This window comes from Mangrovimonas futianensis, from assembly GCF_021245805.1.
Taxonomy (GTDB): domain Bacteria; phylum Bacteroidota; class Bacteroidia; order Flavobacteriales; family Flavobacteriaceae; genus Mangrovimonas; species Mangrovimonas futianensis.
In genome coordinates this window covers 115,343-173,013 of sequence record NZ_JAJJNF010000002.1, presented here as the reverse complement: position 1 = coordinate 173,013, position 57,671 = coordinate 115,343, and the positions used below count along the sequence as shown (strand labels likewise).

The window sequence follows — 57,671 nt, the reverse complement described above, 5'->3', positions numbered from 1 at the left end:
ATTTTACAGATTCCCTAAAAGTTGAGGTCAACAACATTCAAATAGATACAACAAAGCAAGGACTTTATGATATCAAGCCGCTAATTGAGGTTAAAAAGCCTAGTAGTAATTGGTTGCAAACCCTTTTGATTATACTAGCTGTTATTGTGGTCCTTGGTGCTTTGGCTTATTGGTTTTTCTTCAGAAAAAAACCATTGACCGAAGAAGAGAAAATTGCTTTACTTCCACCTTATGATCGTGCCAAGTTGGCTTTAAAGAAACTGGAAGAAAGTCCGTATTTGGAAAATTCGGAATACAAGCAATATTATTCTGAATTGACTTTGGCCATCAGGAATTATTTGGATGAAAAAGTATATGACCACGCCTTAGAAAGTACGACTGATGAGTTGATCAACAGATTACGACTTTTAAAGGATGGGAATCAAATTGATTTAAGTGCTGAAACAATAAAAAACTTGGAGTCCATTTTAAAAAGGGCTGATTTGGTGAAATTTGCCAAGTCTGAGCCAGATAAGGAATTGGCCAAGTTGGATAGGCAAACTGTTGATTTGGAGATTGATCATGTTAAAGAAGCCCTTCCAGAGCCTTCTGAAGAAGAAAAGCTCATGGATGAACAATATAAACTGGAGCAAGAGCGCAAATTAAAGCGTAAAAAACAATGGACTTTGGCCGGAGCGATAGGAGCCTTTATTGTTTTGATATTTGTTGGTTTCGGTTTGAAGTATGGCTTCAGTTACGTGAAAGATAAGTTGTTTCAAAATAGCCATTTGGAGCTTATGGAAGGTGAATGGGTTGATAGTGCTTATGGGGTTCCACCTGTTTATATTTCGACACCAGAAGTTTTAAAAAGGATAGATAAAGATACAGATGACAGTATCATGACCAAAACCACAACCTTTACTTATGGTTCGGTTGAAGATTTAGGAGTGTCTGTTAGTACGACCGTTAATCAGAATCAAGGACAGCAGCCACAGGGGATGCAACCACAACAAGGGCAACAGACTCCTAGCAATCCAGAAATTGACTTGAATGCTGCAGGCGAAAAAATAATGAAGGGATTCGAAGATAAAGGAGCTACTAATATCCTTACCAAGCAAGATAAATATACGACCCCAAATGGAGCCGAAGGATTGAATGTACATGGGACATTCAACGTGTCGGGGAAAGAAATGAATTATTCTTTGTTCTTATTTGTAGCTGAGAATAATGCGGTATTACAGCAAATATTGATTACTTGGCCACAAAACCAAGAATATGCCGAGAAGATTGCCAATAGAGTAATTGGTTCCATTGAATTAAAAAAGCCTGAATGATGTTTGAGGGATTTGAGTTTCAAAATAAAGAGTTTTTTTGGTTGCTATTGCTACTGCCAATAGCATTGGCGTGGTATATTTTTACCTATAAAAGGCAAACAGCAGAGTTAAAGATTTCAAGTTTGAAAGGTTTTAAAGTGGCTAATTCCTGGTTGCCAAAAACCAAACACATTCTTATTCTTTTAAGGTTGGCTGCCTTGGCTCTGGTTATTACGGCTATGGCTAGACCAAGAACTGTAGATGTTTCAACCAAAACCAAAACGACACGAGGAATCGATATTGTTATGGCGATAGACGTTTCTGCAAGTATGTTGGCTAAGGATTTGAGACCAAACAGATTGGAAGCATTAAAAAGTGTAGCAGCTCAATTCATAAAGGAGCGACCGAATGACCGAATTGGCTTGGTGGAATATGCAGGTGAGAGTTATACAAAAACGCCAATTACAAGTGATAAAGCGATTGTTTTACGCTCCTTGGAAGACATCAAATACAACAAGGTGATCGAATCGGGGACAGCTATAGGAATGGGATTGGCCACTTCAGTAAACCGATTAAAGGATAGTAAGGCTCAAAGTAAGGTTATTATTCTTTTAACCGATGGTGTGAACAATACCGGTTTTATTGATCCAAAAATAGCAAGTGAATTGGCGGTAGAATATGGTATAAAGGTATATACCATAGGATTGGGAAGCAATGGAATGGCGCTTTCACCTGTGCAAATCTTACCTAATGGTAATTTTCAATATGGTAGAGTACAGGTTGAAATAGATGAAGAACTTTTAAAAGATATAGCCAAAGTAACTGGCGGAAGGTACTTTAGAGCAACCAATAATGAAAAGCTAACAGAGATCTATGAAGAGATCAATAAATTGGAAAAAACAGAGATAGAAGAGTTTAAATTCTATAATTATCAAGAAATGTTTCGTCCATTGGTATTGTTGGCTGCTTTGTTGTTGATGGTTGAATGGTTATTAAGAATAACAGTTTATAGAAGTTTTGTGTAGATGTTTCAATTAGAAGAAAAAATATGGTTTTGGGGCTTACTGGTAATACCAGTATTGGTTTTGTTTTTCTTGTTGTTGCAACTTTGGAAAAAAAGAGCAGGGAATAAGTTTGCAGATAAGGCTTTACTTAAGAGACTAAGTCCCAATCAATCTTTATTTAAATCGGCCTTAAAGCTATTTTTGCTTTGTTTGGCTTTTGCTTTTTTGGTGATTGCTTTGGTCAATCCTAAAATTGGCACCAAACTAGAAACAGTTAAACGTGAAGGGGTAGATGTGGTTTTTGCTATAGATGTTTCAAAAAGTATGTTGGCAGAAGACATTGCTCCAAACAGGTTACTGAAAACCAAGCAGCTGGTTACTCAAATTATCAATAATTTAGCTAGTGACCGCATCGGAATTATTGCCTATGCCGGGAATGCTTATCCGCAACTCCCCATAACGACTGATTATGCTTCTGCAAAAATGTTTCTTCAAAACATGAACACTAATATGATGTCGTCACAGGGAACAGCCATCAATGAAGCTATTGAGCTGGCGAAAACCTATTACGATGACGAAGACCAAACCAACAGGGTTTTAATCATCATTTCTGATGGGGAAGATCATGGCGAAGGCGCAGAGCGTGCCGCAGAAGAAGCTTCAGAACAAGGAATACGCATATTCACCATAGGTGTTGGCGACGTAAAGGGAGGTCCAATTCCTATTAAAAGAAATGGTATCGTTCAAGAGTATAAAAAAGATAGTAATGGGGAAACTGTTATTACCCGTTTAAATGAAGAAACCCTAAAGAATATTGCATCTGAAGGAAATGGAGAATATATTCACGGGGAAAATACAACTGAGGTTGTAGAAAAGATTTCTGACGAATTGAATAAAATGGATAAAAAGGAATTTGAGTCGAAACAATTTGCCGATTTCAAAGACCAATTTCAATGGTTTTTGGCAGCAGCCATTTTATTGCTTTTTATTGATATTTTCCTTTTGGAACGTAAGACAGAATGGCTAAAACGTTTAAATCTCTTTAATGAAAACCTTTAACTTTTATAAATTTTTTAACTGTCATCAAATCATCTGTTTGCTATATTCGTCTGTTATTTAAAGCCTAAATTAAAGAAATGACACGTTAAATGAACCGGATTATTACCTACATATTTTTAGTATTTACCACCGTTGGGCTGGCTCAAAATAAAGAGCAGGAGAAAAAGGAAGCTTTAGATTTAGAGCAGTCTAATGATATGGTTTATAACGGTAATGAATATTTAGGAAGTGATGATTATACCGCTGCAGAAATGGAGTATAGAAAGGCTATTTCCAAAAAATCCAGCAATGTTGCCGCATCCTATAACCTGGGGACCTCTTACTATCAAAACGGCAACATGGATGAGGCTCTTTTCAGATTGCAGGAAGCTGTAAAAAAGGCGACTTCAAAGGAGGAAAAGCACAGAGCATTTCATAATATCGGTAATATTTTGATGAAGAATGAAAAGTGTAAGGAAGCCGTAGAAGCCTTTAAAAGTGCCTTAAGAAATGATCCTAAGGATGATGAAACCAGATATAACCTCGCGTTAGCTAAAGAATGTGCTAAACAACAGCAGGATCAAAATCAAGATCAAGACGATAATAAGGACCAAAATCAAGATCAAAATCAAGATCAGAATCAAGATCAAAATCAGGATCAACAAAATCAGGATCAACAAGATCAAGAGAATAAAGACCAAGAAGGTGATCAAGATCAAGATCAAAAGGATGAGGGTGACCAAGAAAAGAAAGATGGAGACGATCAGAAGGATGATGAAGGCCAGCCTAAGGATGATAAACAAGATGAAGGCAAAGGAGATGATCAAAAGGATCAAAAACCGCCTCAACCACAACCAGGACAGTTATCTCCTCAGCAAATTAAAAACCTGCTAGAGGCTATGAATAATCAAGAACAAAAGGTTCAGGAAAAAATGAATGCTGAAAAGCAGAAGGGCGTAAAAGTCCCAACAGATAAAGATTGGTAATGAAGATGATAAATGAAGCAAAATCCATGAAAACATTAAAGTACATATCAGTTCTACTTTTTCTACTTTCTACTGGCTTTGCTACAGCTCAAGTAACGTTTGAGGCCAAGGTAAGTAAAACCGCCTTAGGGGTCAATGAACGTCTTAGGGTGGACTTTGAGATGAACAAGGATGGTGACAATTTCAATCCTCCAAACTTTGACAACTTTATGGTTGTAGGCGGACCTAACCAAGCAGTAAGTCATTCTTGGGTGAACGGAAAGAAATCTTTCAGTAAAACCTATAGTTTTTATTTAGCTCCTAAAGGTTTGGGAACCTTCACAATCAAACAAGCAACTATAGAAATTGATGGTGAAATTTATAAAACAACACCAGTAAAAGTCAAGGTTACCAAGGCTGTTGATAAGCCTAAAGATGGTAATAATGCAGATTACATTGCTTCTGAAAATATTCATTTGGTGGCCGAGGTTTCCAAAACAGACCCTTATTTGAATGAAGGCATTACCGTAGAATATAGGTTGTATGTTTCAGCCAACACAGGGGTTAGTAATTGGCGTGAAATAGAGAGCCCCAAATACAGTGACTTCTGGAGTCAGAACATTGATATTAAGGTGCCAAAAGTTCAAAATGGATCCTATAAAGGAGAACCTTATCGTTATGTCGTTTTAAGAAAAACTGTTTTATACCCTCAGAAATTAGGAAAACTGGAAATCGAACCTTTAAGCTTGGATATCACCATTGAGGTACCAACTAATAGAAGGGATATTTTTGGGAGTCGTTTAATGACCCAAGTGCATAAAACCATTTATGCTGGAAGTAAAACCATAAGGGTAAAACCTTTACCTGAAGAAGGGAAACCAGCTAATTTCACCGGAGCTGTTGGAGAGTTCGATTTTGCAGTAGTTACTTCAAAAACCGAGTTGAATGCTTCCGAATCCTTTAGAGCGAAATTAGAGGTAAAAGGAAAAGGAAACCTAAAGTTGTTTGAAATTCCAAAACCTACTTTCCCTAGTTCTTTGGAGGTGTATGAACCAGAACATGATGAAAATGTTAGGACAGATGAAAAATTAGGAATGAACGGAAGCATTTCAGATACCTATACCATCGTGCCTCAGTACAAAGGAAAGTACCCTATTCCAAGTATTTCCTTTTCATATTTTGACTTAAAAACAAAATCATATAAGGAGGTGTCTTCTGGTGAAATATTGATTAGTGTGATTGATGGACCAACTAATAATTCTTCTTCTGATAATGCGATTACATCTGTTAATGCCAACAAACAGGAAGTAAAAACAAAAGGAAATCACTTAGCTTTTATAAAGACAGATACAAGTTTAAGCCCAATTGAAGGGGATGATTTTTTTGGCTCGAATGGTTTTTGGGCATTATTGTTAGCGCCTTTATTGGCCATTCCATTGGCTATAGTGTTTAGACGGAAAGCCGATGAGCGTCGTGCCGATGTGGTAGGAAATCGCTTGAGACAAGCAGATAAATTGGCCAAACGGTATTTGGGAGAAGCCAAAAAATCTCTTGGTAATAAAGAAGCATTTTACATTGCTCTGGAAAAAGCTTTACATAATTACCTAAAAGCAAAATTGAGTATTGAAACCAGTGATATGAGTAAAGAAAAAATTCAAGCTCTGTTGCAGGAAAAAGGTGTAGAAGAACCAACTGTTTTAAGCTTTATGCAGATTTTACATAACTGTGAATTGGCAAGATATACGCCCATAACACAGGTTGAAATGCAGCAGGATTATCAAAAGGCGGCTGAGACTATTAATTTGGTTGATAAACAAATGCGATAAGGATGAAAGGATTGATGAAGTTATATTTGTTTTTAAGTTTATTTTTTGTAGCTGGAGTCTTAGCGTATTCGCAAAACGATTCTCTTTTTAAGCAAGGAAATAAACTTTACAATGATGGGGAGTACCAAGCAGCGATAACTAAATATCAGAAGATATTAGAAAATGGGAAGCATTCGGCAGAAGTCTATTTCAATTTAGCCAATGCCCATTACAAATTAAATCATATAGCACCCAGTATTTATTACTACGAAAAGGCATTACAATTAAAACCCAATGATAATGACATTAATAACAATGTCGGGTTTGCAAGGAATATGACCATTGATGCCATTGAAAAGGTGCCAGAAGTAGGTTTTTCAAGATTTATGAAATCCATTGTTAATACCTTTTCATATAATACTTGGGGTATGATATCAATAGGATTCATGATTCTTTTTGTTCTATTCTTTTTAACTTATTATTTTACTTATTCTACAGGAAAAAAAAGGATTTCCTTTGTATTGAGTCTTTGTTCCTTTGGAGTCAGTCTTACTATGCTGTTTTTTGCTTTTAGTAAATCGGGACTGGACGCCAAGGACCAACCTGCCATTGTTTTTGCACAAGAAACCCAGGTGAAAAGCGAGCCCAATTTAAGAAGTAATGAGGTGTTCTTGTTACATGAAGGTACCAAGGTTCAAATCTTGGATACCGTTAATAATTGGAAGCGAATCAAATTAGCCGATGGAAAAACGGGTTGGATCATTGCAGGAGATTTGAAAGCCCTTTAGTTTTAGCTTAATTCTCAAATTTATTAATTGGCAAACCTTATATTTGTATAAGAATAATTTATACAAATGTTTAAACGGCTGGTTTCTACATTCTTTTTTGTGGTTTTTGTTACATTTTTAACAGGGCCGACAATTCTCTCCATAATTGATGATGGTTATGATGTCACCGTGTTTTATAATTTGAACGAGGAAGAGAACATCCAAAAGGAAATTGCGAAACATTTAGAAGTTAAATTTTTAGAGAGTAATTACAGCCACTTAAACTCAGTATTTCAAGAGGACTCAGACCTTATAGTGTTTTACCAAAAGGCGTATACACCTCTAAGTCAAGAAAATATTTACCCCCCTCCCGAGAAGCACTTGCATTAGTTTTATTTTTCGTTAACTTTTCTAAAAAGTTAAATACATAGTTATTATTTAACATCTAAAATAGCATAGTATGTTTAAAACAATTAAAAGTGACTTGCCGGCAAGTATTGTAGTATTTTTTGTAGCCTTACCCTTGTGTTTAGGTATAGCTTTGGCTAGTGGGGCTCCTCTTTTTTCCGGATTAATTGCAGGAATTGTAGGCGGTATAGTTGTAGGGGCTATAAGTGGGTCTAATATTGGTGTTAGTGGTCCAGCAGCAGGTTTAGCTGCTATTGTACTAACAGCTATTGGGTCATTAGGGGGCTACCAAAATTTTTTAGTAGCCGTTGTTTTGGCTGGAATTATTCAAATTATTTTAGGATTCCTTAAAGCAGGAATTATAGGGTATTATTTCCCTTCCTCTGTTATTAAGGGGATGCTCACGGGAATAGGAATTATCATAATATTAAAACAAATCCCTCATTTTTTTGGATATGATGCTGAACCTGAAGGAGCTGATAGTTTTATAGAAGCCAGTGGAGAAAATACGTTTTCAGCCATCTTTCATGTAGCCGATAATATTTCTCTCGGTGCAACTTTAATAGGAATTTTGGGGTTATTAGTCATTTTGTTCTGGGATAACATCTTGGCTAAAAAGGGTAAATTTTTTAAGATTTTACAAGGCCCCTTGGTAGCCGTAGTATTAGGAATAGTATATTTTATTTTAACTCAATCCCATGAGTCTCTGTCCATAGATTCATCACATCTCGTTTCGGTGCCTATTCCAGATGATTTGAATTCATTTTTAGGTCAGTTTAGTTTCCCTAATTTTTCAGCGATAACTAACTCAGAAGTTTGGTTGGTTGGTTTTACCATGGCTTTGGTAGCCAGTTTGGAAACTTTGTTGTGTGTGGAAGCAACAGATAAATTGGATCCAGACAAAAACGTAACACCAACCAATCGTGAATTACTCGCTCAAGGTACCGGAAATATCATCTCTGGTTTAATAGGTGGTTTGCCTATAACACAGGTTATCGTGAGAAGTTCTGCAAATATACAATCTGGTGGAAAGTCGAAATTATCAGCCATTATACATGGCTTCCTTTTATTAATTTCAGTGATTCTTATCCCAAGGTTATTAAACAAAATACCTTTATCAGTTTTAGCAGCCATCTTATTGGTAGTAGGCTATAAATTGGCTAAACCAAGTTTGTTCAAGAAAATGGTTAAGATGGGGTGGAAACAATATGTGCCCTTTTTTGTGACGGTGGTGGGAATCGTATTTACTGATCTCCTTGTTGGAATTAGTTTGGGCTTAGGTGTTGGAATTATTATCATTTTGATCAAAAGTTATCAGAACTCTCATTTCTTACATATTGAAGATAGAAGTAATGATCGTCACAAAATAAAAATGACTCTTGCTGAGGAGGTCACCTTTTTTAATAAAGGGGCTATCCTAAAAGAATTGGAAAACCTTCCAAAAGATACGTATCTCGAGTTAGATTTAATAAATACGAGATACCTTGATCAGGACATCATTGAGATTTTAGAAGATTTCCTATACAAGGCAAAAGAAAGAAGAATAGATATCAAATTAGTTTCAAAAAGAGGGGTGGTTGAAAATCCAGAAAGTTTTGTGGAGTTTTTCAAGACACGGCCCAAATCAAGTAAAAGTTTAAGTTAATGGTTTCGCAAATTTTATCGAGAAGCAAACCAACGATCCAAATAGAAAATTATGAAAGCACATACTAAGGAAACACAAGCTACAATGACTCCAGAAAAGTCATTGCAATTCTTAAAAGAAGGAAATTTAAGATTCCAAAATAACTTAAAAGCCAATAGAAATTTATTGGAGCAAGTTAACGATACCAGTGAAGGACAATTCCCATTTGCAACCATTTTGAGTTGTATTGATTCTAGGGTTTCTGCAGAATTGGTTTTTGACCAAGGATTGGGAGATATTTTTAGTGTACGAATTGCAGGTAATTTTGTAAATGAAGATATCTTAGGAAGTATGGAGTTTGCATGTAAATTGGCAGGAACCAAACTTATTGTGGTTTTGGGTCATACCAGCTGCGGTGCTGTAAAAGGAGCCTGTGACCATGCTGAAATGGGAAATTTAACCAAGCTGATTGAAAAAATCACTCCGGCTGTGAAGGCAGTGAAAGAACCTTCTGAAGAAAGTATGAGAACCTCTAAAAATCTTGAGTTTGTGGATTCAGTTTCAGAGAAAAATGTTCATTTAACCATTGAAAGAATACATGCTGAAAGTCCTATTTTGAATGAAATGGAAAAAAATGGAGAAATTAAGATCATTGGAGCCATGTATGATATTAATACGGGAGCAGTTACATTTTTTGAATAGAAACAGAACATAGCGATTTTAAAAAATTAATGATTTAGTACTTTTAATGTAACACATGGACTTAAATAGAGTATTCGAAAATAACGAAATATGGATCCGAGAGAAATTGTCTAAGGACAAGGATTATTTTAATAAATTGGGCGCAGGTCAAAGTCCGCAATTTCTTTATATAGGTTGCTCAGACAGTCGGGTTGATGTTGAAGGACTTATGGGTTTAGAGCCAGGAGAAGCTTTTGTCCATCGTAATATAGCCAACATGGTTATTGCAACCGATTTAAATGCCATGTCTGTGATAGAGTATGCTGTTAATCATCTCAAGGTGGCAGATGTGGTCGTTTGTGGGCATTATGCCTGTGGCGGTGTTAAAGCAGCCATGTTATCGGAAGACCTGGGATTATTAAACCCGTGGTTGCGAAGCATAAGGGATGTTTATCGTTTACATTCAATAGAATTGAATGATATTTCAAATGAAGATGAAAGGTATGATAGGTTGGTAGAGTTGAATGTTCAAGAACAATGCGTAAATTTAATTAAAACTGCCGCTATACAAAAGGCTGTTAGAGAGCGAGGATTAAAGGTTCATGGTTGGGTTTTTGATGTTCATTCGGGCAAGCTCATTGATTTAAAGATTGATTTTGAATCTATTCTAGAAACAATTAGACAAATTTATCATTTAGATTAAATATTCAGTTAATAGTAAATCTAAAAAGCCATGGCATTTGCAATGGCTTTTTGACCTAAAAACTAACTTTACCTTCAAATATAAAGGGTTTTATTGCAATAAACTGTAAACAAATTCTGGATAGCCACGTTCTCCTGATTCGTTAGACATAGCTAAAAATTTAAGCTTGTAAAGGTTGCCATCGGTATCTTTGACAATATAAAAAACATGATCCTTTAGTGAAGGTTGAGTTCCTGGACCGCCACCATTTCTCCAGCTACTTCCTATTGCTCTTTGGTCGTTGTAAACGAAATTATTTTCCACCACATTAGATAAAGCAAACGTGTTGTAAGTCATGTCAGTTTCTTCTTCAGTATCAATCATATATACACCAACATTAGCTTTTGAATTATTCACCACAAAATCTGAGTACCCATAGGCCCCATAATTTTCAATTAAATTGGTAAAGACGGTAAAGTTTAGATCCCAGTTTGTTGAGGTTGGTTCGATGTTAACTTCACTGTTTGTATTGAAACTAAAGAAAGTGAAGTTATAATTACTATTTTTTGAAATAGTTACTTCTTGATGAGAAGTAGCATCCAATTCAGCATATTGCAAAATATAATTGTTTCCATCTTTCAACACACGGATTTTCATCCATCCCCGGCTTTCTCCCGTCACAGAAATGCTTCCAGTTTCAGGTGTGTCGGTACCAACTTCATATCCTAAATTCAATAGGTATACTTTGTTATCAGAATCATTTTCAGAAATCTCTGCCATTGCAGTCCCAGAGATATCTCCGTTAGGAGCATCGACAAAGGCAGCACTCTCGCTTTGAAAGGTTCCAACCGCAGCAAAAGGTTGCAGTTCCTGTACCTCCTGGTCACTTGAGGTAACTACATCAATATCAGTGGTAGTAAGGGCGGCAGCAGCCATATAAATAGAACCGTTGATAGCTACTCTAAAGCTATCACCAGAGTAAAATCCCAAATCCCAAGAATCACGTTGGATGCTTGTAGTTGTATTAGTACTTAAATCTATATATACTTGGTTTTGTTGATTCGGTCCGCCTATTTCTGGAGTGACATTGGCACCCTCAATTATAATATTAATGGGACCAGTGGGCGTGTCGTCTTCACTGCTACAACTTGTAAAACCCAAGACGGTAGTTATACATAAAACAGAAAAAAATTTGTTGATCATAATGGTTTTGATTTTAAATATTCAGATTGTATAAAAGTTTTAAATAATAGGAGCATCCATAACCCAATAGCAGGGATTGATTTCCACCAGAATGTGTCCCTCCCGAAGCAGAATTGCTGATATCTACCGAGGTTATATCCAAAAGATTTCTGGCTCCCAAAGTAAGTGTTAGGGCATCGTTAATAACCGATTTTTTTAAAGAGGCATCCAACCACCCATAACCATTGGTGGTTTGCTTTAAATAAAGGGAATTTCCGTTGTCATCTTCGCCAGAGGCTATGTAGGTTTGTTGTGGTCCTTGGTATTTGAAAAGCATGGTTACAAAAGTATTCCACTCCTTAAGGTGATAGGTACTGCTAGTATTCACCTGGTAAGCATATAAAAAGTCATCATTGCCATTAACTTCATTATTGTTAATGCGGGAAATACCCTGGAGGGTGGCACCCAGTTTTAAAGTCCATCGCTCTGTATTAATAGCATTGTCTGAGGTGATTCCCCATAGTTTGTAGGCATCAATATTAATGTATTGATATTGAAGAGGCAGAGTGTTTACAACCGCCAAGTCAATTTTATCTTGAACATCTATATAACTTAATTTCAAGGAATTCAACAAAGACATGTCACCTAGATAACTGTTCTTTTTAAGATTGATAAAAGCTGTAATTCCGTTTTCTGGTTTTAGGTTTTCATTGCCTCTTACATCGTGGTTGGAATCGACAAAGTAGTAATAGAGTTCTTCAAAATTTGGGGTTCTGTAAGAAGTGCCCACATTTGCTCGTAATTGAAAACCGTGGGATAATAAGTATCTGGCACTCAGACTACCGGTCAGTTGCGAGTGGTATTTGCTGTTGTACTCATAGCGTAATCCCGGTCTTAGCGATAGGGATTGGGTTACATTGTATTCCGACGAACCAAATAAGCCATAATTACCTTGAGTATGTGTTTTGTCTTGTTGTGTATAGTCCCCAGAAGCTTGGGTGTCAAACCCTTCAATATATCTAGTTTCATAACCCAATTGAAAATTGAAATCCTCACTTTTTATCAAATTATTGACAGCTCCTTTAGAGAAAATCACCTTGCTAGATTGGTAGGTTTCATTGGTTTCATCCGTTTTTTCTTCGGTAAGGATGTAGTAGTTAAATTCGTTAAGATCTCTTTCTTGTTGTTGAAATGAAAAGGAAGCATCATAGTTGATACCAGATTCCAAGCTTCCATTAATATTGAGGTTGTTAACCCATCTATTGGTCCTGAAAATCTTATCCGAAGCTGATGGATTGCTGGTTTGAGTTTCAACATCTATGTTAGATCTTACAGCTCGGTCATAGTAGTTCAGGATTTCATTGAAATACTCAAACTTGTAATTCAAGTTGAATTTTTCTGTTCGGTAATTAATCATAGCGTTACCAGTCCATTGTGTTTTGGGCAACCATTCATAACCTCGTAAACTATCGTTGATATAATGTTTCTTTCCTTGGTTATTATTTAAATAACCAGCAAATTGATTGCGGTTGAATCCTAATTTTCCAAACCATTTGTTTGAAAAATTATGAGCTAAGTTTAAGCCTTGAATATGTCTGCCCTTATCAAACCAAGCGTATTCATCGCCTACAGTTTCTTCTTGCAAGAGAGCTTCCAGCTTCCAGTTGCTGTCAATGGATTTTTTAGTGATTATGTTAATTACTCCAGAAACAGCGTTGGCTCCGTATTCCACACCCATAGCACCTTCAACAATTTCAATGCGTTCAATGTCATCCAAATTGATTTGTGTAAGATCTATATTGTTCCCAAGTCCGTTATCACTAACCAAAGGAATATTATCTACCAATATGTTGAAGTATTGGGAATCCAGACCGAAAAAAGAAATAGTTGATTTTCCAGATTGGGAATTGGGAAGAATGGTAAGGTTCAAGTTAAAGTTGAGTAGGTCTGCTAAATTATTGGCTGCCTGATTGTCTATTTGTTCACGTTTGATAACTATGACATTATGAACCGATTTTTTTATGGATTGCGGATTGTATTGGCCCGTAACCACCACTTCAGTCAATTGTTCCGTAAGGGTTGAGTCTTGTTTGACCTCTTGGGAGAAGGTAAAGTTGCTCAAAAAAAGAATAAAATAAATGACGTTTTTATTTTTATTTAGACTCATTCTTGATTAGATTTGCTGCAAATATATCATTGTTATTTGAAATTAGTCTAAATAAGTATAAAAAATAAATCCAAAGATCATGAAACATGTTTTTACCTCACTTTGTTTAATCTTTTTATTAAACTTTTATGGGTTTTCTCAGTCTAAAAAACGACAAGATCAAGAAGCTATAAAAGAGATGTGTGGTTGTTATGAAGTAACCTTTAATTTTGCAGAAACTTTTGAATATTCTGGTGATTCTACATATGTGCCTTCCAAAACAAAGCATGATCGCGGCCTGGAATGGGTACAATTGGTTGAGGATGAATCAAACAAGATTTCCATGCAGCATTTATTGATCGTCGGCAAACCTGATAGTCCACATATTGTAAAACATTGGAGACAGGATTGGGTATTTGAAAACACCCAATTTTATATGTACGATCATAATAATAAATGGAAGTTTGTAACCCTTCCCAAAAATGATGTTAAAGGGCAATGGACGCAAAAGGTATTTCAAGTAGATGACAGTCCACGCTATGAAGGTTCAGCCTCTTGGGTTCATATAGATGGCAAAAGCTATTGGGAAAATGAAGCCTCTGCACCACTTCCAAGACGGGAGTATACCACTAGAAGTGATTATAATGTGACTATCAGAAGAAACCGTCATGAAATAACCGAAAAAGGTTGGATTCATGACCAAGATAATGACAAAGTGGTTCGTGAAGCTGGTAAGGATGATGTAATTTTGGCGCAGGAAAAAGGATACAATACCTATGAGAAGGTCGATGATTCCAAATGTCAGGCAGCTCAAGATTATTGGTCCAAAAATCAAGGGAAATGGGCCGTGGTAAGAACAAAATGGAGTCAAGTATTTGCCAGACACCAAGATTTAATTCTTGCTGAAAAAGTAGATAATAAAGGCCTGTTTAAATATTTGTTGGATGACGCAAACTACCAAACAGCTGATCAAATTAATCTAGTAATTGATTCCTTCGTAAAATAAGTTATATGATAAAGAATATTTTATTCGTTTTAGCACTAATTCAAGTAACGGTTGGTGTGTCTCAAGAAAATGTATTTCTGAACAGAGATTTTTGGAAAGCAAAACCTACCGTGGCATTGGTAGATGAAAAGATTAAAGAGGGTAATGACCCAGCCCAAGCCAATGGGAACAATTTTGACGGTGTGGTAATGGCCATTTTAGCCGATGCTCCATATGAAACCATCACTCACCTCATTTCTCAAAAGGGGAACGATGTTAATAAATTGACCCATGACGGAAGAACTTATGTTTTTTGGGCGGCTTATAACGGAAATGCCGAATTGATGCAGTTTCTTATTGATCGTGGTGCAAGAATGGATATGACAGACGACCATGGTTTAACCCCTTTGAACTTTGCTGCAGGTCGCGGACAAATGAATACTAAGGTATATGATATTTGTTTAGCCAACGGTGCCAATCTTCAAAAGGATGTGAATAACAATGGCGCCAATGCCTTACTTCTTGCCGCTCCAAACGATCAAGATTTTAAATTGATGACTTATTTTAAGTCTAAAGGACTTGATGTGAATAGTGTTGATAGAGAAGGTAACGGGGTGTTTAACTATGTGGCTAGAACTGGTAATCTGGAATTATTGAATCAACTTCTTGAAAAGGGAATCAAAGGAAATGATCAGGCCTTTTTATTTGCCGCTGCTGGTGCTAGAGGAAGTGCCAATGGAGTTGAGGTTTATAAATTTTTGGAGGATAAAGGTCTAAATCCAAATGTCACCAATGACGAAGGTCAAACCCCTTTACATATTGTCGCAACTCGCAGTAAGGATAAGGAAGTTATAAACTATTTGTTGGAAAAAGGACTAAGTGTCAATCAGGAAGATCACAATGGCAATACCCCTTTCATGAATGCGTGTCAAAGAAATGATTTGGAAGTAGTTCAATTATTAGGGGAAGATGTCAAGCAAATCAACCATGCCAATAAAAAAGGTGAAACAGCTTTTTACTTGGCAATTGCAGGGAATAAATCCAATGTAGTAGGTTACTTGATAAATAAGGGAGCTGAAATAGGTGTAACAACGGCGGAAGGGAACAATTTGGTTTTTGCTTTGTTAGAATCTTACAACGCAAGGAACAAAGAAGCCTTCGAGAGTAAGTTAAAACTATTAAGTGAAAAAGGTTTAGATCTCGAACAAGAACAAGGTAACGGTGATACATGGTACCACCTAGCGGTTAAAAAGGGAAGCAAGGAGCTTTTAGATATGGCTGCTAAAATGAATTTGGATATCAATGCCAAAAACAAGGAAGGAAATACGGCCTTACACTTGGCTGCTATGAAAGCTAAGGATGATCAAATCATGAAATGGTTGCTTAACCATGGTGCCAATAAAAAAATCACCACCGAATTTGAAGAAACAGCACACGATTTGGCACAAGAGAACGAGTTGTTAGAAAAGAATCAGGTATCAATAGAATTTTTAAAATAAATAAAATGTTTAAAAAAGTAAGTTTTTTATCATTCTTGACCATGTTAGTATTAGGGTTTTACTCATTTACTAATAATGTAGATCCTATTAAGTATAAATGTATGGTTCAAATGACCAATTATACTGGTGAAGGCGCGTATATCGTTATTTCGTTAATCAATCCAAAAGGGGATTATGAAGAAACGCTATATGTTCAAGGGGATGACAGTGAGTGGTATAATACTTTGGAATCTTGGTGGAAATTTTATGGTAAAAAGCGTAATAACATCGATGCCATTACAGGAGCCACTATTTCTGGAGGGGAACGAACCATTTCTGTTATTTCCATAGATGATTCAAAAATCAATGCAGGTTATAAAATTCGATTTGAGACCGCAGTTGAAGATCAAGAATATTATCAAACGGATGTGGAATTTCCGTTAACTACTGAGAGTATTAAAGGCAAACATGAAGGAACAGGATTTATCCGATATGTTCGTATGATGCCTAATTAAAAAAACATTTATGACCATTTCAATTTGGAGATACAGTCACTTGGCGTTGGCTGTATCTTCCTTTGTATTTATTCTTTTGGCCTCGGTTACCGGAATTATTTTGGCATTTCAGCCTATTTCGGAACAAATGCAGCCCTATCATGTTTCCGATTTGGGCCAAGTTTCTTTGGCGGAAACCGTAGCTGTTTTTAAAAAGAATTATTCAGAGATTATTGAAATAAATATTGATGCAAATGGTTTTGTTTCGGCTTCTGTTTTTACAGAAGATGGTGAAAATTTAGAAGGATATTTCAATCCAGAAACAGCGCAGTATTTAGGGGAGAAAATAAAACCATCACCTTTTTTTCAATGGGTCACCAATTTCCATAGGTCCTTATTTTTAAAAAGCACAGGGAGGTTTCTAGTGGGGCTTTTCTCCTTCTTTTTGTGTTTAATTGCGCTCTCTGGATTAGTCTTGGTGATTAAACGACAAAGAGGACTCAAACAGTTTTTCTCCAAGGTTGTCAATGAAAACTTTATCCAGTATTGGCATGTTGTATTAGGCAGATGGTCATTGATTCCAATAATTATAATTAGTTTAACAGGAGTCTATTTATCCTTAGAAAAGTTTGATGTTTTACCTCAAGAAGCAAATGGACACCATGTAAATTTCGAAACGCTCAAAGCAAGTCCTGTCAAACCCATTTCTGTATTTAATTCCACTCAACTTTCTGAAGTTAAGTCCTTGGAATTTCCATTCTCTGATGATGTAGAAGATTATTTTATTCTGAAACTAAAAAATAGGGAGCTGGCCATTAGTCAGTTTACTGGCGAGATTTTAAGTGAGATTCCGCAGTCTAATTTCCAACTGTTGTCCAGATTAAGTTTGAATCTGCATACAGGTAAGGGAAGTATATTATGGTCTTTAATTTTAGCTATAGCAGGAGTCAATATTATCTATTTTGTGTATTCCGGTTTTGCCATGACCTTAAAACGTCGGAAGTCGCGATTGAAGAATAAATTTAAAAAGAATGACTGTGAGTATATCATTTTGGTCGGTTCAGAAAACGGTTCTACTTTTAGTTATGCCCAAGTGCTCTATGAAGGATTGCTAAAGGCCAATAAAAAAGTGTTTATTTCAGAATTGAATGACTTTGGAGATTACCCAAATGCCAAACACCTGATTGTCATGACGGCGACTTATGGTCAGGGCGAAGCACCAACAAATGCCAATAAGTTTTTGGACATCGTGAAGGACATGAAGCCATCCGGAGTCAACTATTCTGTGGTAGGGTTTGGATCTTTGGCTTATCCAGATTTTTGTCAATTTGCATTTGATGCAGATGAATCCATGAATTCGAGATTCTCTCAGTTTTTGAAGCCTTTCACCATTAATGATAAATCCATAGAATCTTTCCAGAAATGGGTTAATAAGTGGTCAAAAAAGGCAGAAATTCCGCTATCGTTAGCATTAGAAGAGCTTCAAACAAAACCAAAACAAACCAAAAAGGCAACCATTCTTTCCAAAACGGATGTCCATAATCAACCAGATGACACTTTTTTATTAACGCTTAAGTCAAAAAGGTATCAGAGGTTTCAATCAGGTGATTTATTGGCTGTTTATCCCAAGAACGATTATAGGGAACGTTTGTATTCTATTGGGAAAGTGAAGGGCCACATGCAATTGAGCATTAAGTTTTATGAGAACGGTCTGGGATCAAATTACCTTTATAACGGCGAAGCAGGAGATATTCTAAAAGGAAAAATCATAAGTAATACCCATTTTCATCTTCCAAAGAAAAGGTCTCAAGTCATGATGATTGCCAACGGTACTGGGGTTGGCCCATTTTTAGGGATGATTGATGAAAACAAAAAACATGACATTCAATTGTATTTAGGGTTAAGAACCCAAGATTCCTATGAGCTCTATAAATCACAGGTTGAAGGCTATTTACAAGATAGAAAACTTTGTGGTTTTCAATTGGCATTGTCGAGGGAGCATCATAAGCAGTATGTACAAGACCTACTTTTGAATGATGCCGAAAAGGTTGCAAAATTACTGTTGAGTGGAGGAACCATCATGCTTTGTGGCTCCTTGGCTATGCAGAACGGAGTAATAAATGTTTTGGAAACTATATGTTCTGACTATGCTCAAAAACCATTAAGTTATTTTCAAAAGGAACAGCAATTAAAGATGGATTGCTATTAGGAGGCATTTTCATCTTCCTTTACGGGACGCTCTATCGCATTGGCATTTCGGTCCATAATAATCGGGAAAATGGTAGGCAATAAAGATCGAACTGGTTCATAAAGCACAGAGTCCTTCATGTGCTCTTCTTGTCCCAAATCGATAGTATCATTATATTTCCCGTAAATGACCAAAAGAGCACTTAGAATCAATGCTATTTTAAGTCCGCCAAAAATGGCTCCAAGTAACCTGTTTAAAATACCCAATGCTGCAAAATCGGCGAGTTTGGTTAAAGCTTTCCCTGCAAGGGCAATGGCTAAAACGATAATTAAAAAAGTAATGGCAAAAGCTACAATGGAGATAGTGTTTTCTTCCCAATCAAAACGTTCTTTGAGAAGGTCAGAGGCGAAATAACTGAAGTGAATCGCTCCAAAGACGCCAGCTACAAGGGCAACCAAAGAGGCAATTTCTACAAACAGCCCTTTCATAAACCCTCGAACAATTCCGAATAATATGAGGGCGGCCAAAACAATATCAATAATGCTCATAGGTGTATTATTTCTGTAAATATACTGTAACTTTGCAACTTTAAAATTATTATGTCTAGAGACGAACAATTAAAGGAACGTTGGGAACTAGTAGTGACCAAATTATCCACTCAATTTGCAGACGGAGACCCATTAGATCTGGATGCTATTATCTATTTAATAGGGGTTCAGGAATTGGGACAGTTACATAGAAAATTTAAAAAAGACCATAAAGTCGATTTGATGCATATAGCTATTTGTAGGCTGTTGGAGCCTTATGGCTATTATGAATTTGATTTCTTTGATGATGAGGGATGGCCTCATTATAAAGTCAAGGAACAACTTCCTAATTTAAAATCTGGAGAGCAAAGTGTTTTAATGAAGGAAGCCATTGTAAACTATTTTTTGGAAACAGAATATATCAAGTAAGATTTATTAAATTTGCCACTCATTTTTAGGAGTTATGATAGATAAGATTAAAGAGTTGATTGCTGAAGCAGAGGAATTTAAAGCTCAGTCGAAAGATGAGATTGAAGCTTTCCGAATCAAATATTTAGGTAAAAAGGGTTTGCTTAATGACTATTTCAAGGAGTTCAAGAATGTTGCAAACGATCAAAAAAAGGAATTTGGACAAACTATCAATACTCTAAAATCTACGGTTCAGGAAAAGGTAAATACTCTTAAGGAAGAGTTTGAAAGCAAGGAAGAGGAAAAAGGTATTTATGGGGATTTGACTCGACCAGGCGAACCCATTGAAATTGGGTCTAGACATCCTATTTCCATAGTAAAAAATCAAATTATAGATATATTTTCGAGGATAGGTTTTAACGTGAGTGAAGGACCAGAGATTGAAGATGACTGGCATAACTTTACAGCCTTGAACTTGCCTGAATACCATCCAGCTAGAGATATGCAGGATACCTTTTTTATTCAAACCGATCCAGATATTCTTTTAAGAACACACACCAGCTCTGTCCAGGTGAGGTATATGGAGAATAACAAACCTCCTATTAGAACGGTGTCTCCAGGAAGAGTTTATAGAAATGAGGCTATTTCAGCCAGATCACATTGTTTCTTCCATCAAGTGGAAGGGTTGTATATTGATAAGGATGTAAGTTTTGCTGATTTAAAGCAAACGCTTCAGTATTTTACTACGGAGATGTTTGGGAAATCAAAGATTAGGTTACGTCCGTCTTATTTCCCGTTTACGGAGCCAAGTGCTGAGGTTGATGTATATTGGGGCTTGGAAACGGAAGTAGATTATCGCATTACCAAAGGAACCGGTTGGTTGGAAATCATGGGTTGTGGAATGGTAGATCCTAATGTGTTGGAGAATTGTGGAATCGATTCTAAAACCTATTCTGGATTTGCTTTTGGAATGGGAATTGACAGAATCGCCATGTTACTTCATCAAATAGGCGATATTCGACTGTTAAGTGAAAATGATGTGCGTTTCTTAGAGCAGTTTAAGTCCGCTTTATAAAATGCACCACATAAATAGATTTGAAGTCCGATAAACATCGGACTTTTTTTATTTAACAATTTTTTAACTTCGATAAGTTCGGATTTGTCCGAACCAAACGTACCTTTGTTTCAAACTTTCTGAAAATGGACCAAGATCTGGTAGAAAAAAAGAAGCTTTTAATTGAGAAGTTAGGTGTGTTTATTGAAAAAAGAGACAACCTAGCTCCAGTTGCAGCAAGAATACTGTCCTATATTATTCTAACGGGTAAAACTGGAACTACCTTTGAAGATTTGGTTACCGATTTATGTGCGAGTAAAAGTACCATTTCAACCCACCTAAATCATCTTTTGGATTTAAAGTCTCTCAATTATTTCACTAAACCTGGAGATAGGAAAAAATACTATATCCTGAATAGAGATTCCATAATACAAAACATGGATAAAATGATTCAAATGTGGAAAGCCGAGTTGGACCTTCATTTGGAAATTAAACAATACAAAAAAGACATGAATGTCGTACTTGATGATGAATCAAAATTTGAAATGACATTTCATGACGATTATATCACCTATTTAAATGTGGTGATGGAGTCAGTAGTAATATTAAAAGAAAAATTAACCGAAACACATTCATAATCCGAGTAAATTAAAATGAAAACATTGAATTATCGCCTAGTATCGCTTTTTATATTGTCGATTTGGATATATAGCTGTAAACAAGAACCTCAGCAAAGCCAACAACAAGCTCAAGCATTACCATTTGCCGTTACTGAAATTCCTCAAAAGGACATTACATCCTATGTGACTTATCCAACAACCATAGAAGGAACTATAAATAGTGAAGTTCGTGCTAAGGTTTCAGGATACATTCAAAAAGTTTTAGTAGATGAGGGGCAAAAAGTAAAAAAGGGACAAGCTTTATTTAAGCTGGAAACCCAAAGTTTGAGCCAAGATGCCGAAGCAGCCAAGGCAAGTGTCAATGTGGCGCAAGTTGAGGTTGAAAAATTAAAACCATTGGTAGATAAGAACATCATCAGTCCGATGCAATTGGAGACGGCGAAAGCTAATTTAGCTCAAGCCAAAAGTAACTACAACAGTATTTTGGCTAACATAGGCTATGCTACTGTTACAAGTCCGGTTGATGGATATGTTGGTGCTATTCCTTATAGAGAAGGGTCTTTGGTAAGTGCTACAAGTGCTAGACCTTTAACCACTGTGGCTAGTATTGAAAATGTATATGCCTTTTTCTCAATGAATGAAACGGAGTACCTGAACTTTTTACAACAGACCGAGGGTAAAACGCTTCAAGATAAAATAAACAATTTCCCAAAGGTGGGATTGCTTTTGGCTAATGGTCAAGCATATGACCAGAAGGGAACTATAGAAACAGTAACGGGTCAAATAGATGCAAACACAGGTACTGTTAGTTTTAGAGCTACCTTCAGTAATCCTAATCTATTGCTTACCAATGGGAATAGTGGAACTATTGAAATTCCTAAAAATTATGAAAATGCTGTGGTAGTTCCACAGTCAGCAACTTTTGAGCAACAAGGACAAACCTTTGTATATAAAGTGGACGAATCAAATACGGCAGTGGCAACTTTGATAACTATTGCAGATAAGTCAAACGAACTATATGTTGTAGGGTCTGGTGTTAAGGCTGGAGACCTTATTGTAGTTAAGGGAATCGGGAAATTACGTAATCGTACACCGATACAACCACAAAAGATGGCTTTTGATAGTATTGTTAAGCCTATTAAACCTCTTTTTCAATAATATTTAGAAGACAGAAATTATGTTAAAAACATTTATAGAAAGACCGGTATTGTCTACCGTTATTTCCATCATTATAGTGATTCTGGGTGTTCTGGGCTATACCACGTTGCCCGTAGAACAGTATCCAGATATTGCACCACCAACCATTCAGGTGAATGCGACCTATCCAGGAGCAAGTGCCGAAACTATTTTGGAGAGTGTCATCATTCCTATTGAAGAGCAGATTAATGGTGTTGAGGGGATGACCTATATGACCTCTTCGGCTGCCAACAATGGTACTGCTAATATTACCGTTTTCTTCGATCAAGAAATGGATCCAGATATTGCTGCGGTAAACGTTCAAAATAGAGTGTCGCGTGCTAATCCCTTATTGCCTCAAGAGGTTGTGCAAACTGGGGTTACCACACAAAAACAGCAAACATCAGCTTTGATGTTCCTTTCTGTATATTCAGCAAATGATGATTACAATGCAACATTCGTTCAGAATTATTTAAAAATCAACGTTATTCCTGCATTACAAAGGGTGAATGGTGTTGGTGACGTAAACGTATTTTCCAACCAGGATTATGCGATGCGTATTTGGTTGAAACCAGAAAAATTGGCAGCCTATAATTTAGTTCCAAGCGATGTAACTGCTGCCTTACGCGAGCAAAGTTTAGAGGCTTCTGCCGGATCGTTAGGTCAGAATGACGGACAGGCATTTTCATATAATATCAAGTATAGTGGTCGTTTTAAAACTGAAAAACAATATGAAGATATTATTGTAAAAGCGCTTGACAATGGAGAATATTTGAGGCTTAAAGATGTTGCTAAGATAGAATTAGATGCTCAAGGATATGACTCATACGGTTTTACAGAAGGGCATCCAAGTGTCAATATGGGTATTTACCAAACGGCAGGGTCGAATGCACAAGAGATTATCAATAGTATTAAAACAGAATTAGATCGTTTGTCTAAGGATTTTCCAGATGGGATTGATTATGAAATCAATTATGATACCAATAACTTCTTGACTGCTTCCATGAATAAGGTTAGAAATACCTTGGTAGAAGCTTTCTTGTTGGTATTTCTGGTGGTGTTTATTTTCTTGCAGGATTTCCGGTCTACTTTAATTCCAGCCATTGCAGTGCCAGTGGCAATTGTTGGAACCTTCTTTTTCTTGAATTTATTTGGTTACTCCGTAAATTTATTAACCCTTTTCGCCTTGGTATTGGCAATTGGTATTGTAGTGGATGACGCCATTGTAGTTGTTGAGGCAGTACACGCCAAAATAGATCAAGGGGCTAAAAGTGCGAAAACAGCAACATTAGATGCGATGCATGAAATTTCGGGAGCCATTATTTCAATTACTTTAGTTATGGCGGCCGTATTTATACCTGTGACTTTTATTCAGGGGCCAACGGGAGTATTTTACGAACAATTTGGTGTCACATTGATTGTTGCTATTTTAATATCGGCGGTGAATGCCTTGACCTTAAGCCCAGCCTTGTGTGCGCTACTTTTAAAGGGTCATGACGACCATGAGGATAAAAAGAAAAGTTTCCTTCAAAAATTCTACGATAGATTTAATGCTGGGTTTAATGCTACCACCGAGCGCTATGGAAGATCTTTGACATTTTTATATAAAAACAAGTGGGTTTCAGCTGTTATTTTAATATTGTCAGGAGTTGGGATATACTGGGCAGCAAATAGTACACCTACAGGTTTTGTGCCTAATGAAGACCGTGGAATCATATTTATGAATGTGGAATTACCTGCCGGTGCTTCTATGGATAGAACCAGTATGGTAACCCAAGAAATGTATCAAAAAGCCAAACAAATTCCTGGTGTAAGAGGGGTTACTGTAATCAATGGTCGAAGTTTAATTAGTGGTGCTGGTACCAATTATGGTCTGGGATTCGTAAAATTAAATGATTGGTCAGAACGTGAAAGTGAAGATCAATCCTCCAATGCCATTATAGGTAAATTATTTGGAATAGCAGCGAGTATTCCAGATGCCAATATTATATTCTTTGCACCACCAAGTATTCCAGGATTTGGACTTTCTGGAGGATTTGAAGTGAACTTGTTAGATAAATCAGGAGGAAGCTTTGAAGATTTAGATGCTACCACCCAGCAGTTTATTGGTAATTTGATGAAACACCCAGAAATTCAGTATGGACAATCGTCATTTAACACCAAATATCCGCAGTATGAATTGGATATCAATGTGCCATTAGCAAAACGTTTTGGGGTGCCTATCAGTAGCATTTTCTCAACCCTACAGGGATATATCGGAGGGGTATATGCAGCAGACTTTGCAAGATTTGGTAAGCAATACCGTGTATATGTACAAGCGCAACCTGAAGATAGAAGTGATGCTAGTTCCTTGAATGAATTATATATTAAGACCGGTAGTGGTGATATGGCGCCAATTACGCAGTTTGTAAGTTTAAAACGCGTTTATGGTCCGCAAACGGTAACACGTTTTAATCTTTATAACTCAGCAAAAATTAGTGGGGCATCTAATCCAGGATTCAGTACAGGTGATGCCATTGCCATTGTTAATGAAGAGATTAAAGGATTACCTAGTAATTATGAAGTAGCTTATTCAGGGTTATCCCGTGAAGAGGTAAGTGCAGGTAACCAAACAGTCGTTATTTTCCTTTTGGTAATTGTGTTTGTATACTTCTTGTTGGCAGCGCAATATGAAAGTTATCTATTACCATTTGCAGTTATCTTGTCGTTGCCTTTAGGAGTATTTGGAGCGTTTTTCTCAACCAAAGTCATGGGATTGGAAAACAACATCTATTTCCAAATTGCCTTGATCATGTTGGTAGGGCTCTTGGCTAAGAATGCTATTTTAATTGTGGAATTTGCGTTGCAGCGACGCCGACATGGTGAAGACCTGGTAGATGCTGCCATACATGGAGCTAAAGCTCGTTTAAGACCTATTTTAATGACCTCTTTTGCATTTATCCTAGGTTTAATGCCACTAGTATTGGCAAAAGGAGTAGGTGCTGAAGGAAACAATTCCATCGGGACTGGTGCGGCAGGAGGTATGTTGATAGGTACTATTTTAGGAGTATTTGTTATCCCCATCTTGTTTATACTATTCCAATGGTTACAAGAAAAAGTATCAAGTAAACCAGCTGTTGTTGAAATAAAAGAAGAAAATTAATCATGATTTCTATTATAAAAAATATTCTTATGAACCGTGTGGTATTAATAGTGCTTGCAGCTTCAACTTTGCAAAGTTGTTTTGTTGCCAAGGAATACCAGAGACCGGAATTTGAAGAAACAACCGATCTTTACAGGACGGATAATTTGCCACAAGATAGTTTGTCAATGGCAGATGTGTCATGGAAAGAGATGTTCACAGATCCTTATTTGATACAATATATTGAAGAAGGTTTACAAAACAATTTGGACATTCGTGTAGCTATCCAACAAATGGCTGCAGCAGAAGCTTATATGAAACAAGGAAAAGCCGGGTATTTGCCAAGTCTAAGTGCTGGGGCTTCAATGACCCATCAAGAATTGTCTAAAAATAGTCAATTTGGTTCCTTCTTTAATGGTGCTATTAACCAGTATGAGATCACTGGAAATCTTTCTTGGGAAGCAGATATCTGGGGTAAAATAAGAAGCAATAAAAGAGCGGGTGAGGCGAGTTATTTACAAAGTGTTTCCGCACACCAAGCTGTAAAAACCGAATTGATAGCGAGTATAGCCACTACTTATTACAGTCTTTTGGCTTTGGATTCTCAAAAGGCAGTTACCGAGCAAACCATTGCAGCAAGAGAAAGTAGTGTAACTACCATCCAAGCTTTAAAGGATGCCGGTCAGGTAAATCAGGTCGCTGTCGATGGAAATATAGCGCAGTACAACAATGCAAAAGCACTATTGATAGATGTTGAAGTTGCCATTTTCCAAACTGAAAACACATTGAATTTATTGCTGGGAAGACCGGCCCAAGAGATTCAAAGAACCCAGTTGGATGGTCAAAACCTTCAAGCTGAAATTAAATTGGGAGTACCTGCAACGTTGTTGCGCAATAGGCCAGATGTGATGGCTTCAGAATATGCCTTGATCAATGCGTTTGAATTGACTAATGTGGCGAAAAGTAACTTTTATCCATCGCTTACCATTACGGCTTCAGGTGGGTTGCAAAGTTTGGAATTGGATGAATTGATTAATGTCAATTCCCTTTTTGCCAATATCGTTGGTGGATTGGCTCAGCCTATTTTCAATAAAAGAGCCATTAAAACACAACATGAAGTGGCATTGGCACAACAGGAGCAAGCATTGTTGAACTTTAAGAGAGCTTTATTGGTTTCAGGGAATGAAGTTTCTAATGCTTTATATAACTATGATGCCTTAACAGAAAAATATGACTTTAGGGAAAAGGAAGTAGAAGCTTTAAGACAAGCTGAAACAAATTCTGAGGAGTTATTGGTTAATGGTTATGCCACATACTTAGATCTGTTAACTGCCAGACAAAATGCACTAAGTGCAGAGTTGAATTTGATAGACAACAAACTTCAGCAATTATTGAGTGTGGTCAATTTATACAAAGCCCTTGGTGGTGGATGGAAATAATAATTAGGTCTTAAAAAAAAGCATTAATCATGAAAGCTATTTTTGTAGCTACAAATTTTTCTGAAACATCAGACAATGCTGTCCTCTATTCAGCGTCATTGGCACAATTGTTTCAAGCTAAGCTTGTACTATTCAATTCCTTTAAATTGCCTGTACACGCCGCAAATACGTGGTTGACGGTAGAAGCGATGGAGAAATTGATAGAAAAGAATAGAGCTAAGTTAAAGGAACAAGCTGAGGATCTTTCCAAAGCGTTCAAGATTCAGGTTGAATATGACTGCCAATATATAGACTGGGAACGTGAGGTAGATACTTTAATGAATAACCATGGTGCCCGATTATTGGTTATGGGCATGTCGGCTAAATCCATGGAACAGAATTTACTTGGCAACCCGACAACCACATTGATCAGTATGAAAAAATTCCCTGTTCTTGCTGTACCCATAGGCGCCAAATTTAAGGGAATTGACAAGATCCTTTTTGCATGCGATTTAATGCAGGCGATTCCACTTAGAACATTGGCAAGGTTAAAGGAGATTGCCGAACAGCTCAAATCGCAAGTAACCATGTTCTATGTTGAAAAGAAAGTCAACGAGTTACAGGCAGAGAATCCTATTTTTGAGCACATTGAAAAAGGCTTGGAAAATGTAGTGCATGTTTATAAGAAAGTAAATTCTGATACGGTTATTAAGGAAATTGAAAAAGAAATCCTGGAATCCGATTCAGATCTGCTCGTAATGATTCCAAAGAAATATGGTTTTTGGGAGTCTATTGTGCATAAAAGTAAAACAAGGGTCATGGCTTCCGGGCTTAGTATTCCGTTACTATCTATTCCTGTAGATTAAATTTTAAGATTAAGTTTTATTTGAAATGACCACAAAGCAAGATCTTTTAGAATGCTCTATTTCCAACTTTACCAAGTTTGGAAGTAAACGGTTCACTATGGATGAGCTTGCCACTACTCTCGGTATTTCAAAAAAAACTATTTATAAATTCTATTCAAGTAAAGAGGATCTAGTAATTGCTAGTGTAAAGTATTTAATTGATGACTATAATCAGGTAGTCGATGAAATAATAAGTCAATGTCCGGATCCTCTTTTTTGTATTCTTAAGATTTACGAAAAGGGTTTTGAGCGTTTGTCATATTTTAAACCGTCTTTCATCTTTGGTTTAAAAAAATACTACCCTTTGGCTAATAAATTGTTTGATGAATTCAGACACCGATTCGTAAGAGAAAAAGTATATAGTTTGTTAGTCAAAGCCCAAGAACAAGGCCTCTTGGTAGATGAGGTAAACTTAAACCTTTTCTGTGATTTGTATTTTAACAGGATTGAGGAAATCGCTTTTTTACATGATAATTTGTTTCAAAGATATTCTTCACAGGAGCTTCTAGATCATTTCATTGTTTACAGCTTAAGAGGAATTACTAAGACTACTTATGTGTTTCCTAAACTGAAATAAGTTAATTTTACAGCATGAGAAAAGATATTGAAATCCCGAAGGTTGAAGGGGTATTTTGTGCTGCTGTCAATGAATTTAATCAAGTTCACAGAACCCAGGATTGGAACGTTTATTTAATCAATGATAAAGATGTGCCTTTAGAAATGGTTTTAATTGTTTCCAGGGGATATTCGGCTGACAAGGAAACCTCTCTTATGAGACATAAGTTGGAACAGTTGCCAGCAAAAAGTTATGCTAAGGTTGAGTTTTTACATGAGGATGTTTTAACCTTGAACAATGAATTTAAGGTGACTTTCTTTGAAGGGAATACTATGTTTGAAAAGACTTTCTTATTTCGACCCAATACTATCAATTTAAAGGCACTACAACCAATACCTTTAATGCAGGAAAAAGGTGTTGTGGTAAAGTAGAAAGATCTAAATAAAAAGAAACAAAGCCTCAAAATAAATTGAGGCTTTTGTTTTTCAATCTATTAAGATAAATGGTTATTTAAGATTTTAGCCCACCTTTGCGCCATAGGATATTCATTTCCCAATTGAGCGTTGAAATTTTCGCTGTACAGGATAAAATCTGCTAGCTTTTTTTCGTGTGTTTTATGTTTAAAACTAAGTTCTACTTGGGTTATAATTTCCTTTTTATCTTGCCCAGAACGTATCGTTTTAGATTGGGTATGGGCATAGCATTCGACTACGTGTTTTAAATCTACTTCATTTTCCAATGCTACTTCATCATTTTTTTTAACAAAGAAAGCCATTTGGTTGACTTCATCGAGGCCTATGGCATAATCACCACATTGTTCCACAGTTGAAATCTGGCATTGGCGATTTTGAGCCATTTGGTTTAAAGTGTTTATAACGTGTTTTTTCTTTTTATTGCTTCCTACTTGTACGGCTACAAAAGGAAATATACATATACTAACTATGATGGAACCCAATAGGGTACTTGCTACATCCATTTTTTATAAAATTTAAATTTGAAATAAGTTGAATATGGTCTTGTTGTTAAAGACCGCTAAATTTTTTAAAAATGGGATGCATTACCAATGGTAATGAAAGGGGAAAATGATTTGTGAAACCCCAAGAAAAATTTGAGGCTCTTCATTATGGAGTGTAAAGGTACTACTGCAAGCAGGGGTATAATTCTGTAAATGAAATGGCAAATACCCAAAATAATGGGAAGAATCGGTATCAAAAATGACCTCTAAATCTGTTCCAAAAGTGGGAGCATATTCAAGAGGTTCAGAATGATTAAGGATACAATTATCATTTGTGGATACATCAGCCTTGTTCCCGTGGTTCAATTGGAATTCAGAAGACAAGCTTTCACAAGCTATTTCCTTGTTTAATGAAAACCCAACAAGCGAGAGAAAAAAGAAAAATCCAAAAATGTAAACTAACTTTTTCACAGAACAAATGTACATGATATTCATGTTAAGTTTTTGCAAAAAATAGGGGTCATGGGCATTTTTTTTCAAAAAATCTTCTTGAAATGATTCCAAATTAAAGCATTAGAAGATTAAGAAAACGTTATAGTTATCAATAAGTTAACTCTTATTTTAAATACTTAATATGACTTTTTTCATGTTTATTTTTACATATGTCGTATACCTTTGATATGTAATTAAACAAGTAATGCCGTTTAAGTCACGGGAAGAGCTTGTAACCTGGGAATTATTAAGGGTAAATTTTGTATTTGACACTTAGATCGTTCTCAGCAACTAGATGAGATTATAATTAGTAACAATAAAAAATTAAGAAAATGGGAACTTTAGTAGAAGCCGAAAGAAACCTAGAAAAATATGGTTTGAAAGACACGGTAGTTCATTGGAATTTAAGCCCTGAATCCCTTCAAAAAATAACCGTTGAAAAAGGGATGGGGCAGGAAACTGCAAATGGCACCCTAGCCGTTAATACAGGAAAATTTACAGGGCGTTCACCTCAAGATAGATTTTTGGTACAAGACGAGTATACCAAAGATAAAATCTGGTGGGGAAAAATAAACAAACCTATTTCTCCTGAGAATTTCAACAAATTAAAAGACGAAGTCGTTGAATACCTTTCTGGTAAAGAAATCTATGCTAGAGATGGGTATGTGTGTGCCGATCCAGAGTACAAATTAAATGTTAGAACTGTTACAGAATTTCCTTGGTCAAACTTGTTTGTCAACAACATGTTTTTAAGACTTTCTGAAGAAGAACTTGAAACATTTGAGGAAGATTGGTTGGTGCTTTGTGCTCCTGGCTACGTAGCTCCAGATCCAGAGGCTGTTGGATTAAGACAAGGAAACTTCTCAATTATCAATTTTACAGATAAAATTGCATTAGTTGGAGGTTCAGCCTATACTGGTGAGATGAAAAAAGGAATATTTACAGCCTTGAACTTGATTCTTCCAGTAGAAAGAAACGTATTGCCTATGCACTGTTCTGCTAATGTGGGTGAAGAAGGTGATACAGCCATTTTCTTCGGATTATCTGGAACAGGAAAAACAACCCTTTCTGCAGACCCTAACAGAAAATTGATTGGTGATGATGAACATGGTTGGACAGCCAACAACTCAATCTTCAATTTTGAAGGAGGTTGTTATGCCAAAGTTATTGACTTAACAGAAGAAAAAGAACCAGATATCTATAGAGCAATCAGACCTGGAGCTTTACTTGAGAACGTTATCATAAATAATGGAGAAGTAGATTTTGAAGACAGTACCATTACTCAAAATACACGTGTAAGTTATCCAATTGAACATATAGATAACATTCAAGTTCCTTCTTATGCTGATAATCCTAAGAACATATTCTTCTTGACTTGTGATGCTTTTGGTGTGTTGCCTCCAGTATCTAAATTGACTCCAGGTCAAGCAGCATATCACTTTATCTCTGGTTATACTGCTAAGGTAGCTGGTACTGAAGCTGGAATTACTGAGCCTGTACCTTCATTCTCTGCTTGTTTTGGAGCACCATTCATGCCATTGCACCCTACTGCATACGCTGAAATGTTAAGCGCTAAAATGCAAGAAGCTGGAGTAAATGTTTGGTTGATCAACACTGGATGGAGCGGTGGCCCTTATGGAGTTGGTTCTAGAATCAAGTTGAAATATACAAGAGCTATGATTTCTGCCATCCTTAATGGAGAATTAGATAATGTAGACTTCGAACAACATCCAATTTTCGGATTGTTCATGCCGAAGTATTGCCCAGGAGTTCCAACTGAAATTTTGGATCCGATGAATACTTGGTTGCAAAAAGGAGCTTACATAAGTAAAGCAATTGGATTAGCACATTCATTCCATTTGAATTTTGAAAAATTTGCTAGTCAAGCTTCAGCACAAATTATGGAAGGTGGACCACTTATTGATGAACACCATCAATTAGCTGACACGATATAAAACAATTTTTAGTTATTAATTATTGAAGTGCCTGCCTAATCTTCAGATTTTGGAAAACTTACTGAAGATTTAGGCAGGTTTTTATTTTTACACCTGGAGGTGAGAATATAATGCCTTAATGGGGAGTTCCAAAACTGGAATCGTCAGGGTTAAATAAAAAATAAAGCGATTTTAATCCAGTTTATCTACAAGCTTACTGAATACCTTTTTGGTTTCTTTCCCTTCATATAAAACGGCATATACGGCATCAATGATAGGAAGTCTGGTTTTCTTTTTATTATTTTCATTGAGAAGATGAGCGCTTTTGGTCGCATAATAACCTTCGGCTACCATATTCATTTCCATCATGGCACTTTTTACAGTATAACCTTTCCCAATCATGTTTCCAAACATGCGGTTTCTGGAAAAAGTAGAATAGCCGGTTACCAATAAATCCCCTAAGTAAGCTGAGTTATTGATGTTACGTTTCATCTTGTGCATTTTCTTGATAAAACGTTTCATTTCCCTAATGGCATTACTCATCAAAACACTCTGGAAATTGTCTCCATATCCCAGGCCATGAGCAATACCGGCAGCAATAGCATAAATATTTTTTAGCATGACAGCATATTCTAATCCTATGACATCATCACTGATTTTGGTTTTGATGTATTCGCTAGAAAGTTTACTGGCAATTTCTTTGGCTTTTTTTGAATCGGCACAGGAAATGGTCAAATAAGAAAGACGCTCTAGAGCTACCTCTTCAGCATGACACGGTCCAGCGATAACAGCAATGTTTTCAAAAGGAATGTGATAGATATCGTGAAAATGCTCACCAACCAGCAAACCAGATTCAGGAATAATTCCCTTAACGGCAGAAACAATTGTTTTATTGGAAATATCCACCGTTAGTTTTTCTAGTTCAGACTGCATAAAAGCAGAAGGAACCACAAAGATTAGAACATCGGCATAGGTAGCCATTTCATTGATGTCGTTGCTTAATTTCAGCATGGAAACATCAAATTCTACAGAGCTTAAATAACTGGGATTATGCTCTTCCTTCAGTAAGTGTTCTTTGATATAAACACTTCTCATATACCATCCAACTTCATTTAAATTTTCGCACAACATTTTTACAATGGCTGTTGCCCAACTGCCTGCCCCAAAAACGGCATATTTAAGTGGTTTTTCCATAAAAGGATTTCAAATATCAATAACTTAATCAAAAGTACATAAAATTAAAGTGTTTAAAAAAGCAGAACAGCAAGGAGTAGGGTTTTTATGAATATTCTAATGGGAGGAGGGTTTGGGTGTAATTATGGAACGCGTTTTTGGGAGAACTTATTCTAGCTGAAAAATAAGTTGGTAATTTGTCTTTTGATCCTTTGTATATCGTTTATAATAAGTATTTTTAAAGGGTCAAATTCATTCATTTCAATCCAATAAGTTGACTTATTTAAACTTCAAAACATCCCTAGTTAAGCTATTCGTCATTGCTTTTATTTTGCTATTGAATTCTTGTAAAGAAAAAGCAACTTATGAGCCAGTTACTGAAGATACCGTGTTTTTATCAACCAAAGAACTTCCAGATAGTTTGTTTGTTGGCGACAGCAATTGTAAAACGTGTCATCAAAAAGAATATGCAGACTGGCAAGGATCACATCATGATAAGGCTATGGAGTTGGCTAATGCCACATCGGTTTTGGCACCTTTTGAAGGAGAAGAGTTCACGAGTTTTGAGGTCACTTCACGGTTTTATAAAAAGGGCGGTGATTTTTATGTGAATACCGAAGGCCCAGAAGGCACTTATGAAGATTACAAGATCATTTACACTTTTGGAGTAACGCCTTTACAGCAATATATTGTCCAGTTTCCCAATGGGAAGTTTCAATGCCTGAGTACGGCTTGGGATACTGAAAAAGAAGTATGGTTTAATTTATATCCAGACTTTAAAGTAGTGCATTCTGAATGGTTGCATTGGAGTAATAAGGGACTTAATTGGAACACCATGTGCTCGGATTGTCATTCCACCAATGTGAAGAAGAATTATCATTTGCAAACAGATAGTTATAATACCCAATACGCCCTTATTAATGTGAGCTGTGAAGCTTGTCACGGACCAGGTAGAGAACACGTTGAAGAGGCTAGTCGTCTGGGGGACAAATACAAACCAAAAGGAAATATGCGTATGACTTTGTCAACGCCACCAAAACAGTTGGTTGATGAATGTGCTAGATGTCATATGAGAAGGGAACAATTCACCAATTCCTTTAATTATGAAGGAACCATGTTAGATCATTATTTTCCACAATTGTTGGAAGAGCCTTTCTACTTCCCTGATGGCCAAATTTTGGATGAGGATTATGTCTATGCCTCATTTACCCAAAGTAAAATGTATAAAAACAATATAGCATGTAATAATTGTCATAATTCACACTCCTTAGAGTTGAAGTTTGAAGGTAACATGTTATGCGCCCAATGTCATGCACCGGCAACTTATGACTCGCCATTACATCACAAACACGAAACCAATACAGAAGGTTCCAAATGTATCAATTGCCATATGACAGGAAGGTTTTATATGGGAAATGATTTTAGAAGAGATCATAGTTTTAGAGTCCCTAGACCTGACCAGAGTTTAAAATATGGAACACCAAATGCCTGTGTGGATTGCCATACTGATAAGGACAACGAATGGGCTTGGAAAGAGTTTCAAAATTTATATGGGGAAGTGGATTCCATCCATTTTTCAGACAAATTGATTCCAGGTGTTTTGGGTCATGCTAATGCAGAAAATGGATTGTTGGATTTGATTAAAGACACCTCTGAGAATGAATTGGTGCGTGCCTCGGCAGTTAAAGCCTTAGGGCATTATGAGTTGGACCCTTTAATTAGAGAATATTTAAATTGGTTGAATGATGCTTCACCCATGGTACGTGGGGCAACGTTAGATGTGTTGAGCAACATCAATAATACAGACTATGCCAATTATTTCTTGCCGTTGTTGAATGATAAGAAAAGATCGGTAAGGGTTAAGGCGTTTTATGCTTTGGCCACCTTAGATGCGTCACAAGTCCCTGCAGAATATTTAGAGAGCTATAAAAAGGTGGAAGAAGAATTTTTTGGATACCTAGATGTGACTTCAGATTTTGTGGGCGGGTTGGCCAAAAGGGCTAATTACAATATTAAGAAGGGAAACATTCAGGAAGCTATTTCCTATTATGAGAAAGCCATTGAAGTAGATAATTTGGATAACCGATTAAGATATACCTTAGCCAATTTATACTACAACGTTCAAGCATATGAGAAGGCTGAACAAACATTTAGGGCCATTACAGAACGGGAGCCCGATTTCGGGCCTACCTATTATTCACTAGCGCTTTTGTATGCTGAGTTGGGTAGAACGGATGATGCCATAAGGGAGATGAATACCGCGATTATAAAAATGCCAGAGAACATTAGAACGTATTACAATTTGAGCTTGCTTTATGACCAAAAGGGAGATAAGGGAAATGCTGAAACAACGCTTATAAAAGGGTTAAAAATGGATCCCAACAATGCAGATTTATTGTATGCCCTAGCATTTCATTATTCAAAATATAAGGAAATGAACAAGGCTTTAAACATTGCCGAAAAGCTCATGCGTCTATATCCCAATAATCCGCAATATTCTAACTTTTACAGGCAATTACAAAGCAATTAATGGGTTCATGGTTTAGATCAAACCAACCTTGAAATAGCCTTCTAGAATCTCCGGCAAGGTTTTTTGGCACGTAATTTGGTTTCTTTTAAGAGTAGAACTTTTAAAAGCGAAGGATTATGAAAAAAATAAAACTACTTTTTGTTGCAGCCTTCTTGATGTTGTTTGCAACTTCTTGCCATCATGAAGAGATTATTGTAGAATATCAACCAGGTCCTTCACAGAATACTTCCTTAGAGCAGTTGTTGAGGTCTTATGAGCTTTGGTATGTAGATATCAATCAAACTGTGGGGTATGGTGAAACACCTTTTTTACAAATAGCATTTACTTTATCATTTAGAAATGGTGTCTTGTTTGCCAATAACAATTTGGTTGGCTTTGGAAGCCAGGGTAACGGCTTTGGAATACCAGTAGGGGATTATGAGACCAACCAGATGATTCTGGATGTGTATCACGATATCGATGGTTTTCAGACATATGATGTTTACCAAATAGATAGCAATACCATTGAATTGTATAACCCTAATAATGACACGTCCTATTTTTTAAATGGGTATCAAAGAAGCAATTTCGATTACAATTTTATCTTCTATGATAACATCCATTATTTTCTGCAGGAGTATGAGGCTTGGGAAAAGACTTATACCAGTAACTATGGTGCCATTAATGAATTTGACAACGAGAATTTTCTTCAGTTTTTAGCTGGAGGTAACGATAGCACTTTTAGAAGCTCTCAGGATCCTGTGGGATCCAACCCAAATTATTTGTATTGGGACTATACTGGAGTTTATGGAGTAGGCGATGTTTCCAACAACATGTACCTTAAAAAGCTTGTCTTGGATTATGATTATTTTGCCAATGAATATTTTGATTTGAGTGTGCTTAATGATCAAACCATTGAGTTGTACCACCCAGCATCAGGAACCGTTTACGAATTTAAGGGAAGAGGGTACATTCAATATATGAAATCGGCAGAAGGCAAACAGACCAAAGAGCCTAAACAAAGAAAACGAACCTCTAAAATGAAGGACAACCCAAGGACTTCTTCAAGGGTTTAAATGCTGATACATATAATTATTTGAAAACCCAGATCATCAGGTCTGGGTTTTGTGTATTATAAAAGGTTAAATAAATGTTTAAATAGCTGGTTTTAATTGGATTTGGATTAAAATTTAAGGAATTTAGTATCTAACATTAACACTAAATTTTAAAACTATGGGATTATTTTCATTTATAAAAGAGGCAGGAGCCAAGGTATTTGGAACAAGTAAACCAGCTGTTGATGATGCCGCTGATGCTGCTGCAGCCAAAAAAAGGGTTGAAGAAGCCGCCGCTAGTCAACTAGAGGAAACCATTCAAGACCTATCACTTCAGGTTGATGGTTTAAAAATTGATATTTCTGGGGATACTGCCACCATTACTGGTGCGGCCTATGATCAAAAAACAAAGGAAAAAGTAGTGCTTGTAGTGGGGAATACCAATGGTATTGCTGTGGTAGACGATCAAATGACAGTCACCAATCCAGAGCCAGAAGCTCAATTTTATACAGTTGTAAAAGGAGATACGCTAAGTAAAATAGCTAAAGAATATTATGGGAATGCCATGAAATACCCTGTTATATTTGAGGCCAATAAACCTATGCTGAAAGATGCCAATTTAATCTATCCAGGGCAAGTGTTACGTATCCCAGCTTTAGATTAGAGATCTTTTTAAATAAACTAAAAAGCCCAATCATTTTGATTGGGCTTTAATATTTTTAGGAGTTGAAAGTAACACTCAAGGAAATGGGAACCGCCTTTAAGGCCTTAGATACAGGACATCCTACTTTGGCTTTTTCAGCTAGTTCTTTAAACTGACTTTCGTCCATATTGGGTACCTTACCTTTTAGGTCCAAATTAATTTGTGTAAAGGCATAACCTTCATCTTGCTGTTCCATGGTAATGGTGGCATCCACATCCAGTTCGTCTGCGACAAATCCAGCCTCCTGAATTTGAAAACTTAGGGCCATGGCAAAGCATCCCGCATGTGCTGCTGCAATCAATTCTTCAGGATTGGTTCCTGCTTTTCCATCTTCATTCTCAAATCGTGCTTTGGTGCTGTATGGGGTTTTGTTTAAAACATGACTTGGACCTGTCAAATATCCGCTTCCATCTATTCCTTTGCCTTTCCAAATGGCATTTGCTTTTCTCTTCATTTTTAGTATTAGTTTAATGGTTATTCACTAAAGTTAAAGCAATGAGTAGACAATGCTAGTTAAAGAAGTTTTAAAGTTTAGATTTAGATGAAATAGTATGGTCATAGATATTTTATGTCCTATTCCTCTTTTTTATTCTTGCAATTCCAAAGTGATACAAACAGATAATTGTCAAAACGACTATGATTTTTCCTAATAAACCGGCAATTAAATACCCTGTTTCCATTTCAAATGGACTATTCAGCGTCCAGCTACTCGGAAGATAGTCTCGATGCAGTGAGGTCACAAGAATTACGAAACGCTCGAATGTAACAACAAACAAGAGGCTGATAATGACTCGAAAAATTAAGTATTTATTGATAAATTTTATTCGATATGCTTGGGTAAGTAAGAACCAAAATATGGGTTGTGCCCAAATGGCGAAAGCATATTTTCCTGTCAACCTGTTGTAGTAGTCGTCTTTTTCAATGACATTTTGCAATTCCAAATAGTAAATCCAAATGTCAAGTAACCATAAAGCAAACCAAACAAATCCGAGGTGAATGATTAATTGTACGGCGCTATTATCAAATTTGGGAAGGAAGGTTTGATCCTTCATGAAAGTTTTCAAAAGGAAGTAGAGGATGGAATAAAACCCAAACCCAACAAAGAGATCGATCCGTATAAAGTCGGTAATAAATCTTATAATGTCTCCCATGGCTTAGGCTTTTACTACATGAGTAAATTGAGGGGTTAATTTAAATTTAAAACGACAATTATTGAAATTCCAATTAGAGCGATTAGTAAGGAGAGAAAATTCATTTTCAATTTCTCGCTTTTATCAATTCCATAGACTAGAGTACAATTTTCTCTGCTATTCATTAATCCAATACATACTAGTAATACTATAAATATCCCTGAAATAATTACAATACTTCCTTCTCTATCAATACTAGAAGTGAAAATGGCATAAATGAATAGTATAATCCAGAAAAAGTAAGTAGATAAAATAAGTGACCAACCAATTTTATTATCCAAGAAAATTCCAATAAAGGGAATTAGCAAAATTAGAGAAGACCTTAAAATGGTAGTGGTAAATATTATTTTTAAACACCCAATAATTCCGCCTGGATCATCTATCGAATAATAGTACTCTAATAATTGATTGATATCACGTATAAATATAATGATGGCAATGATTAAGATAGGAGCTTTTATAAAAAAATAAAGTCTTGGCTTATTTGTTTCTTCCAAAAGGTTTAAATTTTTGAATACTACCTATAAAAATTCATTTCATCCACATAGTTCCAAACATGTTCTGGCAACAGGGGCCTTATGTTCTTGCCATCTTTTATGGCCTTCCGGATAAACGTGGACGAAATCTCCATGATTGGAGCCTCTATAAACGTCACCTTGTCGTGTTGGTGGAATTGGGTTTCTATGTATCCCTCAGAGATTCTTGGGTACACATAAACTTGGTAGTTTTCCAAAATCACCTCATAGTTTTTCCATTTGTGGAACCCTTTTAAATTGTCTTCGCCCATGATCAGACAAAAATGGTGATCGGGATATTTTTCCTCCAAGTGGATTAAGGTATTGATGGTATAATTGGGCTGCGGCAAGTGAAACTCAATATCCGAAGGTTTAAGGTGGGGATAGTCCTGTGTGGCCCTGTAAACCATTTCAAAGCGGTGGTGGTTATCCAGCAGGGTACTTTTTTTCTTAAAAGGGCTGTGGGGAGTCACCACAAACCACACCTGATCTAGATCGCTAAACTCGGCCATGTGGTTGGCAATCACCAAATGCCCCACGTGTATGGGGTTAAAGGTTCCAAAATACAACCCTATTTTCATACTTAGTTATTGATGAAGTTTTCTACCAACATCTCTGCCTCATGTAGCGCTTTATCGAGATTGTCATTTTCAATAATGACATCAAACAAAGGCGCTGTGGCCAATTCAGCACTGGCTTTGGCAACCCGCATGTTTATTTTGTCTTCGCTTTCTGTCTTTCTCTTCTTCAGTCTTATTTTTAACTCGTCAATACTGGGAGGCTTTACAAATATGGCCAAGGTTTCTTGGGGATATTTGCGTTTGATTCGCAAACCACCAGACACATCTATGTCAAAAATAACGTGTTTTCCATGGGACCAAATCCTCGTAACTTCAGATTTTAAAGTGCCGTAAAAATTATCGCGGTAGACTTCTTCCCACTCCAGAAACTCTTCATTTTTTATCTTTTTCTTAAATTCTTCAGCAGATAAAAAATAATAGTCCTTACCGTCCTTTTCTGTACCTCTTGGTTCTCTAGAGGTAGCCGAAATAGAAAACTCCAAGTTCAGTTTGTCTAAGCCTAATAAGTGTCTTACTATGGTTGTTTTTCCAGAGCCCGATGGGGCAGAGAATACAATAAGTTTTCCTTTATTCATATAGTTCGTATTCTAGTGGGAGGTTGCCAATTGTCATGCTCAACGATTTCCCTTTCTTTTTTAATTTTATTGGAAATTCCTTTCCTTTTTTAAGTCCCCAATCATCTAGCAAGTCTGTGTTTAAAAATAAAATGGAGACAGACAAATTTGAGTCTTTTTTAAGATTCAATAGCCATTCCAAATCTTCTTCAAAGTACTTTTGTGATTGTCTATATTTATTCCAAGTTTGAAAAATGTAATAATCTGATTGTGGTAGCGATGATAGTTCTACCGGCTCTCCTTTTTCATTTTCCAATTTGCTTAAAAAGTTCTTGAAGTTAATCTGGGAATCAGAAGGCCAAGGACTGTAATTGGTTTCAAATTCCTGAAAAGCACTTGTCAATTGAACTCCAGAACATTCTTCGTTACCTTGATAGCAATACTTTTCACCTGTTTGACGATTGAAAAGCAGGATGTCAGAGTTAAACCCAAATATAAAATTCTTATAGATGGAAATACTATCTTTTACCTTATCAATCTTCATGAAGTAAGTTTGTTGTGTCGGGTCCGATTCATTTAAATAGGCCATAACACTTTCCTTACTCTCTACTTTTGGATTTTTAAATCCTATGGCTTTCCTGACGACAGTGACGCAGGAAGTTATAATAAATAGAGAAATGAAAAATCCAATGAAAAGAATGCGAGACAATCTCATAATACGTTTAGTAACTGCTCTTTTATCTTTTCAAGTTCGTCTTTCATTTGCACTACCAATTTTTGCATAGGTGCATAGTTGCTTTTAGAACCTATGGTATTGATTTCCCTACCTATTTCCTGAGCAATGAATCCCAGTTTTTTACCATTGGAGTCTTGAGAATTGAGAGAGTTTACAAAGTAATCCAGGTGGTTTTTTAAGCGCACTTTCTCTTCGTTAATGTCAAATTTCTCTATGTAATAAACCAATTCCTGCTCAAAACGGTTTTCATCAACCTTCTCTTTGATGTCGGCAATACCTTTTCTTAAGCGTTCGCGCACACCTTCAATCCTCTCGGGATCCATGTCAATTACTTCGGTTAAAAGTTGGTCTATATTAGCGATGCGCTGTTTAAAGTCTGCTTCAAGTGCTTTTCCTTCGTCCAGTCTATAGGTAGCAATGGCCTTTAAGGCATCTTGGGTACCCTTTAAGATGGTTTTCCATTCTTGCTCATCCATTTCGTCACGTTCGGTATTCAAGGCATCTGGGAAGCGAACAGCCATTTTTAAAAGTTCGGTTTCGTCACCATTGACTACCTCTCTCAGTTGATGAATGTATTCCTTAACAACCGGTAGGTTTACCGTTGTGCTGGTAGTTTCACCAGTCAGTTCCACATAGATTGAAAAATCAATTTTCCCTCTTTCTAACTTTTGGGCAATCATTTTCCTGAGTTCCAGTTCCTTTTCCCTGTATGCAGAAGGCATTCTGGCATTCAAATCAAGGTTCTTGCTGTTAAGTGATTTAATTTCAATGGAAATTTTTTTTGTAGGCAGCTGCAACACAGTCTTACCATATCCAGTCATGGAATGTATCATAAACTATCATCTAAAGTTGTACAAAGTTAAGGAAATCCAAAGGTTTAGAAAACAACGAATTTATATTATGCATGCACAATATATTTTTGGTATTTTTACGGCTTTAAAATTTGAAACAGATGTTTGTAAAAGAATTTGAAATACGCTGGAGTGATGTAGATGCTAACCGCCATTTGGCCAATAGCGCCTATACCAATTTTATGAGTCATACCCGTATGGCCTTTTTGATAGAAAAAGGATTTACAATGAAGGAATTGGCTAAGTTTAATTTGGGACCCGTCGTGTTTTATGAGCATATGTACTATTTTAAGGAAACCTTTATGGGGCAAGCTATAAAGGTGAGTTTACAAGTATCTGGTTTGAGCGAGGATGGTAAATTCTTTAAGTTTGACCATAATTTCTATAACCAAAAGGGTGAAAACCTAGCCCACTGTGAAATGTTAGGTGGCTGGATGGATTTAGGCACTAGAAAATTAACCTCCCTACCTGAGGAGTTGTTGGATATCGCACACGAGTTTCCCAAGGCTCCCCATTATCATACCATTACCAAGGAAGATACCAGAAAACACAGTAAGACACCGGTTAATTTGGAGTAGTCAATTTTGGCTTGGGCCGTCTGGTAACCAAATAAACCCCAGAGAAAATAAGAACTGACGCCACAATTTTGACTGAATTAACATGGTCACTTCCCATAATCACTGCAAATATTCCCGCTACAACTGGTTGTATGTATAAGAAGATACTCACTGTTGAGGCCTTTAAATGCTGAAGCGCTAAAGGATTCAAAAGATAGGTGCCAAAGGTCGCTGCAATGACCACAAAGAGCACTGATAACCAGATATAGGGTGTGAATAGATGCCATTCTACAGCAGCAAGCTCTGAATATCCAAACGGTAGAACCATAATGCTTCCAAAGAGAAACAACCATCTTATAAAAGTAAACGGATGGTATTTGGTAGCAAGTTTTTTTAGCAGGATGAGGTAGATGCTATAGGAAACGGCATTGATGAAAACTAGAAAATTACCTAGCATGATATCATCTCCAGACTGGGTGCTTCTGCCGTAAACTGATAAAATAATGGCTCCCGAAAAACCCAAAAGAATTCCCAACATCTTTAACAAAGTAATGCGCTCTTTTAGGAAGATGCTTGAAAACACCAATACTACAATAGGAACAACTGTCATAATCACAGAGGCGTGAATGGGTGTTGTGTATTCCAGACCTTTAAAAAAGGTGAGCATGTTTAAGACCAGACCAAAAAAAGCAGCCACGATAAACCGAACAAAATCTTGGGATTCTATTTTCTCTCGAGGTGTAAATAGACTCAACAACCAAAACATGCATGTGGCACCTAGGACTCTCAAAAGAATAAATCCAAAAGGTCTCACGTGACCTGCATCAATGACATCATTGGCAAAGGTGAAAGTAAGTCCATAAATTACCTGGACCATAAACACGGCAATAATGGAAAGGATTCTGATTTTATTCATTGACGGCCTGCTTCGCTTGTTCAACAACCTTAGCTGTGTTGCCAATAAAAATTTGGTCATTGATAATGATCACGGGACGTTTTAAAAAAGTGTAATGTTCAAGAATATAATGTTTGTAATCCTTTTCAGTTAAATCTTGATTTTTCAAGTCCATCTCTTTGTACAATTTGGCCCTTTTGCTGAAAAGAGCTTCATAGCTTCCAGAAAGTTCTGCCATCTCCTCAATTTGCTTTACAGTGATAGGTTCTGTTTTAATGTCTTGATATATAAAGTCTGAAGGCAGGTTCAAATCTTTGATAATTCTTAAACACGTATTGCAGGTTTTAAGGAAATATACTTTTTTCATGAGATAGCATTCAAAATTTAACGTTGCAAAATAAAGGCTTTTAGTCAACAAACAAGTATCTTTAGCACTATAAAAATGAATGGTATGGATTTTATTTTTGAGGTACTCCCTAAGTCAAGACTGTTTTTTGAAAAGGTATTGAATGAAACATCCTTAGAAGATTTAAACAAGATTCCTGACGGGTTTAATAACAATATTGTTTGGAATATTGCACATGTTGTGGTTACCGAACAGCTATTGGCGTATAAGTTAAGTGGGTTGGAGCCTAATGTAAGTGTAGATATGATTCAAACCTATATGAAAGGGACAAAGCCGCAAGGAAGCGTAAGCCAAGAGTTTGTAGATGAGTTAAAGACTTTGTTGTTTTCTACTATAGAAAAAACCGAACAAGATTATAAAGATGGACATTTTACCAATTTTCAGGAATACACAGTTTCAACTACGGGGAATACTTTGAAAACCCTTGATGATGCCCTTCGGTTTATATTGTTTCATGAAGGCCTGCATTCAGGCTATGTCATGGCTTTGATGAGAGCGTTAAAAAGTTGATTTTTAATGTCTAGTCTTTATCTACAGGAAGGTGAAATTCGAAAATTTCAAATTTTTCAACGGACTTATAAGACATCAAAAGAACAAATTTATCATTTTTAATATTTTCTTCAGTTGGTAATATTTTTAACAGCATTTGACTCCTGGTTAGGTTCTTGCTATCAATGGATCTAATATTTTTCCCAATAAAACTAGTCGTGTTTTTATCAATATTCTCTAAAGTCACAGCCACATAATTATCTGAATTCAATTTTAATGAGCTAGCACCAGACCTAAATTTTAAAATTACTTTTCCGTGTTTTTGGAAAACACAAATCCATTAATGGATGAATCAAAGCTTTGAGCATTTAAATTTGACATCCAAAATAATATCAAGAAAAGGCAAAACTTGACTTTTTTACAAAAACTGTCCATTGTGTAAATTGTAATGGTTATTTGTTATCCAGAATTATGAAGTCTGTAAGTTCCTTATAGGGAATCCGAAATTCAATCATTCCTGTTGCATAGGGACCTATCTCGTATGGGTTGTATAAGAAGATGACTCCTTGGTCATCAAAACCCATATTTTCTGGCATGACAAAACTGGTATCCTCAAAAAGGATTTTATCAGTTTCTACAACTTCCTTTTGAAAATAAGCCTCGGCCACTTTTGTAAAATTCTCTTGGTCTGAAATTAAATCGTTTTGCTCCATAGGCATGCCGGTTTGTGGGTCAAAATTGAAAAAAGTGATGGAGGACATGCCATGTGCACCACCTGTGAAGACATAACTATCTACAGATATGCAAATCAAGGTTGGGCTTTGATAGCTAATTTCACCCTCTATGTCGGCTTCCCATTTCATTGGAGAGTCAGGAAAATCAGTAATGAAAGTAGCATATTCATTATTGAAATCTGAGATACTTTCTTTAACTGGCATGGTGTAGACTTGATCAGGATCGCCAATATGAAGTATGGTAGAAACAAAGGTTTCTAAAGTTTGATTAATTTGTAAGGAGGCTTCATCATCACCTTCAGCAAAAGGTATTTTTACAGTCACATAGCTGGGATCATCAACAGATTCGGATATTTCCGAAAAGACTACTGAAGAATTCTCATTTTCACAAGAAAAAACAAGGATAACAAGAAAGGCAATTGTAAGGGCTTTGAATTTCATAAAAGGTAGTTAAATTCAATCTTAAAGATAGCCATTTGCATTTGAATAGATGGGTAGAAAGCCTAACTTTGTCAAAATTTTTTAGCATGAAATTCAATACAAAAACCATACATGGAGGACAAAAACATGACCCAGCTTATGGCGCGGTGATGCCTCCCATTTACCAAACATCAACTTATGCCCAAAGTACGCCTGGTGGACACAAAGGGTTTGAATATTCCAGAACACATAACCCAACCAGACAGGCTTTGGAGAATGCCTTGGCAAGTATAGAAAATGGAACTCACGGATTAGCTTTTGGCTCGGGTTTGGCTGCTATTGATGCCGTTATGAAATTATTAAAGCCTGGAGATGAGGTGATATCCACCAACGATTTATATGGAGGATCTTACAGATTGTTTACCAAAATATTTCAAGACTTCGGAATCAAGTTTCATTTTGTGGGTATGCAGGATGTATCAAAGATCGAAGATTATATCAATGAAAACACCAAATTGGTTTGGGTAGAAACTCCTACCAATCCCATGATGAACATTATTGATATTAAAGGGGTTTCTGAAATAGCCAAAAAGCACAAGCTGTTGTTAGCTGTAGATAATACGTTTGCTACGCCTTACCTTCAACAGCCTTTAGATTTAGGTGCAGATATCGTTATGCATTCTGCAACTAAGTATTTGGGCGGACATAGTGATGTGGTAATGGGTGCTTTGGTCGTTAAAGATGAAGAATTAGCAGATAGATTGTATTTTGTTCAAAATGCCAGTGGTGCTGTTTGTGGACCACAAGATAGCTTTTTGGTTTTAAGAGGTATCAAAACCATTCATGTTAGAATGCAGCGTCATTGTGAAAATGGGAAAAAGGTTGCTGAGTTTTTGGCAAGTCACCCAAAGGTGGAAAAAGTATACTGGCCAGGATTTGAATCCCATCCTAATCATGAAGTAGCCAAAAGCCAAATGAGTGATTTTGGGGGAATGATTTCATTTACCACAAAGGGGAATAATTATGAAGAAGCCATTAAAACAGTAGAAAACCTTAAAGTATTTACATTAGCTGAATCTTTGGGAGGTGTAGAATCCTTAGCTGGTCATCCCGCAAGTATGACACATGCTAGTATCCCTAAAGAGGAGCGTGAGAAAACAGGAGTGGTCGATTCCTTGATTAGACTAAGTGTGGGAATTGAAGATGCTGATGATTTGATAGAAGATTTGAACCAGGCCTTAGGGTAAAAGCGTTAAGTAATAAAACAAAAAGAGCCACATCATAGTGGCTCTTTTTGTTTATGTATAACTTTTTTAATCCAAATAGTAAATATAACCAAAGTTCAACCAGAGCAACCAGTCGTTATATTTGTTGTAGCTCAATTTATGGTTAAGGCCATCAATCCAATCACTACCATAATACTGCCAGCGCATATCAAGCATTAAGTCAGATAATTTGGTAAGTTTGTATCTAACACCCACACTGGTAACAAGCGACCAAGTTGAGCCTGAGTCTAAATTAAGAGGGTAGTAATCAGGAGGATCGGAAGCGTCCCACCATCCAAAATCATCATCTAAATCAAACCCACCATATATATTGGCAGGATCCATAACATTTCCGGTTCCAAAAGTTGTCCAGGAGTCAGGGTGGTAATTCACGTAATGAATACCCAAACTGACGAAAGGTGCAAACCGATAGCTAAAAGCTTGAAAGGAACGAATGCTTAAAGGAAAGTATTCCAATTGCATCCCGATATCAAAATTTTGAGCCTCACCTTTATGTGGTTTTAACCTCGGCGCATTGGCATAAGTACCAAAATGATCCAAGGGTGTGTAATTCCAGGAAATTTCACTTCTTAACTTAAAATGATCATTGAAATAAGTATCTGTAGAATAACAATTACACTCTGCACTATAGGAAAAGTTGATGTAGTGAATGATACCAATTCCTATTCCCGTATTTCCAAAGTTGGTTTCTTCGTTATTTCTAATTCCGTAATCTGAACGGAACTGAACAGGACCTATAATGGCTCCAATTTCATGCGAAAAGCCTAACTGGGAAAAGCTAACCTGAACACTGAAAAGTAGGAAAAGTAGGGCTAATGGTAATCTCTTATAGGACATAGTTCGCGTTAAGTCAGTAGTATAAGTGATTCACAAATATATGAAATGCTTGGTATCCACCAAATTAAAAAACTTACTGAAAACCATATAGATAACAGATGCCTTAAATTTGCATTAAAAAATTGTGAAAATTTAAAAAAATCACCGTTTAAATTTAAGATAACGTATATTTGCACCCGTTAAACTTAATATTATTTGATATCTTCAAAAATGGACAACAAAATTGAAGCTTTTTTAGACCTTGTTAAGCAAAGAGACTCTCACGAGCCAGAATTCTTACAAGCTGTAGAGGAAGTAGCCGAGACGGTTATTCCTTACATTGTTGAACACGATATTTATTATGGCAAAAACATTTTACTTAGAATGGTGGAACCTGAAAGAGTCATTTCTTTTAGAGTTTGTTGGGTAGATGATAAGGGAGAAATCCAAGTAAATAGAGGATATCGAGTTCAAATGAACTCTGCCATTGGGCCATATAAAGGAGGATTGCGATTCCATCCTTCAGTAAACCTTAGTATTTTGAAATTCTTGGCTTTTGAACAAGTATTCAAAAACAGTTTGACTACACTGCCTATGGGAGGTGGAAAAGGAGGAAGTGATTTTGATCCTAAAGGAAAGAGTGATAATGAAATCATGAGATTCTGTCATGCTTTCATGTCGGAGTTGTTTAGACACATTGGAGCAAGTACAGATGTGCCTGCTGGTGATATTGGTGTTGGATCGAGAGAAATTGGATTTTTATTCGGAATGTATAAGAAATTGAGAAATGAATTTACGGGTGTTTTAACTGGTAAAGGACTTTCTTGGGGAGGATCTTTGATTAGACCTGAAGCTACAGGTTATGGAACGGTATACTTTGCAGAAAGTATGCTTAAAACAAAAGGAGATAAGGTAGAAGGTAAGAAGGTGGTTATATCAGGTTCTGGAAATGTGGCGCAATTTGCTGCTGAAAAGGTTCTTCAATTAGGAGGGAAAGTATTGACCATGTCTGATTCTTCTGGATATATCCTTGACGAAGAGGGTATTGATGCGGAAAAATTAAAGTTCATTATGGACTTGAAAAACGTTAAACGAGGTCGTATTAATGAATATGTTGATGCTTATCCAAATGCCAAGTTTTTCAGAGGAGAAACTCCTTGGAAAGTGGCTTGTGACATAGCATTGCCATGTGCTACCCAAAATGAACTGCATGGAGATGACGCCAAGGCTTTAGTAGATAATGGTTGTTTCTGTGTTAGTGAAGGAGCAAACATGCCATCAACAAAACAAGCGATTGAAGTTTTCCACAAGGCAAAAATTTTATTTGCTCCAGGAAAAGCATCAAATGCTGGTGGTGTAGCTACTTCTGGTCTAGAGATGACTCAAAACTCATTACGTTATAACTGGACAAGAGAAGAAGTTGATAAAAAATTAAAGGAAATCATGGAAGATATTCATAAGTCTTGTATCGAATATGGTAAAGAAGATGATGGATATATTAACTATGTTAAAGGAGCAAACATTGCTGGATTCGTTAAGGTAGCAGATGCTATGTTAGCACAAGGGATTGTTTAAATTTCACACAAACTAATTATTAAAGCCTCCAATTTTGGAGGTTTTTTTATTTGATATTGTATGATTTTACCCTAATTATCGTTAGATATAAATATATTTGACGCAGTAATTTATTTATGATAAGAAAAGTCCTCTTAATTGTTTATTTATTGATAAGTGGCTTTGTTTCAGGGCAAGATTATTCTTCCCTGTGGAAAGGTCATTACTCCTATTTCAATATTCAAGATATATCTCAGGGAAATGGCAAAATTTATGCTGCAGCTGAGAATGCCATATTTTCTTATGATACGACTACATCAGAATTAGAAACCATTGATACGGTGAATGGTTTATCTGGAGAATCCATATCTGCGATTTATTATAGTGAAGCCTATATGATGTTATTGGTCGGTTATGAGAACGGTTTGATTGACATTGTCATGGAAGATGGCAATATATTGAGTGTAGTTGATATTCTGGACAAACCTACCATTCCTCCAAATACCAAAAGAATTAATCATTTTAAGGAAAATGAAGGAGTAGTTTATATTTCTACTGACTATGGTATATCTGTCTATGATTTACTAGCTCTTGAATTTGGGGATACTTATTATATTGGAACTGGAGGTGCCCAAATACCAATTAAACAAACAGCTTTACATGGAGGTTTTATTTACGCTGCTTGTCAAAATAGCAACGGGTTAAAAAGAGCGCTGGCATCTAGTAATGATTTAATAGATTATCAGGAGTGGGCTAACGTCTCGGGGGGGAATTTTCTAGGAGTGCAAGATATATTAGATCAATTATATGCGGTAAGAAATAGTACGGAGTTATCAAGAGTCCAGAATGGTACCTTAACACCATTAACTACTTACCAAGATCAGCCACTAAGTTTAAAAAGTGTCTCAGAATCACTTGTTATCGCCACCCAGAACGAAGTGTTTGTGTACGACGAAAGCTTTAATCAATTGGGGTATGTTCATGTTAACCAAACTGAAGCTAATACTTTTACCTCTGCAACTGTAAAGGATGGATTTCTTTATATCGGGACAGGAAATAGAGGCATGTTAAAGACGGCACTTACTGATGCAACCATTTTTGAGACAATTTATCCAGATGGACCTTTAAGAAATGGAGCCTTTTCAATTCAAGCTAGACAAAATAATTTATGGATGACTTATGGAGATTACACTTTGAGTTATAATCCAGCTCCATTAAGATTTCATGGAATTAGTCATTTAAATGGTGAAAGCTGGATTAATATTCCATACTCTGAGGTTTTCGGAGCTAGAAATTTAAATAAGATGGCCATCAATCCATTTAATGTTGGTCAAGTTTTTATAAGCTCTTTTTTCGATGGTATCTTAGAAATTAATGATGAAATACCTACCGTTTTGTATAATGAGTCTAATAGTGGATTGGAATCACTAATAATACCTAATAATCCAAATTATAAAAACATAAGGCAAAGCGCATCCATTTTTGATTCAAATGGAATTTTATGGACATTAACAGCGAGAGTTGCTAAACCATTAAAGTCTTATGATCCTACAACACAGCAATGGCAAGGATATTCTTTCGGAACCCTATTTTCTGCCGATGAAGCTTTAAATGCAGAATTTGGTTATTCTGATATTGAATTAGATGCCAATGGGAACAAATGGATCGGAGGATATCTATTGGGGTTAATCGGTTACAGTTCTAATGGGACACTGAAAAATATGGCTTCGGAGGAGGAAAATTTACCTAGTCCTTTTATTACTTCTCTGGCTGTAGATAAGCAAAATCAAGTTTGGGTAGGGAACTATAAAGGGTTAAGAGTGCTCTATAATACAACTGGTTTTTTTGATGGCTCTGTTTCTCAATTGGAATCTATTATCATCTTAGAAGATGGTGTTCCCAAAGAATTGATGTATGAACAATATGTTACCGATATTGAGGTTGATGGAGCTAATAATAAATGGATAGGAACCTTTTCGTCAGGACTATTTTATCTAAGCTCCAATGGCCAAGAAACTATCTATCATTTTACCAAAAAAAACTCACCCCTGCCTTCCAATAATATAGTTGATATTTCTATTGATGAGTCCAATGGAACAGTTTACATTGCAACAGCTAATGGATTGGTGTCATTTTCTTCGGGTGGCTCTGAGACAACATCAGATTTTGAAAATTCATTCGTCTTTCCCAATCCAGTAAGGCCTGAATTTAATATCAACAATGATAAAGTAAAAATAAGAGGCTTACCTGAAAACGTCAATATTAAAATTTTGGATATTGAGGGTAATCTGGTGGCCGAGGCCAAATCAAATGTGAACATGAGATATAGAGGCTATAATCTTGAAATAGACGGAGGAACGGCGTTTTGGAACGGTAGAAATTTGGGTAATAATACAGTTGCCTCAGGAGTCTATCTTATCATGCTTTCAGATTTGGATACCTACGAAACCAAAGTACTGAAACTAATGGTGGTAAGGTAATGATTGCTAAAACCAAAGGTATTGTACTATCTTCAATCAAGTATCAAGACCATGACTTAATTGTTAGATGTTACACAGAAAAGTTCGGTACGATAAGTTTCCTTTTGAAGGGTGTGATGAAATCTAAAAGGGGGAGCAAAAATGTTGCTTTTTTTCAACCTTTAACTCAATTGCAATTAGATGTAAAACATCAATTGAATAGAAATTTGCATTACATTCAAGAAGTCAAGGTACATTATATTTATGAAACCTTACATTCCAATATTATCAAAGGCTCATTGGGAATTTTCCTAGCTGAGGTTTTAAGCAGTAGTTTGAAGGAAGAAGAACCAAATGAAAATCTATTTGCTTTTATTGAAACTGCTTTTCAATGGCTGGATCAGGAATCTCATTTTGCCAATTTCCATTTACTATTCCTTTTGAACCTAAGCAAGCATCTTGGGTTTTATCCAGATGATTACCTAAAGGAAGAACGGTTCTTTTTTAATCTTCAAGAAGGAAAGTTTGAAAAGGAGCAACCTAAAAGAGGCATTGCTGGTACTCAGGTTGATTTATTAAAGACTCTTATGGATTCCGATATTCAATCCATTAACTTGATTAAATTAAATGCGAGCCAACGACAAGAATTCTTGAATACTCTTTTGTTATATTATGAATTGCATCTTGAAGGATTTAGAAAACCAAAATCTTTAGAAGTCTTCAACCAACTATTTCATTAAACCGACTTCCTACCTTTTTATCGCCTTTTTGGTGATTTCTTGACCATTATTTAAAGTGATCTTTGCTAAATAAGCAGAGCTGCTTAGTGATGAAAGATCCAAAACCTCTTTTGATGAGTTTCCTGTAAAAGTCAATAAGGATCTGCCTAAAAGATCATAAATTTCAACTTTTTCGATTGTTTTATTCTTTCCAACCGAAAAAGAAACCAGTCCATTTTGAAGCTCAACAATAGTTAAGTCATTTGTGTTCAATACTGATTCTGAAGTAGACAACACATTGGTTTGGAAAACAATTTCAAATCGGTCATTGAATGCGCCTGTTTCTGAGTTGAATGTATAGGCAGATTGAGTCAAATCATGATACGTATTGAAGAAATTATCTTTAATATAGATGGAATGGGATAACATAAAATCACCTTTTAATTGCGCAATTTCGATATTGAATATGCTAGCTTCTTCAATATTGGTTTGAAAGCCCAGAGGAATGACTTCTTCAAGCGTTAAACTTTCAGGATGTTTACCTTGAATAGCAAACTTTTTATTGGAATCTTCTATCTGGAAATAGGCCAAAGTCATGTTATTGGAAACCGAGTTGGCGGGAGCATCATAATACATATAATCCAATCCGTCAGTAGCTCCGTCCTTATAACCTACAACTACTTGACTAAAAATGCCGTTATCACTGGTAAGACTCAATGTAATGGATTCCATCGAATTGGTTTCTTGGGTGGCGTTTCTAAAGAATTGGGAGTTATCACTATTTCCCTTAACTCGCATGGAATTGTTGAAAATCACATCCTTTGATTGAATGTCGCCAGCATCGCTTGAAGGGTTACTTGTAAATGTTGTCCCTAATGCGCCATCTGACATCGTAATGAAAAAGCCCTGACCAGAAGGGATCATACGATTATCAGGATTACTACCATCACCACCAGCAGAGGTAGCCGTTGAGCCTATACCGTTAATGATGGCATAGTCAGATTGGGAAAAGTTTAAGGCTTGGTTTCCACTGACATTTCCATTGGCGTCGGTGTTTTGTGACCATAAATAGAGGGCACCGTCAATTACTCTATTGGAAGCAGAGGATATATCGGAATTGTATTCCAAAAAGGCATCGGCACTAATGGCTGATGGATAAGGATTTCCGATGAAATTCCAATTGTTATCATCAGGTTCTTCGTCGTTACGATATACAGGTACTGAGATTACACCATTGTTAAAAAGACCTTTAAACTGATATAAAAACTGACATCCCGGTCCTCCACCACATGGAAAGGAATTAAAACCTATAGTGCTATGAGTAGAGGCGTATCCAACACCCGGCAACATATCATCAGAAGCATTCATCAATTGCCAGTCAACTCCTGTACCGTCGGAAATATAATTGGGGTCATCATCAATATCATCAATTCCAGGGTTTGGATTAAATGTATTGGTATTAGCATTTTCTTCGTAAGAATCTCTAAAATCTTGGCCGCTAAATTTAAATCGTCTGTTGGGATTGGCTTCAGCTAGGGCATCGCCTATGGTTTCGATGGTTGGAGAACTCCAATATGTGTATTCATACCAGTGAGCCATAGGTGCCGTTAATTTGTCTACTTCACAATTGTCTGGGTTGTCGGCTTCAAATACCCCGTCATCGTTTACTTGCACAAAAGCCGCTTGAGGATGCACCAAAATAGATCCGTTGCCGTTAACATAAACACTGTATTGTACTTCTACATAGGTATTGCTTCCTCCATTAATGATGTCACCAATAATTAAAGCACTGTCATTAATAATCAAGTTGCAAGCTTCAAAACTTCCAGAAATTGAGGTGTCATAATCTGCGTTTAAAATAGCTATGGTGTTTGAATTAGGATCAATTGGAGACCAAGAAGAGCCGTTCCAAATCACGGATTCCAGTTCCAATAAAACAGCATTAGAGGCTGTAAAGCATGTTTGGTCATTTTCTCGAACCTGACAATAAAATTGGTAATCAACCACTGGAAATATGTCTAGGATTTCCAAAATGGCAGAATCAGAATTATAAAAGGTTGCATCATCCATAATTTCCGTCCAACCGGAATCTCCGGGAGCCAAATAGTACCATTGATAAGTTAAGGAGTTCCCTCCACTATATCCTTCATCTGCTGCAACACTAATGGTCGCTGTATTACAGGATTGATTGATGGTAGGGCCAGAGGTGATGCTTGGGGGCACTCCAGTTGAAAAATCAAAAGTTCCAATATCTGTATAATCGACAGGAGAAAAGGAGTCCCAATCGTTGGAATTCCATGTGGTGCTGGGAGCTATAATACCCGTATTTTTTCGTCTGTAGGTGTAATTTTTGGAGGCAATCGTAAAAGAATCACCAGAGGTATCTCCCCACAAATCAATCCAAGTGGTTCCATTATATAGTCTAATATGATCGTCTTCATTGATGCCATTCACGTTACTTGATTGATCAAAACCATGTGAGGCATGGGCATCAGTTGCGTCAGATTGTCCAAAAGCAAGGACAAAAACATCACCGTTAATAATGCTTCCTGAGAGGGTGACTGAACTTGTCGCGGTACTAGCTCCATTATTGTGGATACGGATTTCATATCCCGATAAATTAACGGTTGCCCCAGTACCATTAAAAATTTCTACATAAGAGTGGTGTCCAGTTCCATGGTCAGTGACCTCACTAATAAATAATTCTGTTGGAGAAATGCCCGAATTACCCTCGCAACTTGAAATCTGATTGTCTATCACTATAAATAATTCTGAACTTAGGCATCCCAAATCATTTGTAATTTCTAGACTTCCTGTGGTTGCTCCAGAAGGGACACTTAATTCGAGTTCGGTTGAGGAAATTACATTGACGGAGCTAATAGATACACCATTTAGAGTTGCGGTGGTTGCAGAACCAAAGTTATTTCCTGTAATACTTATGATAGTGGCTTCTGGTCCAGACATTGGTGAAATTGTAATTGGAGATGCAGCGCAATCTCCGTTTCCTTGAACTTGGAAGGTATAAGGGTTTTCATCACTGTCGTTACTTATAATAGTTATGGTAGATGTCCTAAGTCCAACACCAGTGGGTGAAAAAACAATTTCAAAATCCACTTCGGTATTTGAGCTAATTGTTGACGGACTGGGGTTCAAAGAAATTGAAAATTCAGTGGGATTGGACGAGGTAATACTTGTTAGATCCAGGTCTGACGTACCTTCATTGCTTACATGAAATGTCTTGGGAGAAGAAGAATCACCCATGACAGTAGCTGCAAAAATGGTATTGTAACCAATATTAGGAGAGGAGCCATTAGGAATTGTTCCTCCAGTATTTCTCTCAATATCAATCTCTGGAGCAGGAGTAAACCCTTCTCCAGTTAAGTTGATGGTGCAAGTCCCTTCATTGGGGTCATTGTTGTTGATTGTTATGGTTCCATTCTGTGTGCCGTTGGTGGTAGGTGTAAATGTTACGGTAAAGGTTTGGGAATTGCCTGCTGAAATTGTCATAGGTCCAGTAGGAGATACCGTGTAGTTTCCAGTGATTCCCAATGAAGTGATGTCTAAATCGTCGGAACCAACATTTTCAATAGCAAAGGTGGTATTAGCATTAGTAGACAAGGCTTGGGAGCCAAAGTCTATAGTATAACCACAGTTTTGATTGGTTGAGGCGTCATCAACAAGTTGAAGTTCTGGTGAGGGTGAACCACAATAAATTTCAACCAAATCAATGTATACTCTCTTTCCAGAAACAGTTGAAAATTCAAGTATAGAATTGTTCGGTACAGATGTAAAAGAAGCTGTATAGGTATTATAGGATCCATCAATAATGGTATTAAAAAATTGAGAAACACCATTTAAAGTAACTGTAACCTCATTTTCGTTGTTATCCCAACCTTCAGCAGAAAAGTGCAGGGTTATATCCCCGGAAATACCGGTAAGGGCATTAGTTGAAATTGAACCATAACTTGATGCTGAAGCTAATCTTTTTGCACTTGCTCCACTATTAATTGTATAGCCGGCAGTATTTGGAAAATTCCTTCCATTAATTGAATAACAAGGACCATTAATCGTAGTTTCACTGTCAGTTAAAGGATTTGTCAAATTATACAATGGACCACCAGAACAGCTAGAGTTTAAAGCAAATACAAAAAAATGATATTGAGTCGCTTGTGATAGCCCTGTTGCACTAAATGTCGTAGTATTCGAACTCTGTACTACAGTGCCACTACCAATAGTATCTCCGGCAGAGTAGGTTATTCCGTTTACTGGGTTAGCTCCAAGAGTTGTTGATGTGCTGACAATAACAAGATACTCATCTGCTGTAGCAGCTGAAAAGGAACCATCAATAGAAGAAGACGTTATATTGTTTAATGTTAAACTGGTTGGTTGATTTGTAGGAGTAAGACAAGGTGCTGAGGATACTCCTGAAATTTCAACATCATCTATGTTCCAGGATTCATTTGGACTGTTGTTGGAAATAACAAAACCAACCAAAAAGTCTGATGTAATAGCGGCATTTGAATTAGGAATATTAATAATAACATTATTAATTGGGTTGGAATTTGTTGAACTGTAACTCTGCGGAATGTCATCACCATCATATGTAATAGTCCTATTAGATCCAGAATTAAAAGGCCATCGTGAATTAGAATTCCCGGTTATTTCCATTTCATAGGACCACGAAATTCCGTTATCTAGACTAATATAAACATCTATATAGTCGCTTGTATCAAGTCCGTTTCCCGTTGAACCAATTGAAAAACCAGCTAAATTAAACTCAACTTGTACATCTTGATAGGATGTAATGTCAACTGGACCAAAATCGACATCAACGCTATTGTTTATCACTCTCCAAGAAGTATTGGAACTAGTATATTGAGGTGAGTTTTGAGGAAGATCCCCGCTGCCAGAATTTCCACTTGCTGAAGTAAAAATACCAGAATTAAAAGAATAATTAAGAGTTGGAGTTGCTGGAGCGGATTCAAAGTCTTGAATTGCTATTGTCACCTGCCCAAACCCAATGTTTAAAGCGCCGAGAAAAATAAAAAAGAGGAGGGTGTATTTTTTTATCATGGGGTACTTGGATTAATTACATGTAATAAGGGACTGACAAATATAAATGAAAAGACCTAAAAAACAATAAGTTACAAATATCTTGTTATTAACAAATTGTTATTAATTTTGAGGGTATGGATACAGGTAAAACGTTTACGGTTGAAGAAGCGCAACGAGCCCTAGAAAATTATTGTGCTTATCAAGAACGATGTCATAAGGAAGTTAGAGAAAAGTTGATGGGTATGCGAATGATTCCTGAGGCCGTAGACCATATTATTACCCATTTGATTCAGGAAAACTATCTTAATGAAGAGCGGTTTGCCAAAGCTTTTGCTCGGGGTAAATTTAGAATTAAAAAATGGGGAAGAAACCGAATTGTTAGAGAGTTAAAGTTTAGGGATATCTCTAAATTCAATATTGAAACAGCTTTAAAAGAGATTTCTCCACAAGCATATCAGGAAACCCTTCATGAACTGGCAGTTAAAAAGGCGGATGGAATCAGGGAAATC

At 36.5% G+C, this 57,671-nt stretch carries 53 protein-coding genes (2 of these 53 running past the window's edge); 34 read left to right on the top strand and 19 right to left on the bottom strand.

Annotation, left to right across the window (positions count from 1 at the left end; translation table 11 throughout):
* The 10 genes from LOK78_RS03550 to LOK78_RS03505 form a co-directional block, all read left to right on the top strand.
* On the top strand, positions 1-1,313 hold the 3' portion of the coding sequence (locus LOK78_RS03550; RefSeq protein ID WP_232633690.1) for a BatD family protein. The gene continues 373 nt to the left of window position 1, outside the view; only the last 1,313 of its 1,686 coding nucleotides appear in the window; its start codon lies beyond the left edge, outside the window; its stop codon occupies positions 1,311-1,313.
* Complete coding sequence (locus LOK78_RS03545; RefSeq protein ID WP_232393847.1) at positions 1,313-2,317, top strand: vWA domain-containing protein; 1,005 nt, start codon at positions 1,313-1,315, stop codon at positions 2,315-2,317. The genes LOK78_RS03550 and LOK78_RS03545 overlap by 1 nt, the downstream gene beginning before the upstream one ends.
* Positions 2,318-3,355 carry a VWA domain-containing protein gene (locus LOK78_RS03540; RefSeq protein WP_166956979.1) on the top strand — a complete coding sequence of 346 codons (1,038 nt, stop codon included), beginning with the start codon at positions 2,318-2,320 and terminating at the stop codon, positions 3,353-3,355.
* Positions 3,356-3,444: 89 nt separating this feature from the next.
* Positions 3,445-4,320: a tetratricopeptide repeat protein gene (locus LOK78_RS03535; RefSeq protein ID WP_232633688.1), complete on the top strand. Its 876-nt coding sequence runs from the start codon at positions 3,445-3,447 to the stop codon at positions 4,318-4,320.
* Positions 4,321-4,346: 26 nt separating this feature from the next.
* Positions 4,347-6,125 (top strand): BatD family protein, encoded by a 1,779-nt coding sequence (locus LOK78_RS03530; protein WP_232633685.1) that lies wholly within the window; start codon positions 4,347-4,349, stop codon positions 6,123-6,125.
* 2 nt (positions 6,126-6,127) lie between these two features.
* On the top strand, positions 6,128-6,892 hold the full coding sequence (locus LOK78_RS03525; RefSeq protein WP_232633683.1) for a tetratricopeptide repeat protein: 765 nt from the start codon (positions 6,128-6,130) through the stop codon (positions 6,890-6,892).
* 66 nt (positions 6,893-6,958) lie between these two features.
* Positions 6,959-7,261, top strand: a complete 303-nt coding sequence (locus tag LOK78_RS03520) for a hypothetical protein (protein WP_232633682.1) — start codon at positions 6,959-6,961, stop codon at positions 7,259-7,261.
* 70 nt (positions 7,262-7,331) lie between these two features.
* A complete protein-coding gene (locus tag LOK78_RS03515) occupies positions 7,332-8,924 on the top strand; it encodes a SulP family inorganic anion transporter (protein WP_232633681.1) in 1,593 nt (530 codons plus the stop codon).
* A 51-nt stretch (positions 8,925-8,975) separates the two neighbouring features.
* Positions 8,976-9,605 (top strand): carbonic anhydrase family protein, encoded by a 630-nt coding sequence (locus LOK78_RS03510; protein WP_232393748.1) that lies wholly within the window; start codon positions 8,976-8,978, stop codon positions 9,603-9,605.
* Positions 9,606-9,660: 55 nt separating this feature from the next.
* Positions 9,661-10,287, top strand: coding sequence for a carbonic anhydrase (locus LOK78_RS03505; protein WP_232393749.1), 627 nt, complete (start codon positions 9,661-9,663; stop codon positions 10,285-10,287).
* A 90-nt stretch (positions 10,288-10,377) separates the two neighbouring features.
* Here the strand turns inward: LOK78_RS03505 and LOK78_RS03500 are convergent, their stop codons facing one another.
* Both LOK78_RS03500 and LOK78_RS03495 read right to left on the bottom strand, forming a co-directional pair.
* Positions 10,378-11,469, bottom strand: a complete 1,092-nt coding sequence (locus LOK78_RS03500; protein WP_232633679.1) for an HmuY family protein — start codon at positions 11,467-11,469, stop codon at positions 10,378-10,380.
* Between the two features lie 13 nt (positions 11,470-11,482).
* Complete coding sequence (locus LOK78_RS03495) at positions 11,483-13,615, bottom strand: TonB-dependent receptor plug domain-containing protein (protein ID WP_232633678.1); 2,133 nt, start codon at positions 13,613-13,615, stop codon at positions 11,483-11,485.
* A gap of 79 nt (positions 13,616-13,694) precedes the next feature.
* Here LOK78_RS03495 and LOK78_RS03490 point away from each other — a divergent pair, with 79 nt between their 5' ends.
* Genes LOK78_RS03490 through LOK78_RS03475 form a run of 4 tightly spaced genes read left to right on the top strand, consistent with a single transcriptional unit; the run spans position 13,695 to position 18,760 of the window.
* Entirely contained in the window at positions 13,695-14,600 is a 906-nt protein-coding gene (locus LOK78_RS03490; RefSeq protein WP_232633663.1) for a DUF6607 family protein, read from the top strand.
* 5 nt (positions 14,601-14,605) lie between these two features.
* Entirely contained in the window at positions 14,606-16,078 is a 1,473-nt protein-coding gene (locus tag LOK78_RS03485) for an ankyrin repeat domain-containing protein (RefSeq protein WP_232633662.1), read from the top strand.
* Positions 16,079-16,119: 41 nt separating this feature from the next.
* Positions 16,120-16,572, top strand: coding sequence for a DUF2271 domain-containing protein (locus LOK78_RS03480; protein WP_232634153.1), 453 nt, complete (start codon positions 16,120-16,122; stop codon positions 16,570-16,572).
* A 10-nt stretch (positions 16,573-16,582) separates the two neighbouring features.
* The gene (locus LOK78_RS03475) at positions 16,583-18,760 is read left to right on the top strand and encodes a PepSY domain-containing protein (RefSeq protein ID WP_232633660.1); all 2,178 of its coding nucleotides are present in this window, start codon (positions 16,583-16,585) and stop codon (positions 18,758-18,760) included.
* Here the strand turns inward: LOK78_RS03475 and LOK78_RS03470 are convergent.
* Entirely contained in the window at positions 18,757-19,287 is a 531-nt protein-coding gene (locus tag LOK78_RS03470) for a CvpA family protein (protein WP_232633657.1), read from the bottom strand. The two genes, LOK78_RS03475 and LOK78_RS03470, sit on opposite strands and share 4 nt — an antisense overlap.
* Before the next feature lie 51 nt (positions 19,288-19,338).
* Here LOK78_RS03470 and LOK78_RS03465 point away from each other — a divergent pair, with 51 nt between their 5' ends.
* The 9 genes from LOK78_RS03465 to LOK78_RS03425 all read left to right on the top strand — a co-directional run bounded on the left by LOK78_RS03465 (position 19,339) and on the right by LOK78_RS03425 (position 28,955).
* On the top strand, positions 19,339-19,695 hold the full coding sequence (locus LOK78_RS03465; RefSeq protein ID WP_053970928.1) for a hypothetical protein: 357 nt from the start codon (positions 19,339-19,341) through the stop codon (positions 19,693-19,695).
* A gap of 34 nt (positions 19,696-19,729) precedes the next feature.
* Positions 19,730-20,749, top strand: coding sequence for a phenylalanine--tRNA ligase subunit alpha (pheS, locus tag LOK78_RS03460; RefSeq protein WP_053970929.1), 1,020 nt, complete (start codon positions 19,730-19,732; stop codon positions 20,747-20,749).
* Between the two features lie 125 nt (positions 20,750-20,874).
* Complete coding sequence (locus tag LOK78_RS03455; RefSeq protein WP_232393756.1) at positions 20,875-21,366, top strand: GbsR/MarR family transcriptional regulator; 492 nt, start codon at positions 20,875-20,877, stop codon at positions 21,364-21,366.
* Between the two features lie 15 nt (positions 21,367-21,381).
* A complete protein-coding gene (locus LOK78_RS03450; protein WP_232393757.1) occupies positions 21,382-22,506 on the top strand; it encodes an efflux RND transporter periplasmic adaptor subunit in 1,125 nt (374 codons plus the stop codon).
* 19 nt (positions 22,507-22,525) lie between these two features.
* Positions 22,526-25,666, top strand: a complete 3,141-nt coding sequence (locus LOK78_RS03445) for an efflux RND transporter permease subunit (protein ID WP_232393758.1) — start codon at positions 22,526-22,528, stop codon at positions 25,664-25,666.
* 2 nt (positions 25,667-25,668) lie between these two features.
* Positions 25,669-27,084 (top strand): efflux transporter outer membrane subunit, encoded by a 1,416-nt coding sequence (locus tag LOK78_RS03440; protein WP_166957016.1) that lies wholly within the window; start codon positions 25,669-25,671, stop codon positions 27,082-27,084.
* Between the two features lie 29 nt (positions 27,085-27,113).
* Complete coding sequence (locus LOK78_RS03435; protein WP_166957018.1) at positions 27,114-27,929, top strand: universal stress protein; 816 nt, start codon at positions 27,114-27,116, stop codon at positions 27,927-27,929.
* A 25-nt stretch (positions 27,930-27,954) separates the two neighbouring features.
* Complete coding sequence (locus tag LOK78_RS03430; protein WP_232633655.1) at positions 27,955-28,545, top strand: TetR/AcrR family transcriptional regulator; 591 nt, start codon at positions 27,955-27,957, stop codon at positions 28,543-28,545.
* 14 nt (positions 28,546-28,559) lie between these two features.
* Positions 28,560-28,955: a hypothetical protein gene (locus tag LOK78_RS03425; RefSeq protein ID WP_053970936.1), complete on the top strand. Its 396-nt coding sequence runs from the start codon at positions 28,560-28,562 to the stop codon at positions 28,953-28,955.
* Between the two features lie 62 nt (positions 28,956-29,017).
* Here LOK78_RS03425 and LOK78_RS03420 read toward each other — a convergent pair whose 3' ends face one another.
* Together LOK78_RS03420 and LOK78_RS03415 are read right to left on the bottom strand one after the other, a co-directional pair.
* The gene (locus LOK78_RS03420) at positions 29,018-29,500 is read right to left on the bottom strand and encodes a hypothetical protein (protein WP_166957022.1); all 483 of its coding nucleotides are present in this window, start codon (positions 29,498-29,500) and stop codon (positions 29,018-29,020) included.
* A gap of 81 nt (positions 29,501-29,581) precedes the next feature.
* Positions 29,582-29,974: a hypothetical protein gene (locus LOK78_RS03415; RefSeq protein WP_157492080.1), complete on the bottom strand. Its 393-nt coding sequence runs from the start codon at positions 29,972-29,974 to the stop codon at positions 29,582-29,584.
* Between the two features lie 329 nt (positions 29,975-30,303).
* Between LOK78_RS03415 and pckA the strand changes: the two genes are divergently transcribed.
* Positions 30,304-31,926, top strand: coding sequence for a phosphoenolpyruvate carboxykinase (ATP) (pckA, locus tag LOK78_RS03410; protein WP_232633653.1), 1,623 nt, complete (start codon positions 30,304-30,306; stop codon positions 31,924-31,926).
* Between the two features lie 171 nt (positions 31,927-32,097).
* On the opposite strand, the gene LOK78_RS03405 is transcribed toward pckA, so the two are convergent.
* Entirely contained in the window at positions 32,098-33,099 is a 1,002-nt protein-coding gene (locus LOK78_RS03405) for an NAD(P)H-dependent glycerol-3-phosphate dehydrogenase (protein ID WP_053970940.1), read from the bottom strand.
* A 316-nt stretch (positions 33,100-33,415) separates the two neighbouring features.
* Between LOK78_RS03405 and LOK78_RS03400 the strand changes: the two genes are divergently transcribed.
* The 3 genes from LOK78_RS03400 to lysM all read left to right on the top strand — a co-directional run bounded on the left by LOK78_RS03400 (position 33,416) and on the right by lysM (position 37,306).
* Positions 33,416-35,608 (top strand): tetratricopeptide repeat protein, encoded by a 2,193-nt coding sequence (locus LOK78_RS03400; RefSeq protein WP_232633651.1) that lies wholly within the window; start codon positions 33,416-33,418, stop codon positions 35,606-35,608.
* 116 nt (positions 35,609-35,724) lie between these two features.
* Positions 35,725-36,663: a nicotinic acid mononucleotide adenyltransferase gene (locus tag LOK78_RS03395; protein WP_232633649.1), complete on the top strand. Its 939-nt coding sequence runs from the start codon at positions 35,725-35,727 to the stop codon at positions 36,661-36,663.
* A 157-nt stretch (positions 36,664-36,820) separates the two neighbouring features.
* Entirely contained in the window at positions 36,821-37,306 is a 486-nt protein-coding gene (lysM, locus tag LOK78_RS03390) for a peptidoglycan-binding protein LysM (RefSeq protein ID WP_232633647.1), read from the top strand.
* 55 nt (positions 37,307-37,361) lie between these two features.
* Here the strand turns inward: lysM and LOK78_RS03385 are convergent, their stop codons facing one another.
* From LOK78_RS03385 to LOK78_RS03355, 7 genes are all read right to left on the bottom strand, one after another.
* A complete protein-coding gene (locus LOK78_RS03385) occupies positions 37,362-37,799 on the bottom strand; it encodes an OsmC family protein (protein WP_053970944.1) in 438 nt (145 codons plus the stop codon).
* A gap of 112 nt (positions 37,800-37,911) precedes the next feature.
* Complete coding sequence (locus tag LOK78_RS03380; RefSeq protein ID WP_232633646.1) at positions 37,912-38,496, bottom strand: hypothetical protein; 585 nt, start codon at positions 38,494-38,496, stop codon at positions 37,912-37,914.
* Positions 38,497-38,531: 35 nt separating this feature from the next.
* Positions 38,532-39,032, bottom strand: a complete 501-nt coding sequence (locus LOK78_RS03375) for a hypothetical protein (protein ID WP_232633644.1) — start codon at positions 39,030-39,032, stop codon at positions 38,532-38,534.
* 20 nt (positions 39,033-39,052) lie between these two features.
* Positions 39,053-39,631, bottom strand: coding sequence for a nicotinate (nicotinamide) nucleotide adenylyltransferase (gene nadD, locus LOK78_RS03370; RefSeq protein WP_232633642.1), 579 nt, complete (start codon positions 39,629-39,631; stop codon positions 39,053-39,055).
* A gap of 2 nt (positions 39,632-39,633) precedes the next feature.
* On the bottom strand, positions 39,634-40,206 hold the full coding sequence (gene gmk / locus LOK78_RS03365) for a guanylate kinase (protein ID WP_053970948.1): 573 nt from the start codon (positions 40,204-40,206) through the stop codon (positions 39,634-39,636).
* Positions 40,199-40,900 (bottom strand): hypothetical protein, encoded by a 702-nt coding sequence (locus LOK78_RS03360; protein ID WP_232633641.1) that lies wholly within the window; start codon positions 40,898-40,900, stop codon positions 40,199-40,201. Before LOK78_RS03360 ends, gmk begins: the two co-directional genes overlap by 8 nt.
* Positions 40,897-41,754 (bottom strand): YicC/YloC family endoribonuclease, encoded by an 858-nt coding sequence (locus LOK78_RS03355; protein WP_053970950.1) that lies wholly within the window; start codon positions 41,752-41,754, stop codon positions 40,897-40,899. Before LOK78_RS03355 ends, LOK78_RS03360 begins: the two co-directional genes overlap by 4 nt.
* 119 nt (positions 41,755-41,873) lie before the next feature.
* Here LOK78_RS03355 and LOK78_RS03350 point away from each other — a divergent pair, with 119 nt between their 5' ends.
* Complete coding sequence (locus LOK78_RS03350; protein ID WP_232633640.1) at positions 41,874-42,350, top strand: acyl-CoA thioesterase; 477 nt, start codon at positions 41,874-41,876, stop codon at positions 42,348-42,350.
* Here the strand turns inward: LOK78_RS03350 and LOK78_RS03345 are convergent.
* Together LOK78_RS03345 and LOK78_RS03340 are read right to left on the bottom strand one after the other, a co-directional pair.
* The gene (locus LOK78_RS03345; RefSeq protein WP_053970952.1) at positions 42,337-43,245 is read right to left on the bottom strand and encodes a DMT family transporter; all 909 of its coding nucleotides are present in this window, start codon (positions 43,243-43,245) and stop codon (positions 42,337-42,339) included. The genes LOK78_RS03350 and LOK78_RS03345 overlap by 14 nt on opposite strands.
* The gene (locus LOK78_RS03340) at positions 43,238-43,591 is read right to left on the bottom strand and encodes an arsenate reductase family protein (protein ID WP_232633629.1); all 354 of its coding nucleotides are present in this window, start codon (positions 43,589-43,591) and stop codon (positions 43,238-43,240) included. Before LOK78_RS03340 ends, LOK78_RS03345 begins: the two co-directional genes overlap by 8 nt.
* An 84-nt stretch (positions 43,592-43,675) precedes the next feature.
* Here LOK78_RS03340 and LOK78_RS03335 point away from each other — a divergent pair, with 84 nt between their 5' ends.
* Positions 43,676-44,140 (top strand): DinB family protein, encoded by a 465-nt coding sequence (locus LOK78_RS03335; RefSeq protein WP_232633627.1) that lies wholly within the window; start codon positions 43,676-43,678, stop codon positions 44,138-44,140.
* A 10-nt stretch (positions 44,141-44,150) separates the two neighbouring features.
* Here the strand turns inward: LOK78_RS03335 and LOK78_RS03330 are convergent, their stop codons facing one another.
* A complete protein-coding gene (locus tag LOK78_RS03330; protein WP_232633625.1) occupies positions 44,151-44,390 on the bottom strand; it encodes a hypothetical protein in 240 nt (79 codons plus the stop codon).
* A 181-nt stretch (positions 44,391-44,571) separates the two neighbouring features.
* A complete protein-coding gene (locus tag LOK78_RS03325) occupies positions 44,572-45,294 on the bottom strand; it encodes a DUF3298 and DUF4163 domain-containing protein (RefSeq protein WP_232633623.1) in 723 nt (240 codons plus the stop codon).
* 86 nt (positions 45,295-45,380) lie between these two features.
* Here LOK78_RS03325 and LOK78_RS03320 point away from each other — a divergent pair, with 86 nt between their 5' ends.
* On the top strand, positions 45,381-46,520 hold the full coding sequence (locus LOK78_RS03320; protein ID WP_232633622.1) for a cystathionine gamma-synthase: 1,140 nt from the start codon (positions 45,381-45,383) through the stop codon (positions 46,518-46,520).
* Between the two features lie 66 nt (positions 46,521-46,586).
* Here the strand turns inward: LOK78_RS03320 and LOK78_RS03315 are convergent, their stop codons facing one another.
* Positions 46,587-47,396, bottom strand: a complete 810-nt coding sequence (locus LOK78_RS03315) for a THC0290_0291 family protein (protein ID WP_053970956.1) — start codon at positions 47,394-47,396, stop codon at positions 46,587-46,589.
* Positions 47,397-47,606: 210 nt separating this feature from the next.
* On the opposite strand from LOK78_RS03315, the gene gdhA reads away from it, so the two are divergent.
* From gdhA to recO, 3 genes are all read left to right on the top strand, one after another.
* Entirely contained in the window at positions 47,607-48,950 is a 1,344-nt protein-coding gene (gene gdhA, locus LOK78_RS03310; RefSeq protein ID WP_232633620.1) for an NADP-specific glutamate dehydrogenase, read from the top strand.
* A gap of 116 nt (positions 48,951-49,066) precedes the next feature.
* Positions 49,067-51,409: a type IX secretion system anionic LPS delivery protein PorZ gene (gene porZ / locus LOK78_RS03305; RefSeq protein ID WP_232633619.1), complete on the top strand. Its 2,343-nt coding sequence runs from the start codon at positions 49,067-49,069 to the stop codon at positions 51,407-51,409.
* Positions 51,409-52,128: a DNA repair protein RecO gene (gene recO, locus LOK78_RS03300; protein ID WP_232633617.1), complete on the top strand. Its 720-nt coding sequence runs from the start codon at positions 51,409-51,411 to the stop codon at positions 52,126-52,128. Before porZ ends, recO begins: the two co-directional genes overlap by 1 nt.
* A gap of 9 nt (positions 52,129-52,137) precedes the next feature.
* On the opposite strand, the gene LOK78_RS03295 is transcribed toward recO, so the two are convergent.
* Positions 52,138-57,180: a RemA C-terminal-like gliding motility protein gene (locus LOK78_RS03295; RefSeq protein ID WP_232633615.1), complete on the bottom strand. Its 5,043-nt coding sequence runs from the start codon at positions 57,178-57,180 to the stop codon at positions 52,138-52,140.
* A gap of 116 nt (positions 57,181-57,296) precedes the next feature.
* Here LOK78_RS03295 and LOK78_RS03290 point away from each other — a divergent pair, with 116 nt between their 5' ends.
* A protein-coding gene (locus LOK78_RS03290; RefSeq protein ID WP_232633613.1) for a regulatory protein RecX crosses the window boundary here: on the top strand, positions 57,297-57,671 show its 5' portion. 99 nt of this gene lie beyond the right edge of the window; only the first 375 of its 474 coding nucleotides appear in the window; the start codon lies at positions 57,297-57,299; its stop codon lies off the right edge, out of view.

Excerpts from the sequence above, each read along its gene's own strand:
- LOK78_RS03545 (WP_232393847.1), top strand. The coding sequence starts at position 1,313 with ATGTTTGAGGGATTTGAGTTTCAAAATAAAGAGTTTTTTTGGTTGCTA.
- LOK78_RS03540 (WP_166956979.1), top strand. The coding sequence starts at position 2,318 with ATGTTTCAATTAGAAGAAAAAATATGGTTTTGGGGCTTACTGGTAATA.
- LOK78_RS03535 (WP_232633688.1), top strand. The coding sequence starts at position 3,445 with ATGAACCGGATTATTACCTACATATTTTTAGTATTTACCACCGTTGGG.
- LOK78_RS03530 (WP_232633685.1), top strand. The coding sequence starts at position 4,347 with ATGAAAACATTAAAGTACATATCAGTTCTACTTTTTCTACTTTCTACT.
- LOK78_RS03525 (WP_232633683.1), top strand. The coding sequence starts at position 6,128 with ATGAAAGGATTGATGAAGTTATATTTGTTTTTAAGTTTATTTTTTGTA.
- LOK78_RS03520 (WP_232633682.1), top strand. The coding sequence starts at position 6,959 with ATGTTTAAACGGCTGGTTTCTACATTCTTTTTTGTGGTTTTTGTTACA.
- LOK78_RS03515 (WP_232633681.1), top strand. The coding sequence starts at position 7,332 with ATGTTTAAAACAATTAAAAGTGACTTGCCGGCAAGTATTGTAGTATTT.
- LOK78_RS03510 (WP_232393748.1), top strand. The coding sequence starts at position 8,976 with ATGAAAGCACATACTAAGGAAACACAAGCTACAATGACTCCAGAAAAG.
- LOK78_RS03505 (WP_232393749.1), top strand. The coding sequence starts at position 9,661 with ATGGACTTAAATAGAGTATTCGAAAATAACGAAATATGGATCCGAGAG.
- LOK78_RS03500 (WP_232633679.1), bottom strand. The coding sequence starts at position 11,469 with ATGATCAACAAATTTTTTTCTGTTTTATGTATAACTACCGTCTTGGGT.
- LOK78_RS03495 (WP_232633678.1), bottom strand. The coding sequence starts at position 13,615 with ATGAGTCTAAATAAAAATAAAAACGTCATTTATTTTATTCTTTTTTTG.
- LOK78_RS03490 (WP_232633663.1), top strand. The coding sequence starts at position 13,695 with ATGAAACATGTTTTTACCTCACTTTGTTTAATCTTTTTATTAAACTTT.
- LOK78_RS03485 (WP_232633662.1), top strand. The coding sequence starts at position 14,606 with ATGATAAAGAATATTTTATTCGTTTTAGCACTAATTCAAGTAACGGTT.
- LOK78_RS03480 (WP_232634153.1), top strand. The coding sequence starts at position 16,120 with ATGTTAGTATTAGGGTTTTACTCATTTACTAATAATGTAGATCCTATT.
- LOK78_RS03475 (WP_232633660.1), top strand. The coding sequence starts at position 16,583 with ATGACCATTTCAATTTGGAGATACAGTCACTTGGCGTTGGCTGTATCT.
- LOK78_RS03470 (WP_232633657.1), bottom strand. The coding sequence starts at position 19,287 with ATGAGCATTATTGATATTGTTTTGGCCGCCCTCATATTATTCGGAATT.
- LOK78_RS03465 (WP_053970928.1), top strand. The coding sequence starts at position 19,339 with ATGTCTAGAGACGAACAATTAAAGGAACGTTGGGAACTAGTAGTGACC.
- pheS (WP_053970929.1), top strand. The coding sequence starts at position 19,730 with ATGATAGATAAGATTAAAGAGTTGATTGCTGAAGCAGAGGAATTTAAA.
- LOK78_RS03455 (WP_232393756.1), top strand. The coding sequence starts at position 20,875 with ATGGACCAAGATCTGGTAGAAAAAAAGAAGCTTTTAATTGAGAAGTTA.
- LOK78_RS03450 (WP_232393757.1), top strand. The coding sequence starts at position 21,382 with ATGAAAACATTGAATTATCGCCTAGTATCGCTTTTTATATTGTCGATT.
- LOK78_RS03445 (WP_232393758.1), top strand. The coding sequence starts at position 22,526 with ATGTTAAAAACATTTATAGAAAGACCGGTATTGTCTACCGTTATTTCC.
- LOK78_RS03440 (WP_166957016.1), top strand. The coding sequence starts at position 25,669 with ATGATTTCTATTATAAAAAATATTCTTATGAACCGTGTGGTATTAATA.
- LOK78_RS03435 (WP_166957018.1), top strand. The coding sequence starts at position 27,114 with ATGAAAGCTATTTTTGTAGCTACAAATTTTTCTGAAACATCAGACAAT.
- LOK78_RS03430 (WP_232633655.1), top strand. The coding sequence starts at position 27,955 with ATGACCACAAAGCAAGATCTTTTAGAATGCTCTATTTCCAACTTTACC.
- LOK78_RS03425 (WP_053970936.1), top strand. The coding sequence starts at position 28,560 with ATGAGAAAAGATATTGAAATCCCGAAGGTTGAAGGGGTATTTTGTGCT.
- LOK78_RS03420 (WP_166957022.1), bottom strand. The coding sequence starts at position 29,500 with ATGGATGTAGCAAGTACCCTATTGGGTTCCATCATAGTTAGTATATGT.
- LOK78_RS03415 (WP_157492080.1), bottom strand. The coding sequence starts at position 29,974 with ATGAATATCATGTACATTTGTTCTGTGAAAAAGTTAGTTTACATTTTT.
- pckA (WP_232633653.1), top strand. The coding sequence starts at position 30,304 with ATGGGAACTTTAGTAGAAGCCGAAAGAAACCTAGAAAAATATGGTTTG.
- LOK78_RS03405 (WP_053970940.1), bottom strand. The coding sequence starts at position 33,099 with ATGGAAAAACCACTTAAATATGCCGTTTTTGGGGCAGGCAGTTGGGCA.
- LOK78_RS03395 (WP_232633649.1), top strand. The coding sequence starts at position 35,725 with ATGAAAAAAATAAAACTACTTTTTGTTGCAGCCTTCTTGATGTTGTTT.
- lysM (WP_232633647.1), top strand. The coding sequence starts at position 36,821 with ATGGGATTATTTTCATTTATAAAAGAGGCAGGAGCCAAGGTATTTGGA.
- LOK78_RS03385 (WP_053970944.1), bottom strand. The coding sequence starts at position 37,799 with ATGAAGAGAAAAGCAAATGCCATTTGGAAAGGCAAAGGAATAGATGGA.
- LOK78_RS03380 (WP_232633646.1), bottom strand. The coding sequence starts at position 38,496 with ATGGGAGACATTATAAGATTTATTACCGACTTTATACGGATCGATCTC.
- nadD (WP_232633642.1), bottom strand. The coding sequence starts at position 39,631 with ATGAAAATAGGGTTGTATTTTGGAACCTTTAACCCCATACACGTGGGG.
- gmk (WP_053970948.1), bottom strand. The coding sequence starts at position 40,206 with ATGAATAAAGGAAAACTTATTGTATTCTCTGCCCCATCGGGCTCTGGA.
- LOK78_RS03360 (WP_232633641.1), bottom strand. The coding sequence starts at position 40,900 with ATGAGATTGTCTCGCATTCTTTTCATTGGATTTTTCATTTCTCTATTT.
- LOK78_RS03355 (WP_053970950.1), bottom strand. The coding sequence starts at position 41,754 with ATGATACATTCCATGACTGGATATGGTAAGACTGTGTTGCAGCTGCCT.
- LOK78_RS03350 (WP_232633640.1), top strand. The coding sequence starts at position 41,874 with ATGTTTGTAAAAGAATTTGAAATACGCTGGAGTGATGTAGATGCTAAC.
- LOK78_RS03345 (WP_053970952.1), bottom strand. The coding sequence starts at position 43,245 with ATGAATAAAATCAGAATCCTTTCCATTATTGCCGTGTTTATGGTCCAG.
- LOK78_RS03340 (WP_232633629.1), bottom strand. The coding sequence starts at position 43,591 with ATGAAAAAAGTATATTTCCTTAAAACCTGCAATACGTGTTTAAGAATT.
- LOK78_RS03335 (WP_232633627.1), top strand. The coding sequence starts at position 43,676 with ATGGATTTTATTTTTGAGGTACTCCCTAAGTCAAGACTGTTTTTTGAA.
- LOK78_RS03325 (WP_232633623.1), bottom strand. The coding sequence starts at position 45,294 with ATGAAATTCAAAGCCCTTACAATTGCCTTTCTTGTTATCCTTGTTTTT.
- LOK78_RS03320 (WP_232633622.1), top strand. The coding sequence starts at position 45,381 with ATGAAATTCAATACAAAAACCATACATGGAGGACAAAAACATGACCCA.
- LOK78_RS03315 (WP_053970956.1), bottom strand. The coding sequence starts at position 47,396 with ATGTCCTATAAGAGATTACCATTAGCCCTACTTTTCCTACTTTTCAGT.
- gdhA (WP_232633620.1), top strand. The coding sequence starts at position 47,607 with ATGGACAACAAAATTGAAGCTTTTTTAGACCTTGTTAAGCAAAGAGAC.
- porZ (WP_232633619.1), top strand. The coding sequence starts at position 49,067 with ATGATAAGAAAAGTCCTCTTAATTGTTTATTTATTGATAAGTGGCTTT.
- recO (WP_232633617.1), top strand. The coding sequence starts at position 51,409 with ATGATTGCTAAAACCAAAGGTATTGTACTATCTTCAATCAAGTATCAA.
- LOK78_RS03295 (WP_232633615.1), bottom strand. The coding sequence starts at position 57,180 with ATGATAAAAAAATACACCCTCCTCTTTTTTATTTTTCTCGGCGCTTTA.